52 protein-coding genes are annotated in these 55,914 nt (G+C 71.9%); 25 read left to right on the top strand and 27 right to left on the bottom strand.

What is annotated here, in order from left to right:
• Nucleotides 1-754: 754 nt before the first annotated feature.
• Together ABEA43_RS63220 and ABEA43_RS63215 are read left to right on the top strand one after the other, a co-directional pair.
• Nucleotides 755-1,648, top strand: coding sequence for a phosphotransferase family protein (locus tag ABEA43_RS63220; protein WP_345579018.1), 894 nt, complete (start codon nt 755-757; stop codon nt 1,646-1,648).
• Between the two features lie 406 nt (nt 1,649-2,054).
• The gene (locus ABEA43_RS63215) at nt 2,055-2,816 is read left to right on the top strand and encodes an SDR family NAD(P)-dependent oxidoreductase (protein ID WP_345579015.1); all 762 of its coding nucleotides are present in this window, start codon (nt 2,055-2,057) and stop codon (nt 2,814-2,816) included.
• 308 nt (nt 2,817-3,124) lie between these two features.
• Here ABEA43_RS63215 and ABEA43_RS63210 read toward each other — a convergent pair whose 3' ends face one another.
• Nucleotides 3,125-3,595 carry a pyridoxamine 5'-phosphate oxidase family protein gene (locus tag ABEA43_RS63210; RefSeq protein WP_345579012.1) on the bottom strand — a complete coding sequence of 157 codons (471 nt, stop codon included), beginning with the start codon at nt 3,593-3,595 and terminating at the stop codon, nt 3,125-3,127.
• A 141-nt stretch (nt 3,596-3,736) separates the two neighbouring features.
• Here ABEA43_RS63210 and ABEA43_RS63205 point away from each other — a divergent pair, with 141 nt between their 5' ends.
• Nucleotides 3,737-4,297 (top strand): dihydrofolate reductase family protein, encoded by a 561-nt coding sequence (locus tag ABEA43_RS63205; RefSeq protein WP_345579009.1) that lies wholly within the window; start codon nt 3,737-3,739, stop codon nt 4,295-4,297.
• 374 nt (nt 4,298-4,671) lie between these two features.
• Here ABEA43_RS63205 and ABEA43_RS63200 read toward each other — a convergent pair whose 3' ends face one another.
• Complete coding sequence (locus tag ABEA43_RS63200) at nt 4,672-5,283, bottom strand: CGNR zinc finger domain-containing protein (RefSeq protein WP_345579005.1); 612 nt, start codon at nt 5,281-5,283, stop codon at nt 4,672-4,674.
• 122 nt (nt 5,284-5,405) lie between these two features.
• On the opposite strand from ABEA43_RS63200, the gene ABEA43_RS63195 reads away from it, so the two are divergent.
• Together ABEA43_RS63195 and ABEA43_RS63190 are read left to right on the top strand one after the other, a co-directional pair.
• Nucleotides 5,406-6,299, top strand: a complete 894-nt coding sequence (locus ABEA43_RS63195) for an SCO6745 family protein (protein WP_345579002.1) — start codon at nt 5,406-5,408, stop codon at nt 6,297-6,299.
• 29 nt (nt 6,300-6,328) lie between these two features.
• Nucleotides 6,329-6,655 carry a hypothetical protein gene (locus tag ABEA43_RS63190; protein ID WP_345578999.1) on the top strand — a complete coding sequence of 109 codons (327 nt, stop codon included), beginning with the start codon at nt 6,329-6,331 and terminating at the stop codon, nt 6,653-6,655.
• A gap of 26 nt (nt 6,656-6,681) precedes the next feature.
• On the opposite strand, the gene ABEA43_RS63185 is transcribed toward ABEA43_RS63190, so the two are convergent.
• A complete protein-coding gene (locus tag ABEA43_RS63185; protein WP_345578996.1) occupies nt 6,682-7,557 on the bottom strand; it encodes an NAD(P)H-binding protein in 876 nt (291 codons plus the stop codon).
• A 77-nt stretch (nt 7,558-7,634) separates the two neighbouring features.
• Here ABEA43_RS63185 and ABEA43_RS63180 point away from each other — a divergent pair, with 77 nt between their 5' ends.
• Complete coding sequence (locus ABEA43_RS63180; RefSeq protein WP_345578992.1) at nt 7,635-8,042, top strand: winged helix-turn-helix transcriptional regulator; 408 nt, start codon at nt 7,635-7,637, stop codon at nt 8,040-8,042.
• 192 nt (nt 8,043-8,234) lie between these two features.
• Here ABEA43_RS63180 and ABEA43_RS63175 read toward each other — a convergent pair whose 3' ends face one another.
• A complete protein-coding gene (locus tag ABEA43_RS63175; protein WP_345578989.1) occupies nt 8,235-8,504 on the bottom strand; it encodes a hypothetical protein in 270 nt (89 codons plus the stop codon).
• Between the two features lie 22 nt (nt 8,505-8,526).
• Between ABEA43_RS63175 and tnpA the strand changes: the two genes are divergently transcribed.
• The 5 genes from tnpA (at nt 8,527) to ABEA43_RS63150 (ending at nt 11,468) form a co-directional block, all read left to right on the top strand.
• Nucleotides 8,527-8,955: an IS200/IS605 family transposase gene (tnpA, locus tag ABEA43_RS63170; RefSeq protein ID WP_345578986.1), complete on the top strand. Its 429-nt coding sequence runs from the start codon at nt 8,527-8,529 to the stop codon at nt 8,953-8,955.
• Nucleotides 8,956-9,601: 646 nt separating this feature from the next.
• On the top strand, nt 9,602-9,769 hold the full coding sequence (locus tag ABEA43_RS63165; protein ID WP_345578983.1) for a hypothetical protein: 168 nt from the start codon (nt 9,602-9,604) through the stop codon (nt 9,767-9,769).
• A 56-nt stretch (nt 9,770-9,825) separates the two neighbouring features.
• Nucleotides 9,826-9,966 carry a hypothetical protein gene (locus tag ABEA43_RS63160; protein ID WP_345578980.1) on the top strand — a complete coding sequence of 47 codons (141 nt, stop codon included), beginning with the start codon at nt 9,826-9,828 and terminating at the stop codon, nt 9,964-9,966.
• On the top strand, nt 9,941-10,381 hold the full coding sequence (locus ABEA43_RS63155) for a C39 family peptidase (protein WP_345578977.1): 441 nt from the start codon (nt 9,941-9,943) through the stop codon (nt 10,379-10,381). Before ABEA43_RS63160 ends, ABEA43_RS63155 begins: the two co-directional genes overlap by 26 nt.
• 67 nt (nt 10,382-10,448) lie before the next feature.
• Nucleotides 10,449-11,468, top strand: coding sequence for an LLM class flavin-dependent oxidoreductase (locus ABEA43_RS63150; protein WP_345578974.1), 1,020 nt, complete (start codon nt 10,449-10,451; stop codon nt 11,466-11,468).
• Nucleotides 11,469-11,479: 11 nt separating this feature from the next.
• Here the strand turns inward: ABEA43_RS63150 and ABEA43_RS63145 are convergent, their stop codons facing one another.
• From ABEA43_RS63145 to ABEA43_RS63130, 4 genes are all read right to left on the bottom strand, one after another.
• Complete coding sequence (locus ABEA43_RS63145) at nt 11,480-12,598, bottom strand: FAD-dependent oxidoreductase (protein WP_345578971.1); 1,119 nt, start codon at nt 12,596-12,598, stop codon at nt 11,480-11,482.
• 115 nt (nt 12,599-12,713) lie between these two features.
• Nucleotides 12,714-13,685 (bottom strand): Lrp/AsnC family transcriptional regulator, encoded by a 972-nt coding sequence (locus tag ABEA43_RS63140; protein ID WP_345578968.1) that lies wholly within the window; start codon nt 13,683-13,685, stop codon nt 12,714-12,716.
• Nucleotides 13,686-13,718: 33 nt separating this feature from the next.
• Nucleotides 13,719-15,146, bottom strand: coding sequence for a DUF4127 family protein (locus tag ABEA43_RS63135; RefSeq protein WP_345578965.1), 1,428 nt, complete (start codon nt 15,144-15,146; stop codon nt 13,719-13,721).
• A 63-nt stretch (nt 15,147-15,209) separates the two neighbouring features.
• Complete coding sequence (locus ABEA43_RS63130; RefSeq protein ID WP_345578962.1) at nt 15,210-15,932, bottom strand: GntR family transcriptional regulator; 723 nt, start codon at nt 15,930-15,932, stop codon at nt 15,210-15,212.
• A gap of 107 nt (nt 15,933-16,039) precedes the next feature.
• Between ABEA43_RS63130 and ABEA43_RS63125 the strand changes: the two genes are divergently transcribed.
• Genes ABEA43_RS63125 through ABEA43_RS63100 form a run of 6 tightly spaced genes read left to right on the top strand, consistent with a single transcriptional unit; the run spans nt 16,040 to nt 22,278 of the window.
• A complete protein-coding gene (locus ABEA43_RS63125; protein ID WP_345578959.1) occupies nt 16,040-17,314 on the top strand; it encodes an ABC transporter substrate-binding protein in 1,275 nt (424 codons plus the stop codon).
• A complete protein-coding gene (locus tag ABEA43_RS63120) occupies nt 17,301-18,203 on the top strand; it encodes a carbohydrate ABC transporter permease (protein ID WP_345578955.1) in 903 nt (300 codons plus the stop codon). Before ABEA43_RS63125 ends, ABEA43_RS63120 begins: the two co-directional genes overlap by 14 nt.
• Nucleotides 18,190-19,002: a carbohydrate ABC transporter permease gene (locus ABEA43_RS63115; RefSeq protein WP_345578952.1), complete on the top strand. Its 813-nt coding sequence runs from the start codon at nt 18,190-18,192 to the stop codon at nt 19,000-19,002. Before ABEA43_RS63120 ends, ABEA43_RS63115 begins: the two co-directional genes overlap by 14 nt.
• A complete protein-coding gene (locus ABEA43_RS63110) occupies nt 18,999-19,652 on the top strand; it encodes an N-acetylmannosamine-6-phosphate 2-epimerase (RefSeq protein WP_345578949.1) in 654 nt (217 codons plus the stop codon). Before ABEA43_RS63115 ends, ABEA43_RS63110 begins: the two co-directional genes overlap by 4 nt.
• A complete protein-coding gene (locus ABEA43_RS63105) occupies nt 19,649-20,542 on the top strand; it encodes an ROK family protein (RefSeq protein WP_345578946.1) in 894 nt (297 codons plus the stop codon). Before ABEA43_RS63110 ends, ABEA43_RS63105 begins: the two co-directional genes overlap by 4 nt.
• Complete coding sequence (locus ABEA43_RS63100; protein WP_345578943.1) at nt 20,527-22,278, top strand: DUF4434 domain-containing protein; 1,752 nt, start codon at nt 20,527-20,529, stop codon at nt 22,276-22,278. The genes ABEA43_RS63105 and ABEA43_RS63100 overlap by 16 nt, the downstream gene beginning before the upstream one ends.
• 55 nt (nt 22,279-22,333) lie before the next feature.
• On the opposite strand, the gene ABEA43_RS63095 is transcribed toward ABEA43_RS63100, so the two are convergent.
• The 4 genes from ABEA43_RS63095 to ABEA43_RS63080 all read right to left on the bottom strand — a co-directional run bounded on the left by ABEA43_RS63095 (nt 22,334) and on the right by ABEA43_RS63080 (nt 26,307).
• Entirely contained in the window at nt 22,334-23,803 is a 1,470-nt protein-coding gene (locus ABEA43_RS63095) for an MDR family MFS transporter (RefSeq protein ID WP_345578940.1), read from the bottom strand.
• Nucleotides 23,804-24,040: 237 nt separating this feature from the next.
• On the bottom strand, nt 24,041-24,862 hold the full coding sequence (locus tag ABEA43_RS63090) for an SAM-dependent methyltransferase (RefSeq protein WP_345578937.1): 822 nt from the start codon (nt 24,860-24,862) through the stop codon (nt 24,041-24,043).
• Nucleotides 24,863-25,014: 152 nt separating this feature from the next.
• Nucleotides 25,015-25,362 (bottom strand): DUF3592 domain-containing protein, encoded by a 348-nt coding sequence (locus ABEA43_RS63085; RefSeq protein WP_425570705.1) that lies wholly within the window; start codon nt 25,360-25,362, stop codon nt 25,015-25,017.
• A gap of 165 nt (nt 25,363-25,527) precedes the next feature.
• Complete coding sequence (locus ABEA43_RS63080) at nt 25,528-26,307, bottom strand: alpha/beta fold hydrolase (protein WP_345578934.1); 780 nt, start codon at nt 26,305-26,307, stop codon at nt 25,528-25,530.
• Nucleotides 26,308-26,445: 138 nt separating this feature from the next.
• Here ABEA43_RS63080 and ABEA43_RS63075 point away from each other — a divergent pair, with 138 nt between their 5' ends.
• On the top strand, nt 26,446-27,429 hold the full coding sequence (locus ABEA43_RS63075; RefSeq protein WP_425570712.1) for a GlxA family transcriptional regulator: 984 nt from the start codon (nt 26,446-26,448) through the stop codon (nt 27,427-27,429).
• On the opposite strand, the gene ABEA43_RS63070 is transcribed toward ABEA43_RS63075, so the two are convergent.
• Both ABEA43_RS63070 and ABEA43_RS63065 read right to left on the bottom strand, forming a co-directional pair.
• Nucleotides 27,404-28,357, bottom strand: a complete 954-nt coding sequence (locus ABEA43_RS63070; RefSeq protein WP_345578928.1) for an aldo/keto reductase — start codon at nt 28,355-28,357, stop codon at nt 27,404-27,406. The two genes, ABEA43_RS63075 and ABEA43_RS63070, sit on opposite strands and share 26 nt — an antisense overlap.
• A 9-nt stretch (nt 28,358-28,366) precedes the next feature.
• Nucleotides 28,367-29,650 (bottom strand): cytochrome P450, encoded by a 1,284-nt coding sequence (locus ABEA43_RS63065; protein ID WP_345578925.1) that lies wholly within the window; start codon nt 29,648-29,650, stop codon nt 28,367-28,369.
• Between the two features lie 215 nt (nt 29,651-29,865).
• On the opposite strand from ABEA43_RS63065, the gene ABEA43_RS63060 reads away from it, so the two are divergent.
• Genes ABEA43_RS63060 through ABEA43_RS63040 form a run of 5 tightly spaced genes read left to right on the top strand, consistent with a single transcriptional unit; the run spans nt 29,866 to nt 38,319 of the window.
• A complete protein-coding gene (locus ABEA43_RS63060; protein ID WP_345578922.1) occupies nt 29,866-31,416 on the top strand; it encodes an FAD-dependent monooxygenase in 1,551 nt (516 codons plus the stop codon).
• Nucleotides 31,413-32,273 (top strand): phytanoyl-CoA dioxygenase family protein, encoded by an 861-nt coding sequence (locus tag ABEA43_RS63055; protein WP_345578919.1) that lies wholly within the window; start codon nt 31,413-31,415, stop codon nt 32,271-32,273. Before ABEA43_RS63060 ends, ABEA43_RS63055 begins: the two co-directional genes overlap by 4 nt.
• A gap of 35 nt (nt 32,274-32,308) precedes the next feature.
• Complete coding sequence (locus ABEA43_RS63050; protein WP_345578916.1) at nt 32,309-33,349, top strand: ketoacyl-ACP synthase III family protein; 1,041 nt, start codon at nt 32,309-32,311, stop codon at nt 33,347-33,349.
• A gap of 48 nt (nt 33,350-33,397) precedes the next feature.
• Nucleotides 33,398-34,459, top strand: coding sequence for a ketoacyl-ACP synthase III family protein (locus ABEA43_RS63045; protein WP_345578913.1), 1,062 nt, complete (start codon nt 33,398-33,400; stop codon nt 34,457-34,459).
• The gene (locus ABEA43_RS63040; protein WP_345578910.1) at nt 34,459-38,319 is read left to right on the top strand and encodes a type I polyketide synthase; all 3,861 of its coding nucleotides are present in this window, start codon (nt 34,459-34,461) and stop codon (nt 38,317-38,319) included. Before ABEA43_RS63045 ends, ABEA43_RS63040 begins: the two co-directional genes overlap by 1 nt.
• Nucleotides 38,320-38,349: 30 nt before the next feature.
• On the opposite strand, the gene amaB is transcribed toward ABEA43_RS63040, so the two are convergent.
• From amaB to ABEA43_RS63025, 3 genes are read right to left on the bottom strand one after another with little or no spacing between them, the layout of a single operon-like run.
• A complete protein-coding gene (gene amaB / locus ABEA43_RS63035; protein WP_345579021.1) occupies nt 38,350-39,882 on the bottom strand; it encodes an L-piperidine-6-carboxylate dehydrogenase in 1,533 nt (510 codons plus the stop codon).
• A gap of 23 nt (nt 39,883-39,905) precedes the next feature.
• On the bottom strand, nt 39,906-41,069 hold the full coding sequence (locus tag ABEA43_RS63030) for an NAD(P)/FAD-dependent oxidoreductase (RefSeq protein WP_345578907.1): 1,164 nt from the start codon (nt 41,067-41,069) through the stop codon (nt 39,906-39,908).
• 44 nt (nt 41,070-41,113) lie between these two features.
• Entirely contained in the window at nt 41,114-43,927 is a 2,814-nt protein-coding gene (locus ABEA43_RS63025) for an FAD-binding and (Fe-S)-binding domain-containing protein (RefSeq protein WP_345578904.1), read from the bottom strand.
• Nucleotides 43,928-44,035: 108 nt separating this feature from the next.
• On the opposite strand from ABEA43_RS63025, the gene hglS reads away from it, so the two are divergent.
• Nucleotides 44,036-45,448 (top strand): 2-oxoadipate dioxygenase/decarboxylase, encoded by a 1,413-nt coding sequence (hglS, locus tag ABEA43_RS63020; RefSeq protein ID WP_345578901.1) that lies wholly within the window; start codon nt 44,036-44,038, stop codon nt 45,446-45,448.
• 63 nt (nt 45,449-45,511) lie between these two features.
• Here hglS and ABEA43_RS63015 read toward each other — a convergent pair whose 3' ends face one another.
• From ABEA43_RS63015 to ABEA43_RS62980, 8 genes are read right to left on the bottom strand one after another with little or no spacing between them, the layout of a single operon-like run.
• Nucleotides 45,512-46,258, bottom strand: coding sequence for a GntR family transcriptional regulator (locus tag ABEA43_RS63015; RefSeq protein WP_345578898.1), 747 nt, complete (start codon nt 46,256-46,258; stop codon nt 45,512-45,514).
• Nucleotides 46,259-46,316: 58 nt separating this feature from the next.
• The gene (locus ABEA43_RS63010) at nt 46,317-47,459 is read right to left on the bottom strand and encodes a LacI family DNA-binding transcriptional regulator (protein ID WP_345578895.1); all 1,143 of its coding nucleotides are present in this window, start codon (nt 47,457-47,459) and stop codon (nt 46,317-46,319) included.
• Between the two features lie 33 nt (nt 47,460-47,492).
• On the bottom strand, nt 47,493-48,482 hold the full coding sequence (locus ABEA43_RS63005; protein WP_345578892.1) for an ornithine cyclodeaminase family protein: 990 nt from the start codon (nt 48,480-48,482) through the stop codon (nt 47,493-47,495).
• A 1-nt stretch (nt 48,483) separates the two neighbouring features.
• Entirely contained in the window at nt 48,484-49,266 is a 783-nt protein-coding gene (locus ABEA43_RS63000) for an amino acid ABC transporter ATP-binding protein (protein ID WP_345578889.1), read from the bottom strand.
• 7 nt (nt 49,267-49,273) lie between these two features.
• Entirely contained in the window at nt 49,274-50,212 is a 939-nt protein-coding gene (locus ABEA43_RS62995) for an amino acid ABC transporter permease (protein WP_345578887.1), read from the bottom strand.
• A 43-nt stretch (nt 50,213-50,255) separates the two neighbouring features.
• Nucleotides 50,256-51,161, bottom strand: coding sequence for a transporter substrate-binding domain-containing protein (locus tag ABEA43_RS62990; RefSeq protein WP_345578885.1), 906 nt, complete (start codon nt 51,159-51,161; stop codon nt 50,256-50,258).
• A complete protein-coding gene (locus tag ABEA43_RS62985; RefSeq protein WP_345578883.1) occupies nt 51,158-52,015 on the bottom strand; it encodes a PfkB family carbohydrate kinase in 858 nt (285 codons plus the stop codon). Before ABEA43_RS62985 ends, ABEA43_RS62990 begins: the two co-directional genes overlap by 4 nt.
• The gene (locus ABEA43_RS62980) at nt 52,015-53,046 is read right to left on the bottom strand and encodes an SIS domain-containing protein (protein ID WP_345578881.1); all 1,032 of its coding nucleotides are present in this window, start codon (nt 53,044-53,046) and stop codon (nt 52,015-52,017) included. The genes ABEA43_RS62985 and ABEA43_RS62980 overlap by 1 nt, the downstream gene beginning before the upstream one ends.
• A gap of 167 nt (nt 53,047-53,213) precedes the next feature.
• Between ABEA43_RS62980 and ABEA43_RS62975 the strand changes: the two genes are divergently transcribed.
• Nucleotides 53,214-53,939, top strand: a complete 726-nt coding sequence (locus ABEA43_RS62975) for a hypothetical protein (RefSeq protein WP_345578879.1) — start codon at nt 53,214-53,216, stop codon at nt 53,937-53,939.
• Nucleotides 53,940-54,064: 125 nt separating this feature from the next.
• Here ABEA43_RS62975 and ABEA43_RS62970 read toward each other — a convergent pair whose 3' ends face one another.
• Nucleotides 54,065-54,895, bottom strand: coding sequence for a HoxN/HupN/NixA family nickel/cobalt transporter (locus ABEA43_RS62970; protein WP_345578876.1), 831 nt, complete (start codon nt 54,893-54,895; stop codon nt 54,065-54,067).
• Nucleotides 54,892-55,914, bottom strand: a 1,023-nt coding sequence (locus ABEA43_RS62965; RefSeq protein ID WP_345578873.1) for a hypothetical protein, incomplete at its 5' end; no start/stop codon positions are given. The genes ABEA43_RS62965 and ABEA43_RS62970, both read right to left, overlap by 4 nt.

Genomic DNA, 55,914 nt, shown 5'->3' with positions numbered 1-55,914 from the left:
TTTGTCCACGCTAACGCAGACCCCAGCGTTCCGGTCGCATTTTCATGATGCCTTATACCGCCCCCACTTGTCAATTCCCGAGCGCGGCCCATCAAGGCTTCCAGCCGGTGCTCACGTTGACGATACCGGTGCCGTCTGAACGTCGGGTCCATTGTCCCACCGATTACCAGTGCCGTTCATGCCAACCGGATCCCAGCCACTGCCCTGAACGGCGTACCAAGTACGCTCCCAGGAGAAGATCTCGTTTGCGCCGGCGCTGCGCGGGGTGAGCTCACTCCCCCGACCGGCCTGGGCGGCAGGGCGCCGAGCCGATCACGACATTCGCGTCGCCATCGCCCACGGTGAACGGCCGGCGATCTCGGCCCCCACCACCGCGCCTATAAGAACCTCGACTTCTTCACCCAGCTCAGGCCCGGTTCCTGCCACCGTCGAACGCGACGACCCCCAAGCCCGCAACCGGAGCCAGGGCACTCGTAGCCGAGGACCGGGACACTCGGGGTCAGGGACCGGGGCACGGGAATCAGTGCATTCGGGGCACTCAAAGTCGAGGACTTTGCGCAGTCCTCTGCGACGGCGAACCTTGCGGCCGGGCTCTGCCGTATCGCCGTGGAACCACTGTCATTCTCAGCCGGCCGCAACGGTAAGGATCACTTTGGCGCACGAGTGGGACGTGAGCGGCCAGGAGACCGGTTCGAGTATGCCTCCGCAGGCGACGGGCGGCAGGAGGATCACCTGGGCAGCAGTCCCCAGGGAGGTGGCGGCGGGGATCGAACGGCTGCTCGGCGACAGGGTGGCCGGTGCGGTCAGCCAGCCGGGCGGGTTCTCCGAGGGCTTGGCCGCGCGTTTGCGGCTGGCACGTGGCGGGCGTGCGTTCGTGAAGGCGGCGAGTACGTCGACCGCGCCCGCGGTGGCGGCCTTCCATCGTAGGGAAATCGTGATCTCGCGGCGCCTTCCCCGGACGGTGCCGGCCCCGCGATTGCTGGACGCCTATGACGACGGCGACTGGGTCGCCCTGATATTCGAGGAGATTCCAGGACGGCTACCCGCCCAGCCCTGGCGGCGCGATGAACTCGAGCGAGTTCTGGCGGCTGTCACCGACCTGAACCAAGCCTTGACCCCTTCGCCGGTAGACGGGACGCAGCTGGGCAGGCCGCGGCTCGGAGGCTGGGCGGCTCTGGCGAACGGCGCCGCCGGGATCGAGAGCGCCACCGTCAAGAGGATCGATGCGCTTTCACCGTGGGCAGCCGGCCACCTGGACGAGCTCGCCGCCCTGGAGGAGAGCGCCGCGTCCGCTCTGGCTGGTCAGACGCTCCTGCACGGGGACCTGTATCCGTTCAACATCATGCTGACCCCGGAGCGCGTCTTCGTCGTCGACTGGCCGCACGCATGGGTCGGGGCCGGTCACTGCGACGCGGTGACGCTGCTGGCCGGCGTGTCGCTCAGCGGGATGGATCCGCAGCCGATCGCCGAGGCCCATCCGCTGACCCGTGACCTCGATCCGGCTCAGGTCGATGCGGTGCTGGCGATGCACTCGGGGTTTCTCCTCCGGGTCGCCGCGTCGGCGGGCCCGGGAACGGATCTGAACTTGGTGAACATGATGGTCGCCCTGGGCCTGGCCTCGCTCCGCTGGCTACGAAACCGTCTCTGAAGCGGCAAACGCTCCCTGAAGGCACCGCATATGAGGCGGCGAACGCTCCCTGAAGGCACGGCATATGAAGCGGCGAACGCTCCCTGGAGCCACGGCACGTGAAGCGGCGAACGCTTCGTGAAGACACGGCAACGAATCAGGCCGTGCGCCACACCGACGCCCTCCCCCGGCCTTCCCAAGCCCACCCTTCCCAGGCCCTCCCTGAAACAAGCCTTCTTCCCAGGCCCTCCCCCAGACAAGGCCACCCTTCCCAAGCCGATCTCCGGGATAAGCCCAGCCTTCCCAGCCCCTGAGATAAGCCCAGCCTTCCCAAGCCCACCCCTGAGGTAAGTCCGCACGTCGGGGCCGCCCACGGACGCAACCCCGCTCGCGCTCACCAGCGAGCACGGATGCTAGCTTGCCGATCGTGTCTGAGTATCTGCGAGAGCTGTTCTCCCTTCACGGCCGGCGTGCCCTGGTGACCGGTGGCAGCTCCGGCATCGGGTACGCCATCGCGGAGGCGATCGGGCGCGCGGGCGCCGAAGTCGTGCTGGTCGCCCGCAGGCAGAGCGAGCTCGACAAGGCCGTGGACCGGTTGCGCGGGCACGGCGTCACCGCGTCCGCGATCAGCGCCGACCTCGGCGACCGCGACGCCGTCCAACGGATCTGCGCCACGGCGGGCGACATCGACATCCTGGTCAACGACGCCGGCAACAACATCCGCAAGCCGATGGCCGACCTCACCCTCGACGACTACGAGCAGACCCTCGCCGTGAACCTCACCGCCCCCTACCTTCTCGGCCAGCACTTCGGGCCCGAGATGGCCGGGCGCGGTTGGGGCCGCATCATCAACGTGGGCTCACAGCAGTCCATCAGCGCCTTCGGCAACAGTGGCGTGTACGGCGCCGCCAAAGCCGCCATCACCGGCCTGACCCGTTCGCAGGCCGAGGCGTGGTCGGCGAGCGGGGTGTGCGTCAACACGATCATCCCCGGATTCGTGCTGACCCCGCTGACCGAACCCGCCCAGGCCATCCCCGGCCGCGTCGAAGCCCTCGCCGCCCGCCACATGGTGAAACGCAACGGCCTCCCGCAGGACTTCGCAGGGGCGGCCGTGTTCCTGGCCGGTGATGCCTCCGCATTTGTCACCGGCCAACTACTCTTCGTGGACGGCGGCTTCTCCGCCCACTGACCGCGCCCCTCGACGCGACCCATCGGACAGGAACGGCACCTGCTCCGTCGCTTGGCCCACCATCGGTACAGGTCCGCAGACGACGGCTGCCCCACCCGCCGAGTCGCACAGCCGCGGAGGTTCGGTGGCGGTGGTGGCCCGTCCGCCCGACCGCGTATCGGTGCGGCGCCGACCGCGCTGAACGGCGAATCGGGCACTCCCCCACGCTCCAACTGCGCTTTCGCACGAGGTTGTCCTGGTTCGTCGTCAGCTGGGTCAGGCTCTGGCGTGAGGATGGATCATTGATCCCGGCGCCTTTACTTTGTAGATTATTTGCGGCGGATCTGGCGCACCCCCGCCCCTTCGTGCCAGGCGTCGATGACCAGGTCGTCGCCCTCGACGCGGGTCCACACCGCCTCCGTCAGCTCGATCCTGAATAGGTGCGAGTCGGTGCCGGGCAGCTGGAACGACGTTAAGACCGCCTCATCGGTGATCTCCACCGCACGCCCGGTCAGCTTCACGTCGCCTTCCCACGCGGACGGATCGGGTCCCTCGGGGTCCTTCGAGCCCACGTGGATGGCCATCCTCGGATCCCGCCGCAGGTCGAGGGCCTTGACCGCTTGCGGCATCGACCCCGTCCACAACTCGCCGTCCTTGAAGCTCGTCTCGATGCCGCTCACCCGGGGCGAGCCGTCTTTGCGCAACGTCGCCAGGACCTTGTGCTTGTAGGCGTCCATCAGCCGCCGCGCCACCGCCGCCAGCTCCGGCGCCTGCTGGTCGAACTCTTGCCATGAGGCCATGGCCATCATCATGGACGACGGCACCGACAGAATCAGCCCCGCGCACACGCAGGCGCTCCCCCGTGGCGAAGCGCGTTTTACAAATCCGCGCCGGGGTCATTAGTTTGTAAACGAACAGACGTTTACTAATGGGAGGCGAGCATGACCACCAGCCATCCGTTCACCGCCTCGGTGTTCATCGGCACGAGCCTCGACGGGTTCATCGCCCGCAAGGACGGCGACCTGGGCTGGCTCACCAGCCGGGGCGAGGCCGCGGGCGATGACCTGGGCTACCAGGACTTCATCGACGGCATCGACACCGTCGTCATGGGCCGCGGGACGTACGAGCCGGCGCTCACGTACGATCCGTGGCCGCACGAGGGCAAGCACGTCGCGGTGCTCAGCACCACGCTGGAGGTGGGCGCAGACCCGCGCGTCACCGTCTATCGCGACCTGGACCAGCTCATCGACGGGCTGGCCGAGCGCGGCACCAAGAGCGTGTACGTCGACGGCGGCCAGATCATCACGACGTTCCTGCGCGCTGGATTGGTCGGAGAGATCACCATCACCACGGTGCCTGTGCTGCTGGGTACGGGGCTGCCCCTGTTCGGGCCGCTCGGCGGTGACGTGCCGCTCGTCCACCGCTCGACCAAGGTGTTCGGCGCGGGCGTCGTCCAGTCCACGTACGGAGTGTTGCGCCAGGAGGAGGACCCGGCAGGCTGATCCGGCATGGATGTCCAGGCGTCTCAAGGCCGCGACGAAGCGGAATCAGGCGGCGACGCCTGGGTAGACGCGGAGTCAGGCGGTGCCCGGATAAGGGCTGGGCATTCCGACGAAGTGCGTGCACGTCCAGCGCAGCCCGAGCGCACTCCAGGAAGTGCACGGGTCCAGGGCGCATACGTCCAGGTCACGTCCCGATAGTCCATCCGGCTCCCCCAGAAAGCCATCGTGGTTCGAGGGGCTCGATCTTGCTGACGCCACCCAAGGCGGAGATCCGACGCCGGCCTTGAAGGGGATGACCCAAGGCGGCGGGACGGTCTCCGGCCCCCGCCGAGCGTGCCTGCGGCCACCTGCAAATCGCTCATTCGATGCCTGGGTCAGGCGCGGCGGCGGGCGCGGTAGGCGCTGGCCTTGGCGCGGTTCTGGCACGACAGGCCGCAGAACCGGCGCGAGGCGTTCCGTGTGACGTCGAAGAACACCAGCTCACAGCCGCCCGCCTCGCAGGTTCGCAACCGCATCCCCTGGCCGACGCCGATCACCATGGCCAGCGCCGTAGCGGCGTCGGCGGCCCAGGCATCCACCAGGTCCGACTCCGGGCCGTGAAAGGCCAGGACGGGTGGGTCGCCGTGCAGGTTGGGGACGGCGCGGTGGCGTACCAGGACCTGGTTGAGCCGGGCGATCGAGCCCGGCGCGCCGGTGAAGGCCGGGCGCAACTCGGCGGCCACGTCCGCGAGCCGGTCAGCGTCGGCGCCGGTCAGCGACCGGCTCGGCGTCCAACCGTGGAGCGTGAACGCGGCATCGAGCGCGGCCCGGTGATCACCAGACTGATCGCCCGACAGATCACCGAGCGGATCGCCGGACAGGTCGCCGGGCTGATCGGCCAGCTGGCCGATTGGTGGGTTGGCCAGCTGGTCTGCTGACGGATGCTCCGGCCGGTCGACTGGACGGCCGCGGGCCTGGGTGACGGCCAGTTCGTTCACCAGGATCACGGCGAGCTCCGCCCACCGGCCGACATAACTGTCTATTTGGGATTGACCAGTGATGCGCCATGCCTCTATCGTCACCGTCATAGCTTAGCTAGCCAGTGATTGAATAGTGAGGGGATCTTTCCATGAGCGCATCGTCGCGGCTCGCCCGCCGCATGTGGCACCAGCTTGAGCCCATTCACGCGGTGCTGTACTTCTCGCCTCAGGCGTTCGAGGAGGCGGCCGTGCTCGGTTACGACGTGGAGTCGCGCTGGCCGAGCTATTTCGCTTTCCGTACGGCTCCGCTTGGCCGGGCCGGCACGCGGCTGGCGACGGCGGCGTATTACAGCTTCAGCCCGCAGATGATCGCCGAGCATGTGCCCGCTGTCTGGGACGTCGCCACCCCCGAGCAGATGCTGCGGACGCGGCTGACGGCGGTGGACAGGACCTACCGGCACCTGCTCGGCGATGCGGTGGCGGGGACGGCGATCACGGAGGCGGCTGAGCTGGCCAGGCGGGCCGCCGAGAGCGTGACGGTGGCCGGGCGGCCGTTCGCGGCGGCCAACCTGGACCTGCCGTGGCCCGACGAGCCGCACCTTGTGCTCTGGCAGGCGGCCACCGTGCTGCGCGAGCACCGCGGCGACGGCCACCTGGCCGCGTTGCTGGCCGCGGAGCTGGATCCGTGCGAGTCGCTGGTGTCGTTCGCGGCCGTCGGCGCCGCGCCGGTGGCGAACTTCGCCGGGCGGGGCTGGAGCGAGCAGCAGTGGGAGGCCGCACGGGAACGTCTGGCCGCGCGGGGGCTGGTCGGCGAGGACGGCCAGGCCACCGAGGCCGGGCGGGCGCTGCGCGACCAGGTGGAGCTGATGACCGACGACCTGGCGGCCGAGCCGTGGCGGCTGCTCGGGGAGGAGCGCGCGGAGCGGCTGGCCCAGCTCGGCTCGCCGTTCCTCGGTGCGATCTTCGGGGCCGGGTTGCTGCCGATGACCAGCACTCTCGGCATCGCGACCGTCAAGGTCCCTGAGTCAGCTTCTCGGTCGTAACGACCGAGCTTGCGGTTCCTCGTACGTCGATGGCTTCGACGGCCTGGTCTGCGTCAGGCAGCGTGACTCACTGCCTGGTCCGCCGCACCGCGCGCGGCGATGTCACGGGCTGCGTTGACATCGGCATGCTCAGCGAAGCCGCACGACGTACCGCAGAACAGGGTCTGGCAGTGCAGCGTGACCCGCTGGGGCTTGCGAAGCCGTACCCGGTCGCGGATGCCCTGGAGGTCTTCCAGGGCGGATGGCGGTCGCCGACCGGGTGGCCGCCATCGGCCGCGTCCCGGCGGGTGAGCGCCTATCTGATCGCGGTCACCGGCAAACCCGGCCTGGCCTGGCCCTGCTCCTCTTCTGTCTGATCGACACTCACATGCGAAGAACGGGGCTAGTCGCGAGCGGGGCGGAGGGCCTCGGGGTGGGCGGCGAAGTAGTCGCCGATCGACGCGGGCGGGCGGGCGGTGAGACGTTCGACCGCGTGCGTGGTCACGTCGAACCAGCCCTCCCGCTTGTACGCCCCCAGCCCGGTCCACCCCTGGACGTACGGCTCGGGTAGCCCCCACCCCGCCAGCATCGCGGCGAGTTCGTCGTCCGTGACCTGCTCGCAGCGGATCGTACGCCCCGTGACCTGCGAGAGCGTGTCGGCGACGTCCGCGTCCGTCACCGCGGCCGGCCCCGTGACCTCAAGGAGCTGCCCCTCGCAGCCGCCGTCGGCGAGCACGGCCGCGGCGACGGCGGCGCTGTCGTCGCGGGTGATGTGTCCGACCCTGCCATCCCCCGAGTTGCTGGGCAGGACCCCCGTGGAGACGGCGATGGCGGGCACGCCGACGAGGTTCCACATTTCGGGCCACTGGTTGAACCGCAGCGCCGTGAACGTCAGCCCCGACTCGGCCAGCAGCCGTTCGGTGTCGCGGTGGTTCTCGATGAGCGCCTGTGGCTGTCCCGGCTCCCCCGCCCTGGCGAACGACGTGTAGATCACCTGGCCCACCCCGGCCTTGGCCGCCGCCTCGATGGCGTTGACATGTCCAGGCACCAGGCCGGTGAATGAGCCCATGCTGATGAGCAGCAGCCGCTCCGCCCCCTCGAACGCCCCGGTCAGGCTGCCGGGCTCGTCGAAGTTCGCGTACCGGGTGGCCACCCCCAGGTCGGCGAGGTCGCCGGGCGTACGGGACAGGGCGACGACACGGGCGGCGTCCACCCGCTGGAGCAGATGCCGTACGGTGAGCCGCCCGAGCTGCCCCGACGCTCCACTGACCACGATCACGATAAATCCCCTCGTTGGTTGACTTGCGTAGTCTGATCATTGGCCAGCAGCCGAAAGGTCCGAAAGAAGGCACATTCATGTCCCCTGCCGCCACCGCGCTCCCACCCGGCCCCATCACCGTGGACGACCACCAGAACTGCCCGGCGACCGGCGTCCTTCGCCGCGTGGGCGACAAGTGGAGCGTCGTGATCCTGTCGGTCCTGGCCCGTGGAGCGCACGGTTTCAACGAGCTGGACCGTACGGTGGAGGGCCTCAGCCGCCGCATGCTCACGCGCACGCTGCGCGGCCTGGAGGAAGAGGGGCTGATCAGCCGCACCGTGCACCCGAGCGTGCCCCCGCGCGTCGACTACGCGCTCACCGAGCTGGGCAGATCGTTTCTGGAACCGGTGACCGCCCTGGGCCTGTGGGCCGTCACTCACCGGCCCGACCTGGACGCGGCCCGCACCCACTTCGACGGCGCCACCCGTGGAGACGTGCGCCTTTGACGGCCGTGGCCACCGGCGAGGTGTCCGACCCGGCGCTGTGGGGCGCCTGGTCCGCCCACTGACATCGCTCCCGGCTATGGTGCGTACGTCTCACCCCAGTCCGGAAGCTTCAGCGCCTAACAGACACACCCCAGCCCACGCTCCGTCCCGGTCTCGCGAACCATGACCGGCCGGGACGGAGCGTATGCGCGCCTATGCCCCTCCCGCCGCCTGCCCGGCGGGTTCCGCGGGCACGGGCAGAACGGATCTCCGGTTCCGCATGCGGACGAAGGCCCAGAACGCCACCGACGCCACACCCGCATCCGGAGGCGCCATCACGGTCTCGTCGAACGTCCCTGCCTCGCCGACCCGCACCAGATGGGGCGGTGCCCCCGGCCACAGCAGTTCGGCGACCGCGGGCATCCCGGCGCTGTCCTCGCAGTCGTAGTCGCGTCCCCTCACCTGCACCGCCAGCTTCACCATCGAACGCACTATCATTCGGTCCATGTCACCGCGATGGGAACCAGACCCCGACATTCGCAGGGGCCGAAGCGTGGTTGCCGACCTCCATGCCCATTTGGTCTTTACCCCTAAATATCGGGGCGAGGTGTTCACCGAGGAGATGCTGCGCTGCTGTGAGAGCATCATGATCGAGGTGTGCGACGACTTCGGTGCCGTCCTGGTCGACTTCAACGGCGAGCACGATCATGTGCACCTGCTGGTCCACTACCCGCCTAAAGTCGCCTTGTCGGTCTTGGTCAACTCCCTCAAGGGTGTCTCGGCCCGGCTCCTGCGCAAGGAGTTCGGCCCGCATGTCGGCCAATATCTGTCGGATGGGCACTTCTGGTCCCCGTCCTACTTCGCCGCCTCCTGCGGCGGTGCCCCGCTGTCGATCGTCAAGGAGTACATCGAGAGCCAGAGACGGCCGGGCTGAGCTGCTCACGAGAACTGCCCCGGCCTCCCATCCAGACCTACCGTCCGGGGGCGCTGTTCCGCAGGCGCCGGTCGGTCGCGTCCTGGGAGCCCCTGACGTGCTCGGACCGTCCCGAATTCAGACCCCGGCGGTAGCCGTACCGCCGATCGCCTTCCGTCCTCGGTGACGGCAACGCGCTCGCTTGTGGGCAGCGCGCATACCCTCCTGTCCCCCGGCCTCCTGACGTCGTGTTCACGTGCCCGCTTGGTGGAGTGGGGCGAGGTTGTGTTCTGGCAGGCGCAGGGTGCCGTCGGCCAGGTGCTCCGGATCGCCGGCACCGGGGATGGCCAGCACACGCCGGCTTGGCACCCTGCGACGAGCCCGGAGCCATGCCCGGAGCTGGGTCCGGAGCCGGGCAGGCGATCGCGGAGAACGGCGTTAATGCCGCCCCTTCGCGCCGCAGGCCTGCGGGGCGCTCATCCATGGCGATCACCCCATTGACGGGCATCGATCATAAGGTTACGGTCGGGACCGATATCGCGCACAAACGAACACCCGTGGAGGTGGTGCGGCGAAACGGCTGTTCCCCGATCCCGACTACGCCGCCAAGCCCAGCCTCGCCTGGCGGGACGGGGTGCTGCTGAGCGTGGCCCAGGATCCGCGTCACGTGTACGGCACGTCCGGCGACCAGATCTTCAAGATCGAGAAGTCGACGAAGGCGCTGACCGTGTTGCTGACTGATCCGGGGATGGAGGGGCTGACGGCCGACGGCTTCGGCAACCTCTATTACAAGATCAACGAGCGGCTGCACCGGCTCGCCATTTCCGGCCTGTGAAGATTTCGGCCTGAACCGATATATCCGACACCCCCTGACGCAGCCCCGTGCGAAGAATGCTCAGAGCGTTACTCTCGGTCCTGGCGGGCACGGTGCTCGCGATCGTCGTCGCCCCCGCGCTGCCCGCGCAGGCGGGGATCTGGCACGAGTACCCGTCGCTCATCTCGACCCATGGCCGGCAAGCTGCAGACCGATGAGACCCTCTTCGGCGCGACCATGCCCGGCAGGATCCCCGCCGCGATCAACTCCTCCATCGCGGACTCCGATTGGCAGTACAAGTGGGAGGAGATAGCGGTCTCCAACGGCCAGACCTACGAGGCGGGCATCAACCGGATCGTCACGTCCCTGTCCCGTGGCAGGCCGGTGATGGTCCTGGTGATCCCGGGCAAGCTGCCCTGGTGGAACGCCTCCACGCCGACCCTCCGGCACTATGTGACCATCCACGGGTACGACGGCGTGGTCCACGGCGACGGATCCGTGCATCCCACGACGTTCAAGGTCGCCGACCCCGCGGACGCGAGCGAGCACTCCATCGATGTGGGCAAGCTCCTGCTGGAGAACGCCAATCTCGCGTGGAACGGGATCGGCACCGTCGCCATCGTGCGAACCTGACCCCCGCGAAGGCCCCGGCACGGCCGGGGCCTTCGCCCGTTGAAGCAAGACCGTGGGAAGGTTGAGCATGAACGGGGACCGGCACGCCGACGTACGCCTTTCGGTGCTGGACACCTCACCGATCGTGCAAGGGTCCACGCCGAGGCAGGCGCTGCGCAACACGGTCGATCTCGCGACCCTGGCCGACGAGCTGGGCTATCACCGCTACTGGGTGCCCGAGCACCACGGGATGCGCGGCGTCGCCAGCTCCGCTCCCGCCGTCCTCGTCGGCCACCTCGCCGGCGCCACGCGCCGCCTGCGCGTCGGCGCGGGCGGGGTGCTGCTGCCCAACCACGCCCCGATCGTGGTGGCCGAGCAGTTCGGGACGCTGGCCGCACTCCACCCGGGACGGATCGACCTCGGTCTCGGCCGCGCGCCGGGCGGGCCTGGTCCGGCCGTGGACGCGGTCCGGCCCGCTGCGGAGCGGACCGCGAAGTCCTTTCGCCGGCAGCTCGACGAGCTCCAGGCCTACTTCGACCCGTCCGAGGACGCGCGGGTCAAGGCGATCCCCGTCCTCGGCGGGAACGCCCCGCCGCTGTGGCTGCTCGGCTCCTCGGCCACCAGCGCCGAGCTCGCCGCCGAGCTCGGCCTGCCCTATGCCTTCGCCCACCATCTCAACCCGGACCAGGCGCAGCCGGCCATGCGCCGCTACCGGGAGCGGTTCCGTCCTTCGGCGCAGGCGGAGAGGCCGCAGGCGCTGGTCAGCGTGTCGGTCATCGTCGCCGAGGACGACGAACGCGCCGAATGGCTGGCCGGCTCCACCCGGCTGAAGGTGCTCAGCCGAGCGGGCGGGAGGCGCATCCTGCTGCCGAGCCCGGAGGAGGCGGCGGCGTACCCGTACACGGACGGCGACCGCGCCGAGATCGCCGCCCGCTCGGGGAGCGTCCTGGTCGGAGGCCCGCGGACGGTGGCCGGGCACCTGCGGAAGGTGCTCGGCGACACCGGGGCCGACGAGCTCATGGTGACCACGCCGGTGTACCACCACGCCGATCGTCGCCGGTCCTACCAGTTGCTCGCCGCCCTCGCCGACCGGCTCCGCCACGGCTGAACCGCGCCTTCTCAGGTGACCGGGAGGGGATCCTGGCCGAGGAAGCGGTGGCCGTTGGCGGCGGAGCGGCGTACGGCGGCGAAGCCGTAATCGATCATCTCGGCCTCGTACGCGCGCAGGGCGGACAGGGCCGGGCCGCCGTCGCGGAGGGCTCCGGCCAGCGCGGCGGCGTCGCGCAGGGCGGTGTTGGCGCCGACGCCGCCCGCCGGGCTCATGGCGTGGATCGCGTCGCCGAGCAGGGTGACGGTGCTGGTGGGCCAGGGGTCGACGGGCACGCTGGTGCGAAGGACGGCGGGGAAGATGCTTGCCGGGTCCCAGTGCGCCACGATCCGCCGGATCCGGGGATGCCAGCCGTCGATGAGGTTCGCCACCATGGTGCGCATGCGCTCGCCGGGCATCGTGAGCAGCTCCGCGTCGGTGCACGGCAGGTGCTCGATGCGGGCGCCGAAGCTGCAGGTCATGTACGCCAGGCGCGGCGTCTCCACCGGCGCCACCCCGACGAAGGACCGGTCCGGGCCGACCATGGCGGTGAACACGTTGAACATGTCCGCGGTGAACAGCCCGCGGGTCTCGTCGTTCAGCGGGATGGTGCCATACAGCTGGCGCAGGCCGGTGTCGACGACCTTGGCGTGCGGCAGGTACTGGCGGCGTACGACGGAGCCGGCCCCGTCGGCGGCCACCAGCACGTCACCGCGGGCAGTGCCGCCGCCGGCGAAATGGGCGGTGACTCCGCCGTCAGGCTCTGTCGTGTATCCGGTGCATCTCCGGCCGAAGGACACCACGTCGTCCAGCCCGGTCAGGAGGATGTGGCGCAGGGCCTGCCGGTCGACCGCCAAGGGCGCGGGCTCCTCGTCGGCTTCGACCGTCCAGCGGTGGTTGAGCTGGTCGTCCAGGAACACCGACCGCGGGCCCGGCCGTCCCGCGGTGTCGAGGAACGATCGCCACAGCCGGGGCGGCAGGGCCTGGTGCAGCGCGCGCCGGCCGTCCGCGTCGATGTGCAGGCGATACCCCTGGCGGCGGACGATCGGCGTCGCGTCCCGCTCGTGAACCGAGACGCCGACGCCGTCCTGGCGCAGCCGCTGGGCCAGGCACAGACCGCCGAGTCCGGCGCCGATGATGAGCACATGCATGATCTGGGTCCCTTCTGTCGCGGCAACACTCGCCGCCGGACACCGATCACGCCGAGCCGGACCGCGGCCGCCGCTCGAATTCCGTCATGAAGGGCGTGGTGCACGGCGATATCCGTCACCGCAGGAGGGCCCCGGCGCGCTTCACCGTCCGGATCAAGGGTGCGGTCTCGACGTGGCGGACGGCCTTCAGCTTCCCGATCCGGTCGGTGAGATAGCGATAGAGGTCGCGCGAGTCGCGGCAGGCGACCCCGGCGAAGAGGTTGGCCGGGCCAGTGGTGGCCGCCGCCACGGTGACCTCCGGATGATCGGCGAGGGCTGCCTCCACGGCGGCGAGCTTGGCCGGTTTCACGGACATCCAGAGGAACGCCTCCGCCTGGTAGCCGAGCAGGCCGGGCGAGATGTCGACGTCGAAGTAGAGCACGCCGGTCTGCCGCAGGTGCGCCAGGCGCCGCCGTACCGACGACTCCGACCAGCCGGTCGCCAGCGCCAGGTCGGCATGGGGCAGGCGCGCATCCAGGGAGAGCGCTTCCACCAGGGCGTGGTCCTCCTCGACGAGGGTCGGGGCAGCGCTCGCGGGCGGCACGACGGGCTCCGGGCGCAGGCGCGCGACCTGCTCGTCGGAGAGCACGCGCAGCCCGGCCCATCCGGTGGGCCCGCCGGTGAACATGTGCAGCGTTCGATGAGCGCTGACGGAGGTCACCTGCCGGGTCCGTGGCAGCTTCTCCAGCAGGAACGCGTCGCGTTCCGCCGCCGTGCGTGCCAGTGTGCCGCAGGCGATCTCGGTGCCGCCGGACAGCAGGCTCACCCAGGCGGTGTCGGGGCGACGGGCCAGGGCCGCGGCCAGCGGGAGGCCCGCGTCCGGGGCGCACCGCAGCCGGATCGCCCAGGAGACGTGGTCGAGCAGCAGCCCGTCGACCACGCCGACGACGCGGAGCGCCCCCGCCGACCGCAGCCGCCGGTAGCGGCGGGCGACCGTGTTCTCCGAGACGCCGAGCACCTCGCCGATCCTGGCGAAGGGGGCTCGGCCGTCGAGCTGCAACGCGTGCACGAGTGCTCGGTCCAGCGGGTCGAGCGTGACGGATTCCACCCGCCAAGCCTAGGGGGTGACGGAAAGGGACGGTCAGCGCGCGATCTGCGTCAGCGAGAAGTCGATCTCGAAGGAGCGGTTCCAGGGGAACGTCACGTCGCCGATCGTCCAGTCCGTCGCGAACCCGTGCAGGATGGGCTCCAGCCTGGCGCGCGCCGCGGCGGCGTCGGGCCCGGCGGCGCGGACGACCGCCTGGTAGCCGTAGTCCTCGGTCAGGCGGTGCAGCAGGAGGCGGCGGGCGGCCGTACGGTCGAGGGTGTTCTCCCGGGCGCCGACGACGGTCGCCACGGCGGCCGCGACCACCGAGCCGATCGTGTTGCCCGCGGTGTTCCAGCCGCCGTAGGCGAGCAGGCCGTCGATGAGTCCCTCCGCCCGCAGCGCCTCGACCAGGTCCGGATCGCCGCCGTTGGTGTGACGGACGTCGGCCAGGGCGACGGGGACGCCGGACTCGCGGATCGCCCGGACGGTCGCGGCGACCGCGGCAGGATCCGGGCGGGGCGGCTTGCCGAACCAGTCGGTGCGGCCCGGGTCGGGGGTGTGCAGGACGAGGGCGACGTCGGCCTGCTGTCCGTGCTCGGCCACCTCGGCGCCGGCGGCGCGGATCTGCCTGCGGGCGCCGGCTCCGGCGGGGAGGTTCTCGAAGGCGGCGACGACGTCCAGCCCGGCCGGGTCGCCGCCGGCCACGCTGATGCGGATCGGGCGGGCGTGCCGTGCCGCGAGCGCGCGGGCGACCAGCACGGCGCCCACCTCGTCGGCGCCCGGGTACATCAGCAGCGTGCCCGCCACGCCGAGGGCCCGCGCCCAGTGACGCAGCCAGCCCTGCTCGGCCGAGCCCGCCGAGTGCACGGCCGTGTCGTCGGCGGTGATGAGCAGCGGGTCGAGCACACCTTCCGCGTGCAGCTTGAGCGCCTCCAGGTTGACGACGTGGTTGCGGAGCCGGCGCGCTTCGAAGTCGGCCCGGACCTCGGCGGGAATCGCCGCGGTGAGCTCGTCGGCGGGCGGCTCGCCACCCGTCACGTCGGCCACGTGGGCGCGGTGCAGCAGCCCGCCGTACGCGTGCAGCTCCCGGCCGAACCGCGGCCAGTAGGCCGGCTCCTCGTCCCCGTGGTAGCTGTCACTGGCCCTGGTGACCAGCGAGACCGCCGAGATGGGCAGCTCCGGCCTGGCCCGGCGGAGGCGGCGCAGCACGTCGAGCCGGCCGAGCACCGTCCGCGTGTCGTCGTCGCTGGTCCTGGACGGGATGAGACCGCCGTGCACCAGCATCTCCACGCAGACCACGGCCGCGTCGGCGTCCTGGTCGAGCAGCCATTCGCCGAGCGGCCCCGCCTTGCCGGGGACGCGCATGGACGGCAGCAGCCCGGCGTCGGGCAGGGCGAGCCGCGCGCCGGCGATGGCGGCGACGTCGGCGGGCAGGCGGGTGTTGACGGGGCGTTCGTCGAGGGGCAGGAGGGCGATGCGCATGCGGTGACTTCCTATGGGGGCTTCCTGCTGTGAATTCCTGTTGTGAATTCCTGTTGTGAATTCCTATTGGGGATCGCGGTAGATGGTGAGCTGGTAGGAGTAGCGATCTCCCCGGTAGAGCGAGTCGGCTCGCTCGATGGCCCGGCCGCGGGCGTCGAAGCCGGTGCGCTGCACGAGGAAGGCCGGGGAGAACGGCGGCGCGTTGAGCGCCCGCGCGTCATCCGGGTCGAGCACGGTCGCCTTGATCGTCTGCTCCGCCCGGTGCACGGTCAGCCCGTAGCGAGCCGACAGCACCTCGTACAGCGAGCCGTGCAGGTCCGGCCCCAGGTCGTCGGGCACGAGCTCGCCGGGCAGGTAGCTGTGCTCCAGGCACATGGGCTCGTCGTCGGCGGTGCGGATCCGGCGGATGTGCAGGACCTGCGAGGACGGGCTGATCTGCAGGGCGTAGCCGATGTCGGCGCCTGCCGGGACGCGCTCGCAGCCGACTTCGAGCGAGCCGGGACGCAGCCCGCGCGAGCGCATGTCCTCGCTGAAGGACGTCAGCTCGACGGACTTGCGGATGCGCGGCTCGCTCACGAACGTGCCGGACCCCTGGACCCGATAGACCCGGCCCTCCCGCTCGAGCTCGTCGATGACGCGCCGCACGGTGAGCCTGCTGACGGAGAACTCCTCGGCCAGGCTGCGCTCGGCGGGCAACCGCTCGTGCGGGGCCATCTCTCCCACCAGGAGATCCGCCAGGTGCCGGCGGAGCCGGTCGGACTTGGCCGCAGGACGTTCCGTCTTCATGGCCCAGGAGTCTAACCCGGAATTGGTGTACTCCAAAAGCTTGACCCTTCGCTCCCCAGTGGCCTATACCAATCACAACAAAGTCTGCATTACGCAAGGAGAATTCGGTGAACGTCGTCAAATTGGGCATGCCCTTAGTGCTTGTCGCCGCGCTGGCAGCCTGCTCCGGCAACGCCGCCGACCCCGGCGGCAAGACGACGATCACGTTCTCCTATCTGTGGTCCGGCCCGGAGGGTGCGGCGATCGAGAAGCTCATCGCCGGCTTCAACGCCGGCCAGAACGCGATCGTGGTGAAGGGCGTGTCCAGCCCGGACACCCAGAAGCAGCTCGCCTCGATGTCGAGCGCCAACGGCACCTTCGACATCTCCGACCATTTCGGCAACACGGTCGGCTCGTGGGCGGCCAAGGGCATCCTGACCCCGCTGGACGATCTGCTGAAGGAGCAGGGGGTGGACACGGGTGTGTTCGCCCCCGCCGCCATGGAGCAGATGCGCCACAAGGGCCAGACGTACGCGCTGCCGATCGCCGTGCACACGTTCCAGCTGCTCTACAACAAGAAGCTGCTCGCCGAGGCCGGGATCGAGCCGCCCAGGACGATGGACGAGCTGGCGGCCGCCGTCCCCAAGCTCACCAAGACCGACGGCAAGGGTGCCATCACCCAGCTCGGCCTGGGCTGGTCCGACCTGCCGACCTCGCTGACCACTCTCGGCTACGCCTTCGGCGGCACCTGGGACGGCGCGGATCCCGCCAGTCCGTCCCCCACCCCCGCCGAGCCGGGAAACCTGGCGGCGCTGACGTTCTGGCAGGACAACATCACCAAGAAGTACGGCGCCGACCAGGTCAGCACGTTCAAGGCCGGGTGGGGTCAGTACATGTCGGCCCAGGACCCGTTCTACACCGGCAAGCTCGCCATGGTCATCGACGGCGAGTGGCAGGCCGTGTCGATCCCGAAGAACGCGCCCGGGCTGGAGTGGGGCGTCAGCCCGATCCCCGTGGCCCGGCCCGACCTCGCCGGCGCCACCCAGCTGACCGCGAGCACGCTGTTCATCCCGGCCAACTCCAAGCACCGCAAGGAGGCCGCCGCGTTCATGAAGTACATGGTGTCGGAGACCGCCGCGCGCGACCTGAGCCTGGCCCTGGGCAACCTGCCCGCCCGCACGGGCCTGGCCGACGACCCCGCGTTCGCGAAGATCGCGAACTTCGACGCCTGGCTGCAGGCGATGAAGTCGCCCAAGGTCCGCTCGCTGTCCAGCGCGCCCTACGCCGCCGAGTACACCGCCGACCTCGCCGGCGCCTTCGACTCCGTCAACCGGGGCACGGCCTCGCCGCAGGAGGCGATGGCCAAGGTCGCCGGCCGGGCCGCGGGTTATGCGAAGGGCTGACCGGCGGGGGCTGTTCAAGGGGCTGGCGTTCGCGTCGCCGTTCCTGATCGGGTTCGCGGTGTTCATCGCGTACCCGATCGCGGCCTCCTTCCGCTACAGCTTCACCGGCTTCAACCTGTTCCAGGACCCGCAGAGCGTCGGTCTGGACAACTACGCCCACATGCTGGGCGACGAGCGGCTGTGGACGAGCCTGGGCAACACGCTCTACATCACCGCGCTCGGGGTTCCGCTGACCATCGGGATCGCGCTGGCCGGGGCACACGTGCTCAACCTGCCGGTACGCGGGCAGCCGTTGTTCCGGGCCCTGGTCTACCTGCCGACGATCGTGCCGGTCGTGGTCGGCGGCTACCTGTGGCGCTGGCTGCTCAACGCCCAGTACGGCTTCGTCAGCTGGGGGCTCGATCTCGTCGGGCTGCCCGCCCCGCTGTGGCTGGAGAGCCCCGACTGGTCGCGGCCGGCGATCGTGCTGATGTCGCTGTGGACGGTCGGCGGCACCATGATCATCTATCTGGCGGCGCTCAAGGACGTGCCGCCCGAGCTGTACGAGGCGGCGGCCATCGACGGCGCGGGGACGTGGCGCCGGTTCTGGCACGTCACCTGGCCCATGTTGTCGCCGATCACGCTCTTCCAGGTCATCGTCACGTTCATCGGCTTCCTGCAGATCTTCGCGCAGCCGTACCTGCTCACCCAGGAGCGGCTCAACACCAGCAGCGGCGGTCCCGCGGACACCATGCTCAGCTACTCGATGTACCTGTTCCAGAACGCGTTCGTGTTCCTGAAGATGGGCTACGCCTCCGCCATGGCGTGGATGCTTTTCCTCGTCACATTGATCATCACGGCGTTGCTGCTGCTGAGCTCGCGCAGATGGGTGCACTATGGTTCGCGCTAACGGGCGGCGGCTGCTGGTCGCGGGGCTCGTGCTGCTGTTCACCTTCCCCTTCCTGGCCATGCTGAGCACGGCGTTCAAGCTGCCCGGCGACATCTTCCACGCGCCGCCGCGGCTGCTGCCGGCCGAGTGGACGTGGGACAACTTCGCCGCCGCGTTCGAGCAGATCCCGATCTGGCGCTATCTGGGCAACACGCTGCTCATCTCGGCCGCCAACGTCGCCGGCACGCTGCTGGCCTGCCCGCTGGTCGCCTACGCGCTGTCCAAGCTGGAGTGGCGGGGGCGCAGCGCGCTGCTGGCCGTGGTGCTCGCCACGATGATGCTGCCGCCGCAGGTCACGATGATCCCCGTCTACCTGCTGTGGAACGGGCTGAACGCGGGCGACACCTACTGGCCGCTCATCGCCCCGGCGTTCTTCGGCACGCCGTTCCTCATCTTCATGATCCGGCAGTTCCTGATGAGCGTCCCGAACGACCTGATCGCCGCCGCCCGCCTCGACGGCGCGAACGAGCTGCGCATCTACTGGTCGATCGTGCTGCCGCTGGCTCGTCCCGCGCTGGTGACCGCCGCGGTCTTCCAGTTCGTGTGGACGTGGACGGACTTCCTGAACCCGCTCATCTACCTCAACGACAGCGAGAAGTACACCTTGTCCATCGGTCTGTACGCCTTCTTCGCCGAGCATGACATCGCCTGGGGGCCGCTGATGGCCGCCTGCGTCATGTTCACGATCCCCGCCCTGCTGATCTTCATCGCCGGTCAGCGCTACTTCGTCGGCGGCATCTCCACGGGGGCGCTCAAATGAAGCGGCTGCGGGGCGGCCTGATCGTCTCCTGCCAGGCGCCGGCCGGGCACCCGCTCCGCGATCCTGAGGTGATCGCCCGCCTGGCCGAGTGCGCCGTGCTCGGCGGGGCCGCCGGGCTGCGCGTCAACTCGGCCGAGGACATCGCCGCCGTGCGCCGCCGTACGGACCTGCCGGTGATCGGCCTGCACAAGGTCAGGCACGGGCACAGGGACGTGATCACGCCCACGCTGGAGCTGGCGGCGGGGCTCGCCGAGGCCGGCGCCGACATGATCGCCGTGGACCTCACGCCGGAGACCCCGGGGCCGGGGCTGAAGCTGATCGAGCACCTCCACCGGATGGGCCTGCCCGTCATGGGGGACGTCTCGACGCTCGACGAGGGCCTGAGCGCCTGGGAGGCGGGCGCGGACGTCGTCGGCACCACGCTGTCCGGCTACACCGCGCGCCAGCTTCCCACTCCGCAGGACCCCGACCTGCACCTGGTCGGCGCGCTCGCCTCCCGGGGGGTGCGGGTGATCGCCGAGGGCCGCTACCGCACCGAGGACCAGGTGCGGCAGGCGTTCGCGGCGGGCGCGTGGGCCGTGGTGGTCGGCGGCGCGATCACCGATCCCGTCTCCATCACCCGGCGGCTGGCCGCCGCCACGCCGCGATGACCTCGCTCGCGCTGGCCGTCGACATCGGCGGTACGAAGATCGCGGCCGGGCTGGTGGCGGCGGACGGCACGCTCGTCGAGCGGCGCAGGACGGCCACGCCCGCCGGCCCGTCGATCCTGCCGGCCGTCTTCGAGCTCGCCCTGCCGCTCACGCATCGGGCCGTGGCCTGCGGGATCGCCACGGCCGGCACCGTCGATCGGCTGGGCCGCATCGCCTCCTCGACCGATCTGCTCACCGGCTGGGCGGGCACCGACGTCAAGGGGACGGCCGAGCGCACGTTGCGGCTCCCGGGGGTCGTGCTGAACGACTGCCATGCCGCCGGCGTCGCCGAGGCCCGGGTCGGAGCGGCCCGCGACGCGCGCCTGGCGCTGGTCGTCGCCGTCGGGACGGGCATCGGCGGCGCGGTCTGCGTGGACGGCCGGGTGCAGGCCGGCGTCACGGGGACCGCGGGGAGCATCGGCCATCTGCCTGCTCCGGCGAACACGGGGGCGCGCTGCTCCTGCGGTGCGCTCGACCACATCGAGGCGCACGCCGCCGGACCCGCGATCGAGCGCGCCCACCTGCGGGCGACCGGGCAGGCGCTGCCGCTGGCCGAGATCGGCCGGCTCGGTTCGCCCGTGATCGCCGAGGCGGCGGCGCTCCTGGGCCGGGTGCTCGCCGGCGCCGCCAACCTGATCGACCCCGACGCCATCGTCATCGCCGGCGGGGTCTCGATGCTCGGATCGGTGCTGCTGGGTCCCCTGGAGGCGGCCTATCGCGCCGAGACCCTGCCGGGCCCGTCCGCCGCCCCCCTTCTTCCGGCCGCGCTCGGCGAGGACGCCGGACTGGTCGGCGCGGGCCTGGAAGCCCTGTCCCATCTCGAGAACGGATCGTCATGCGCCGCGTCTTAGCCGTCCTGTCCCTCGTGTTCTCTCTCGTGTTCTCTCTCGTGGCCGGTCTGCCGGCCGCCGCCGCACCCGCCGGTGCGGCCGCGTGCACCACCGCGCCGCGGTTCGCCGGATCGTTCCTGCAGCCCGCCCTCGGTGACACCTGGACCGCCGCCACCTGGGACCAGGAGCTCGGATACCTCACCCGCGCCTGCATGAGCCAGCTCATCCTGCAGTGGACGGCCGACAGCAAGGCCGGGACGGCCGTCTACCCGTCCGCGCTCTACGGCCAGTCGACGCAGACGGACGTGGTCGCGGCCGCCCTGTCCGCCTCCGACCGCGCCGGCCTGACCACCTACCTGGGCCTGCAGGTCAACGACGACTGGTGGAACACCTACGCCAACGACCCCGTCTGGCTCGACGACGAGGCCGGCGTGGCCAACGACCTCGCCGACGACCTGTGGGCCAAGTACGGGACCCACGCCTCGCTCGGCGGCTGGTACCTGTCGTTCGAGGTGGACAACTGGAACTTCACCACCACCGCCAGCCAGAACGCGATGGCCGCCTTCTACAAGAAGGTCGCCGATCACCTGCACGCGCTCACTCCCGGCAAGCCCGTCGTGATCTCCCCCTTCTTCAACACCGCCGGCGGGCTCACCACCGCGCAGTGGCAGAGCATGTGGACCACGATCCTGGCCACGAGCCCGGTGGACGTGATCGCGCTGCAGGACGGCGTCGGCGCGGGACACGCCACCGTGAGCCAGCTCGCCGCCTGGTTCTCCGCCACCAAGAACGCCATCGCCGCCGCCCGCCCCGCCACGAAGCTCTGGGCCGACACCGAGACCTTCAACCTCGACTTCCAGCCGATGGGGACCAAGGCCATCGTGGACGACATGCTCGCCGTGCAGCCGTACGTGAGCTCGTACTGGAGCTTCTCCTACGACCACTACCAGAGCCCGTTGCAGGTCGCGGCGATCCACGACCAGACCTACCGCGACTACCTGGCCACCGGTTCCGTGGAGTCGGCCGCGCCGACGACGCCCTCCGGCCTGACCGCGACCGCGGCCGGCCCGCTCACCGTCAACCTCTCCTGGAGCGCCGCGACCGACGCCGTGGGCATCGCGGGATACCGGATCACCAGGAACGGCACGCTGGTCAAGACGTTGTACGGCACCGCCACCACGTTCAGCGACACGGGGCTCGACCCGTCCACGGCCTACACCTACTCGGTGCGCGCCTTCGACGCGGCGGGCAACCAGTCGGCCGCCGGCGGCTCCGCCTCGGCCACGACGCCTGCCGCGCCGGGCAATCCGGTCAACCTGGCGGCGGGCCGGCCGTACACGGTGTCGCAGGCCGCCTCCTCGTCCTATCCCGACAGCGGCGGCGAGCTGACCAACGGGGTCTACGGCGCGCCCTCGTACGGCGACGCCGCCTGGCAGGGACGCAACACCGGCTCCGCCTACTCGATCACCGTGGACCTCGGCGCGCAGAAGGTGATCAAAGAGCTGCGGAGCGACTGGCTCCAGACCAAGGGCGTCTACATCTTCCTGCCGAAGAAGGTGACCTACGAGGTGTCGGCCAACGGGACGGCGTACACGGCGGCCGGCTCCGCGGTCGCGCCCGCGGCAGGGGACGCCGACCAGGCCCGCCCCTACCGCGTCCTCGGCCTGAACACCACCGCCCGCTACGTCCGGATCACCGTCGAGCCGGCCAGCAGCGCGTGGTCGTTCATCGACGAGGTGGAAGTGCGTAGCACCTGATTCCGGCGAACGTGAGCCCCCTCGGTCCGGACCGAGGGGGCTCACTTCTCCGCTGTCACGCCGGGTGCATCGACGGGGATGAGTCGTGCTCGCCGGCGTTGTCCGCCCTGGCCGGCAGGAGCAGCGCGGTGATGACCACGGCCACGGACAGCACCGCGCCGATGATGAAGGCCAGGCGCATGCCGTCGAGGTCGGCGAGCACCTTGGTGACTCCCTCGGCCCTCAGGGCCTCGGCTCGCGCGCTCATCACAGTGATCACGAGCGCGGTGCCGAAGGCCGCGGCGACCTGCTGCAGCGTGCTCAGGATCGAGCTGCCATGGGAGTAGAGGTGCGGTGGCACCGCGCCGAGCCCGAGGGTGAAGACGGGGGTGAAGGTCGCGGCCAGGCTGACCATCAGCAGCGCGTGCAGCCCGAGGAGCTGCCAGAACGGCATGGTCATGGTGACCTGCGTGAAGCCGGTCAGCGCGAGCATGATGCCGATCGCGCCGGGGATGACCAGGACCCGGCCGCCGAACTTGTCGAACAGGCGGCCGACGGTCGGACCGAGCAGCCCCATCGCCAGGCCGCCCGGCATCACCAGGAGCCCGGTCTCCAGGGCGCTGAGGTGGCGGACGTTCTGCAGGTAGAGCGGCAGCAGGATCATCGAGCCGAGCATCGCCATGAAGGACACCGACATCAGGATCAGGGCGACCGTGAAGGTGCGGTGGCGCAAGGTGCGCAGGTCCATCAGCGGCACGCGGCGCTTCTGCAGGAACAGCTGGCGGAAGACGAAGACGGCGATGGCGAGCAGGCCGGCCGCCACGATCGCCGCGGCGACGCCGGCGTCACCGCCCTCGAACCGGCTGAGCCCGTAGACCAGGCCGCCGAAACCGGCGGCGGCGGTCACCACGCTCAGCCAGTCGACGGTGCCGAACTCGGGCTCGCCGATGTTCTCCAGCTGCTTCAGGCCGCGCCAGGCGATCAGGCCGGCGATGGGCAGCACCACGGCGAACAGCAGGCGCCAGGACCCGAAGTGCAGGATCACGCCCGAGATCGCCGGGCCCATCGCGGGCGCGACCGAGATGGCCAGGGTGACGTTGCCCATCACCCGGCCCCGGTCGGCCTCGGGCACCACCTGCATCAGCGTGGTCATCAGCAGCGGCATCATCACGGCCGTCCCGGACGCCTGCACGATGCGGGCGCCCAGCAGCACCTCGAACGTCGGCGCGACGGCGGCCAGCGCCGTGCCGAGCAGGAACAAGCTCATCGCGGTGGTGTACGCGCTGCGGGTGGACACCCGCTGCAGGAACCAGCCGGTGATCGGGATGACCGCGGCCATGGTCAGCATGAAGGCGGTCGAGAGCCATTGCGCGGTCTGCTCGGTGATGTGCATGGCGTCCATCAACTTCGGGATCGCATTGATCATGATCGTCTCGTTGAGGATGACCACGAACGTGGCGAGCACCAGCAGCCGGATCACGGGCGGGGTGCGACCTGGGACCGCGGTCGCGGCGTCGGCGGGTGAGTCGAGCTGTGGGCTGGACACGGGACCTCTATCGGAATCGTCGGACAAGACACGGTCATGGCTGGCGTCCCAGCCTGCGGGCGCACGAGAAGTTGTCGTCATGCACAGACTGACCTGCACCACCGACAAAACTCATCGCCCCAGCCCAACATTCCGGCAAGTGACGTGAAATGTCAGCCGGTTTTCTCCGGCGGCGGACGCTGCCGGCCCGCGCCGGGCCGTGGCGAAGGGGCCGGGCGCGGAGATCTCCGGGTCGTTCTACGGAACGCGGCCGACGCCGCCGAGAAGGCCGCCCTTCTCCATCCCCGGGACGATGAAGGGGTCGTCGTTGCGCCAGTTCTGCACCGGCACGAGGCCGGGTTCGAGCAGTTCGAGGCCGTCGAAATAGGTGCGCACCATGTCGGCGTCCCGCAAGTGCAGCACACCGGAGGTCGTGCGACGGTAGATGTCCTCGGTCCCGTCCTTGCGTTCGCGGGTGCTCTGCCCCTTCTCCACGTACGCGTGCGAGATGATCAGGTGGCTCCCCGGAGCCAGCGGCTCGCGCAGCGCCCGGACGATGCCGGCCACCTCGTCGTCGCCGCCGAAGTAGTGGAACAGCGCGACGGCCAGGACCGCCACGGGCTGACTGAAGTCGAGGTGCTGGGCGGCGGCGGCCAGGAGCCCCTTGGGGTCGTGCGCGTCGCCGTCGATGATCACCGTGTCGGAGTTGTCGGCCAGCAGCGCCCTGGCGTGCACCAGCACGATGGGGTCGTTGTCCGAGTAGACGACCTTGGCGTCGGGGACGATCCGGTGCGCGACCTGGTGCACGTTGTCCTGGGTGGGCAGGCCGGTGCCGATGTCGAGGAACTGCCGCACGCCCGCCCTGGCCACCGCCTCCACGGCGCGGACCAGGAAGCTGCGGTTCGCCCTGGCGATCTCCCGTACGTCCGCGCCGCCCTGGGCGCTCATCTCAAGGATCTTCTCGGCCGCCTCGCGGTCAGCGGGGAAGTTGTCCTTGCCGCCCAGGTAATAGTCGTACATTCGGGCAACTGCGGGAACGGTCGGATCGATCTTCCCCGCAGGCCGCTCAGGCTCGGTCACGCTGTACCCTTCCTCACTTATGACCGCATCTTAGGGCGAATTAGCAGCTCTGTGATCAGGATCCGTCAGGTGCCCGCTATTTGGCCGAAACCCATCCCAGCCACTGGACAACCGGATGTCACGGGCCGGCTCGCCGAGGGGGCGGCGGCAGGTCAGTCGCCGGATCCCATGCCGGGCGGGCAGTCGATGGTGTCGAACGAGCCGTCGGGGCGCTGGATCTCGTACCCGCTCTCACTGCCGCCGTCCCAGAAGCCACTGCCGGTGCCCTGGAAGGCGATGAAGAAGGCCACGCCCATCACGACCGCGATGAGCCCGAAGACGATGCCGCCGTAGCTGCCGCCGGCGTTCCCCGCGGGCATGGCCGTGGTCGGGTCCTGCGGGTCGTAGAGCACCTCGGTCTCGTCGCCGGCGCCGAGGCCGGAGGTGACCGCCGCCTCGGTGGTGATCTCCCGTCCCTCCAGGGTCGTGAAGACCAGGACCGGCCACTGGTTCGCCCTCAAGTGCTCGCCGCGTCCCGTGAGCCTGGTCCGGACGTCGCCGACGACGCCGTGGACCCGCTGCGCCCGCCGTACGAACCGCTTGCCGTTGATGATCCCTCTGATCGTGACCTTCCCGCCGCCGGCGTGGCGGTGGACTTCCGTTCGCGAAACCCCCGGCTCAGGGTCCTAGGCCAGGAAGAAGTCGATCAGCGCCGGGGCGATGGCGTCGGGCGCCACGTTGTGGGGCTGACCGGCAAGGGTGTGCCGCCGGGCGTCCGGGAGGGCTCCGGCGACCTGGTCGGCGGAGGCGGTCAGCCAGGGGACGGTGCCGCCGTCGATCACCAGGGCCGGCGCGCCCACGCGGGCCAGACGGGCCGCAGGCAGCGAGAAGTCGCCGGTGAGCTCGGCGTCGTAGACCAGCGTGTGCGCGTTGGCCTCCATGCCCGGCCACATCGGCATGTCCCGCATCGGCGCGACGAACTCCGCCGGCATCCCGACCGCCGCGGTCATGAACAGCTCGATCATGTCGCCCCGGCGGCCGGCGTCGCGCAGGGCCACCAGCTGGTCGCGGTAGTCGCCGGGGACCGGCGGCCGGGTGCCGGGGATGATGAAGGGCGGCTCCCAGACGGCCAGCCGCCGGATCGGCAGGCCGCGGGCCGCGGCCTCCAGCGCGACCATCGCGCCGCCGGAGGTGCCGTAGAGGTGGACCGGCTCGCCCGCGGCCGCGATCACCGCCGCCAGGTCCTCGTAGATCCGGTCGAGGGTGAAAGGCGCGGTGTCACCGCTGTCGTTCTGCCCGCGCCGGTCGTAGTTGAACACCGTGAACTCCTTGGCGAGCAGGCCGGCGAGCTGCTCCTCCTGCTTGCGGCCCAGCAGCCCGGCGCCCACCACGATCAGGGGGCTGCCGCTGCCGAGCCGGTCGAAGGCGATCTCCGTGCCGTCGGCCGAGCGCACTTTCTCCGTCATGTCGATGTCCCTTCGCAGTGTGTGATCACCATCCTCTAACCGACAAACTTAATTGTCAAGACCAATCGAATCGTCGGACTTGCGTGTCCGGATCTGTGGGTTGGTGGTCCTTGCGGACCTCTGGCCGTGGCCGCGAGGCTGGGCGGTGTGAGAGATCTCGTGGTGGCCGTCTATGACGGAGTGGTGCTGCTGGACGTGGCCGGGCCGGTGCAGATCCTGCACGGCTCCCGTGGCTACCGCATCCGGCACGCGTCCGTCGACGGACGGCCGGTGCGCACGGACGTCGGCGTCGCGCTGGGAGTCGATCTGGCGCTGGACGAGATCGAGCGCCCGGTCGGCACGCTGCTGGTGCCGGGGTACGCGCCGCCGGACGGCGACCGTCCCGGTCAGGCGTTCGTGGACCTGCTGCGGGACATCGGCGCCGGCGCGCGCCGGGTGGCGTCGGTGTGCACGGGCGCGCTCCTGCTGGCGGAGGCCGGGCTGCTCGACGGGCGGCGGGCCACCACGCACTGGTCCGCCTGCGCCGATCTGGCCTCCCGCTTCCCGCGGGTCACCGTGGAGCCCGACGCCATCTTCGTCCGTGACGGACCGGTCGTGACCTCGGCCGGGGTCACCGCCGGGATCGATCTGGCGCTGGCCCTGGTCGAGGAGGACCACGGGCAGGACCTCGCGCGCGCGGTGGCCAAGTACATGGTCGTCTTCCTGCAGCGGCCCGGCGGCCAGTCGCAGTTCAGCGTGCGCGGGGCCGTCCCCGCGACGCGCCACCCGGGGCTGCGCCGGCTGCTGGACTCAATCGCGGCCGATCCGGCGGCCGGGCACACCCTGGCCACGATGGCGGCACGGATCACGGTCAGCGAACGCCATCTGACCCGCCTGTTCCGCCGCGAGCTCGGGCTCACCCCCGGCCGGTACGTCGAGCGGATCCGGGTGGAGGCCGCGCAGGCGCTCCTGGAGACCACGGCCGACGGCGTGGCCTCGATCGCCCGCAGGTGCGGTCACGGCTCCGACGAGACGATGCGCCGGACGTTCCTGAAGGTCCTGGGCATCACCCCGACCGACTACCGCCGGCACTTCCGCACCTCCCATGAGCCCGCCTTCAGGAGAGCGGCACCAAACCGGTGATCTCGGCCAGCTCCGCGGCGGCCGGCTCCCAGTCGCCGGCGGCCGCGTTGGCCCGGACCTGCTCGGGGCCGGTCGCGCCGGCGATCACCGAACCGCAGCCGGGCATCGCGGCCAGCGCGCCGACGGCCACGTCCAGGAGTGACCGGTCGTGCTTGTCGGCCCAGGACGCCAGCGCCTCCACCCGGTCCAGCTTGGCCGGGGTGGCGAGCTGGGGGTGCTGCGCCAGCCGGGTCCCGGCCGGCGGCTCCTGTCCGCGCCGCACCTTTCCCGTCAGCAGCCCGTGGGCCAGCGGGAAGTACGGCAGCACGCCGACCCCGTAGTGCGCGGCCGCCGGCACCACCTCGCGCTCGGCGCCGCGCTCCAGCAACGACCAGTGGTTCTGGGCCGACACGAACGACGTGTACCCGCCCGCGCGGGCCACGTGCGCGGCCTCGGCGATCTGCCAGCCGGCGAAGTTGGAGCTGCCGATGTAGCGCACCTTGCCCTCGCGCACCAGCTCGGTCAGAGCCGCCAGCGTCTCCTCGATCGGGGTGACGCCGTCGGGGAAGTGATACTGGTAGAGGTCGATGTAGTCGGTACGCAGGCGGCGCAGCGACCCCTCCACCGCCCGCCGGATGTACGACCGGCCGCCCAGCGTCCCGCGCGCCTCGCCCTGCCCGTAGTCGGGGCGGTTGCCCTGGCTGGCGAACTTGGTGGCCAGCACCACCTGGTCACGACGGCCGGCCAGCGCCTCGCCGAGCAGTTCCTCGGAGGCGCCGGGCGCCGCGCCGTACGACTCGGCGGTGTCGAAGAGCGTCACGCCCTCCTCGATCGCCGCGTCCACCACCGCCCTGGTACGTGCCGCGTCGAGACGCGCGCCCATGCTGTTGCAGCCCAGCCCGACCACCGACACCCGCAGGCCGGAGTCCCCCAAGGTCCTGTACCGCATGATCCGCAACTACCCTTCGCTCGGACGGTCCGCCGGAGCAGCGCCCCAGGCGACCGGCAGCCGGTCCACTCCGTACACCGCCATGCGGTCACGGGTCGGCACCTCGGCCGCGGGAACGGCCAGGCGCAGGTCGGGGAAGCGCTCGAAGAGCGCGGTCAGCGCGATGCGGAGCTCGGCCCGTGCGAGATGCTGCCCGAGACACTGGTGGATGCCGTGCCCGAACGCCAGGTGCCCGGCCGCGGAGCGGTTCACGTCCAGGGTGTCCGGATCGGGGAAGCGTTCCGGATCCCGGTTGGCGACCGGCAGCGCCAGCACGACGGTCTCGCCGGCCGCGATGAGCTGGCCGCCGATCTCGACGTCGGCCAGCGCGGTGCGCCGCACGTCGAACTGGAGTATCGACAGGTACCGCAGCAGCTCCTCGATCGCCGCCTCCGTGAGCTCCGGGTCCGCGGCCAGGCGGGCGCGCTGGGCCGGGTCGGTGAGCAGCACGAACGTCCCGAGCGCGAGCATGCTCGACGTGGGCAGATGGCCGGTGGCCAGGAGCACCATCCCGAGGTTGGTGAGCTCCTCGTCGCTCAGGTCGCCGGTCGCCACGGCGTGGGCCAGCAGCCCGTCGTCCGCGATGCCGCCGGCGCGCAGGCGCGTGAGGAGGCCGCGTACCGTCTCCGTGATCGACAGCACCGCGACGGCGGTCTGCTCCGGTGTGGAGTCCAGGTCGTTCATCACCGCGGTCGCCGCCTGGATCACGTGCCGGTCCTGGGCCGGGATGCCGAGCAGCTCGCAGATGACCAGCGCCGGGATCGGCATGGCGAACGACGCGACGAGGTCGGCGGACGGCCCTGCGCCGGCCATGGCGTCGAGCGTCTCCGTGGTGTGCCGCCGGATCGCCGGCATCAGCGCGGCGACGCGCCCGGCCCCGAAGTGGCGGCTCAGCAGGCGGCGGTAGCGGGTGTGTTCCGGTGGGTCCAGGTGCGGGAAGATGCCCGGCTCCGCGGGCGTCGGCCGCTCGTGCGCGCGCTCGCGGCCGACCGGCTGGTGCAGCAGCTCGCGCCGGGTGCTGAAGCGTGGATCCGCCAGGATGGCGCGGGTGACGGAGTAGCCGGTGGCCACCCAGCCGATGTGCCCGTCGGGGTAGGCGAGGCGGCTGAGCGGAGCCCGCTTGCGCAGCGCGAGGGGCGGGTCGAAGGGGGTGGGCCGGTCGGTCTCCAGCGGCTGAGCCCTCCGACGGTCGCGCATCCGGCACCCTCCCGCCTGGGCGCCGGGCAGCCGCCGCGGCACGCCGTTGATCTTCAACTCTGAAGATTATGCATGGCGGGTCCGAGAAATGACACCACTAGTCATTTATGGATCACGCCGGTTAGCATCGGCGCTGACCGAACCGACACATCTGTCAACACTCAGGGTGCGAGACCGCTGTAAGCATCGCGGTCTGTGATGGGCAACCCGACGGCTTCCTTCACAACAGCTCGTTCTTTCCCCGGCAGGGGCTTTCCCCAGCAGAGGTGTCAATGGCGTATCAGGACGCACAGGTCGTGGTGGTCGGTGGCGGACCCGTAGGGCTCATCCTCGCGTGCGAGGTGGCCCTGCACGGCGTTCCGGTGGTGGTGCTCGAACGACTCCCCGCGATCGAATGGCGCCCGAAGGCGGAGGGCATCACGGGACGGGCCATCGACATCATGGACCGTCGCGGTCTCATGATCGGGGTCACCGAGACTCCCGGGGCGCCGCTGACGGCCGCCGAGCTGGCACGCATCGCCGAAGGTGAGCGGCAGCCGGAAAGCCTGCTCCCCAAGGCGTTCCCCGGCGCCCGGCATTTCGCCACCATGTTCCTGCTCCGCCCGGAGTCCCCTGACCTGCTGGTGCCCCAGCAACTGCTGGAGGAGGACCTGGGGCGGCGCGCGGCGGAGCTCGGCGTCGAGGTACGGCGCGGCCACACGCTCACCGGTCTCACCCAGGACGACGACGGGGTGCGTCTCGACGTCGAGGGCCCGGAGGGGCCGTACCGGATGCGGACGGACTGGCTCGCCGGCTGCGACGGCGGCCGGAGCGTGGTGCGCAAGCTGGCCGGCATCGCCTTCCCGGGAACGGACGGGGTCACGACCGGATACCGCGCCTTCGCCGAGATCGACGACCCCGAGTTCCACCTTCCCGGCTGGTTCCGCAAGGACGGCGGGCTCCTCGTCTATGAGGAGGGGCCGCCCCGGTTCATCACGCTGGAGTTCGACGGCCCGCCCGCGCATCGGGACGCGCCCATCACGCTGGAGGAGTTCCAGGAGACGCTGCGGCGGCTCAGCGGCACCAAGGTGACGGTGACCGAGGTCAAGAAGATCACCCGGTTCACCGACAACGCGCGGCAGGCGGAGACGTACCGCAGCGGGCGGGTGCTGCTCGCCGGCGACGCGGCGCACGTCCACTCGCATTGGAGCGGCCCCGGGCTGCGGCTCGGGATGGGCGACGCCCTCAACGCCGGCTGGAAGCTCGCCGCGGTCGTGCGCGGCTGGTGCCACGAGGACCTGCTCGACACCTACACCTCCGAGCGGCATCCGATCGGTGCGCAGACGCTGGAGGTTCAGCGGGCCTCGATCGCGTTGATGCGGCCCGGCCCGCACGTCGACGCGTTGCGCCGGCTGCTCACGGAGCTGCTGCTCCGCGACGAGGCGAACCGGCAGCTCACCTCCCTGATCGACGACCTGCACATCAGCTACGACATGGGCGACGCGTCGCTGACCGGTCCGCTGGTCGGGCGCTACAGCCCCGACCTGCGGCTGCAGGTCGGCGGCGGCGGCGCCGTCCGGGTGGCTGAGCTGCAACGCACCGGGCGGCCGCTGCTGCTCGACCTCGGCGCCGGCCCTGACCTGCGTGCGGTCGCCGAGCCCTGGGCCGACCGCGTCGACGTGGTCACCGCCGGATGCGCGGACGCCCCGGCGGACGCCCTGCTGATCCGGCCGGACGGCTTCGTCGCCTGGAGCACGCCCGCCACACCGGCGTCGCTGCGGGACGCCCTCACCCGATGGTTCGGCCCGCCCGGGCGGCCTGGCACTTCCGGAGACACAGCATGAGTGATCCCCAGCTGACCACGCTGCCCGGGTCGGCCCCGGTCGACGAGGCGATCGAGGTGGCCGAACGCGACGGAGCAGTGATCATCGAGGACTTCGTCGACGCCGGCACGCTCCGTGGTCTGTGGGACGACGTGGGCCCGGACCTGGAGCGCCAGGCGGACGGCGACGGGCGGCTGGTCGGCGAGAAGACCCGGATCCTGCCGGGGCTGGTCCGCAGGAGCGAGCACTCGATCACGATCATGCGGCAGCCGCACTTCCTCGGCTGCGCACGGCACTTCCTGCAGCGCCCGGTGCGCGCCTGGCTCGGCGAGCAGCGCGTGGAGCTGGTCCCGACGATCCAGCTCGGCATCTCGCGGGCGATCCAGATCCGGCCGGGGGTCCCGATCCAGGGGCTGCACCGGGACGACACGGCCCACCTCCGCCCGCACCCCGGCCCGGAGAGCCGGGTGCAGGTCATGGTCGCCGCGAGCGAGTTCACCGCGCGCAACGGCGCGACCCGCCTGATCCCGGGCAGCCACCGGTGGGACGACGAGCGGGCGCCCCGCGACGACGAGGCGGTGCCCGCCGTGATGCGGGCCGGCTCGGCGTTGCTGTGGCTCGGCAGCACGTACCACGGCGCCGGCGTCAACGCCTCCGACGCGCCGCGCACCGGCCTGTCGTACGCCTACGACCTGGGCAACCTCCGCCAGGAGGAGAACCATTACCTGTCCCTGCCGCTGGACACGGTCCGCGGCTACCCCGAGGACATCCAGCGGCTGCTCGGCTACGAGGCCTGCCCTCCCATGTGCGGCCTGTACGAGCTGAGCGACCCCATGCTGCTGCTCCGCGACGGGCCGGAGACCCCTGCCGCACGGTAAGACCCGGCGGTTTCCGGCGGGCTGAAGGAGGACAGATGCGCACACCCGACCTGTACCTGCGCAGTATCGGCGTCCATCTGCCACCGGTGGTCAGCATCGACACGGCCGTCGCCGAGGGCCGCTATTCCGCCGCCGACCAGGAGTACTTCCGCCTGGGCGGCGCGGCGGTGGCCGGCGACGTACCGGCTCCGGAGCTGGCGCTGCGCGCGGCCCGGCAGGCGTTCGAGCGCTCCGGCGGCCTGTCACCGCGTGACCTGGACCTCATGCTGTACGCCGACGTCTGGCACCAGGGCCCGGAGGGCTGGCAGCCGCAGTACTACCTGCAGCAGCACCTGATCGGCGGCCACGTCCTGTCCGTCGAGGTGCGGAGCGGCTGCTGCGGGATGTTCAGCGCGCTGCAGCTCGCCGCCGGATATCTGCGGCCGGGCGGCACCGCGCTGCTGGTCGGCGCCGACAACCACGGCACCCCGCTGGTCGACCGGTGGCGGATGATCGAGGGCAACGTGATGGGCGACGCCGGGTGCGCGCTGCTCCTCACCACCGACACCGGCTTCGCGCAGCTCCGGTCGGTCAACGTGACCGTGCTGCCCGAGGCCGAGGCGGTCAACGACGGCGGCGTGCCGATGTTCCCGCCGGACGCGACCGTGGGCCGGCCCCTGGACTTCGCCGCCCGCAACCGCGAGTTCCGCAAACGACTGCTGGACCGCGACGGCGCGAGCATCATGCTGGCCATCCAGACCACGCTGATGGAGCTGGTCGAGCGCACCCTCAAGGAGGCGGGGATCACGCTCGGCGAGGTGGCGCGGGTGGCCTTCCAGCACGGACGCTGGGACGACCTGGAGCACCGGGGCGTGAACTGGTTCGGGCTCACCCTGGCCGACACCACCTGGGACTACGGCGCCGCGATCGGTCACCTCGGGGTCAGCGACCAGTTCGTCGCCCTCGACCACCTGCTGGCCGGTGGAGCGCTGGCGCCCGGCGACAACGTGCTGCTCGTCGGGGTGGGCGCCGGCACCACCATGGCCTGCGCCGTCGTGCGCATCCTCGACCTGCCCGGCGAGTACGCCCCCGGCTGAGCACGGCGTACGCATCGACGATCCGGTTGGACCAGCCCAGGAGGCGGCATGGAGACGGCGGACATGTACATCAGCGGGGTCGGGTCGTACCTGCCCGCCACGGTGGACGTGGGCCACGCCGTGGCGGCGGGCTGGTACCCGGCCGAGGAGGTCGAGCTGCACCGGCTCGCCGCGGTCGCGGTGGCCGGTGACGTCCCGCCGCCGGAGATGGCGTTACGCGCGGCGCGGAGCGCGGTGGCCCGCAGCGGCCGCTCCCCCACCGACCTGGACCTGCTGCTGTACGTCTCGACCTGGCATCAGGGCCCGGAGGGCTGGCCGCCGCAGGCGTACGTGCAACGCCACCTGGTCGGCGACGGCGTCCTGTCCACCCAGCTCAAGCAGGGCTGCAACGGCATGTTCGCCGCCCTGGAGCTGGCCGCGAGCTACCTGCGCGCGGCGCCGGGACGCGAGGCGGCGCTGCTGGTCGCCGCCGACAACTACGGCACCCCGCTCGTCGACCGGTGGCGGATGCTGCCCGGGGCCGTGGCCGGTGACGCGGGCAGCGCCCTCGTGCTCGACACCGAGCCGGGGTTCGCCCGTCTGGCGTCGGTGTGCACGATGTCGGTGTCGCAGGCCGAGGAGATGCACCGCTGCGCCGAGCCGTTGTTCCCGCCCGGCATCACCGAGGGCCGGACGGTGGACTTCGCGGCGCACAACGACGTGTTCCGGCGGCGCGCGGTGGTCGAGGGCGACGGGACCGGGGTGCTGGTGACGCTGGACGAGCGGATGGTCGAGGTGATCGACCGAGCCCTGTCGGAGGCCGGGATCAAGCCCCATGACGTGACCAGGGTGGCGTGCATGAACACCTCCCAGGAGATCGCCGACCAGATCTGCGAGCACCGGCTGGGCATCCCGGCGTCCCGGTCGGCCTGGGAGTTCGGCCGGACGATCGGCCACTGCGGGGCCAGCGACCAGATCCTCGCGCTGGAACACCTGGTCCGCGGCGGCGCCCTGGGACCCGGTGACCACCTGCTGATGTTCGGCTTCGGGCCGGGCGTGACCATCTCGGGAGCCGTCGTGGAAGTGCTCGAATCGCCCGTGTGGGCGCGGATACGGGAAGGCGATGTGTGATGGATCGACCGGCCGAGGTCATCGCGCTGATCGGGATCGGCTGCCGCCTGCCAGGCGGCGTCGGCTCGGCGGAGGAGTTCTGGAGCCTGCTGTGCGAGGGGCGGGACGCCAGCGGACCGGCGCCCGCCGACCGCTGGCGGGACTACGCCGACCGCGGCCCCTCGTACGCGGCGGCGGTCCGCCGCACCGTGCCGCACGGCAGCTTCCTGGAGGGGGCGGCCGACTTCGACGCGGAGTTCTTCGGGCTCTCGCCGCGTGAGGCCGAGCTGATGGACCCGCAGCAGCGCCTGGTGATGGAGACCGCGTGGGAGGCGCTGGAGCATGCCGGGGTGTCACCGGACGCGCTGGCCGGCACGGACGCGGGCGTGTACGTGGGCGTCTGCACCGGCGACTACGGGCATCGGCTGCTGGAGGACCTGCCCGACATCGAGGCGTGGACCGGGATCGGCGCCGCCACCTGCGCCGTGGCCAACCGGGTGTCGTACGCGCTCGACCTGCGCGGCCCCAGCCTGGCGGTGGACACGGCGTGCTCGGCGTCGCTGGTCGCCGTCCACCTGGCCGTGCAGGCCCTGCGCGCGGGCGAGACCGACGTGGCGCTGGCCGGCGGGGTCAACCTCATCCTGTCGCCCGGCGAGACGCTGACCCTGGACGCGGCGGGGACGCTGGCGCCGGACGGGCGGAGCAAGTCGTTCGACGCCACCGCCGACGGGTACGGGCGGGGCGAGGGCGCGGCGGTCGTGGTGCTCAAGCGGCTCTCCGACGCGGTGCGCGACGGGGACCGGGTCCTGGCGACCATCCGCGGCAGCGCCGTCAACCAGGACGGCCGCACCGCGGGCATCATGGCGCCGTGCGGCCAGGCGCAGGAGCACGTCATGCGCCGCGCGCTGCGCCAGGCGGGCGTCGAACCGGCCACGGTCGGCTACGTCGAGGCGCACGGCACCGGCACCGCGGTCGGCGACCCGCTCGAAGCCGGCGCGCTGGCCGCCGTCTACGGGGCGGGCCGGCCGGTGGACGAGCCGTGCCTGATCGGCTCGGCCAAGTCCAACATCGGGCACCTGGAGGGCGCCGCCGGCATCGCCGGCCTGGTCAAGGCCGTTCTGGCGCTCGAACGAGGCGAGCTGCCGCCGAGCCGGCTCGACACGCCCACGCCGGCCGTCGACTGGGCGGGCGCCGGGCTGCGGGTGGTCGGCACGCCGACGCCATGGCCCGGCTCCGCGCACCCGCGCAGGGCCGCGGTCTCCGCCTTCGGCTACGGCGGCACCGTCGCCCACGTCGTCCTCGAACAGGCGCCGCCGACCCGGCCGGCCGCCGAAGGGACCGTCGGAGGGACCGCCGAGAGCGCCGCCGGGGGCACCGCCGGGCGGACCGCCGAGGGGACCGCCGGGCAGATCGCCGGGCAGATCGCCGGGCAGATCGCTGGGCGGACCGCCGACGGGACCGCCGGGCGGTTGTATCCGGTGTCCGCGGCGTCGCGGGCGGCGTTGCGGCAGGCCGCGGGGAACCTCGCCGGCGTCGTCGCCGAGCTGCCCGCGGCCGGCGTGGGGCACACGCTCGCGCTGCGCCGGGCCCACCTGCCGCACCGGGCGGTGGTGGCGGCCGCGGACCCGGCCACGCTGGCCGAGCGGCTGCGCACCCTGTCGGCCGGCACCCCGCACGACGCGGTGACCACCGGGCGGGTGCTCACCGATCGCGGCCCCGGCCCGGTGTTCGTGTTCTCCGGGCACGGCTCGCAGTGGGCCGGCATGGGCCGCGAACTGCTGGACACCGAGCCGGCGTTCGCCGCGGTGATCGACGAGCTGGAGCCGGTGTTCGCCGCCGAGATCGGCTTCTCGCCGCGAGAGGTGCTCAGCGGCGGCGAGCTGACCGAGGTGGACCGGATCCAGACCATGATCTTCGCGATGCAGCTCGGCCTGGTCGAGCTGTGGCGGGCCCACGGTGTCCGGCCGCACGCGGTCATCGGCCATTCCGTCGGCGAGATCGCGGCCGCCGTGACGGCCGGGGCGCTGACCCGCCTGGACGGCGCCCGGTTGATCTGCCGGCGGTCCCTGCTGCTGCGGCAGGTGGCCGGGCGCGGTGCGATGGCCATGGTGCAGCTGCCGTTCGACGAGGCGGCGCGGCTGCTGGAGGGCCGTACCGACGTGGTCGCCGCGATCGCGGCCTCGCCCGGCTCGACGGTCGTCTCCGGCGATCCGGGCGCCGTGGCCGGAGTGCTGACCGGCTGGATCGAGGAGGGCATCCCGGCCCGCCGGGTCGCCTCCGACGTGGCGTTCCACGGGCCGCAGATGGATCCGCTGCTGGCCGGTCTGAGCGCCGCCGCGGCCGATCTGAAGGCCGGCGTCCCCGGCATCCGCGTCTACTCGACGGCGCTGGACGATCCGCGGGAGAGCCCCGGCTTCGACGGCGCGTACTGGGCGGCCAACCTGCGCCACCCGGTGCGGCTGGCCGGCGCGGTCACGGCGGCCGCGGCCGACGGGTACCGCGCATTCATCGAGGTCTCGGCGCACCCGGTGGTCACCCACTCGCTGCTGGAGACGCTGAGCGCGGCCGGGCACGACGAGGTCTTCGTCGGCACGTCGTTGCGCCGCAACCGTCCCGCTCGGGCCACCCTTCTAGCCGGTGTGGCCGCGGCCCACTGCGCGGGTCTCGACGTGGACTGGTCCGGACTGCAGCCGGCCGGCGGGCCGGTCGTGCTCCCCTCCTACCCGTGGCAGCATCGCCGGCACTGGCGTACGCCGTCGGCCCCGGACACCGCCGGCCGCGGCCACGACCCGGACACGCACACGCTGCTCGGCGACGGCATCGACCTCGCGGGCACCGACGTACGGCTCTGGCGGACCAGCCTGGACGACCAGACCCGGCCGTATCCCGGCAGCCACGCGATCGAGGGCGTGGAGATCGTGCCGGCCGCGGTGCTGGCGGCCACGTTCTTCGCCGCCGCCGGAGGCCAGGTGCTCGGCGAGGTGACGATGTCGGCGCCGCTGCTGACCGCCGACCGCCGCGAGGTCCAGGTCGTCCGGCAGGGGGCCGCGCTGCGGCTGGCCGCCCGTGCCGCGGGCGATCCGGACGCCGCCTGGCAGATGATCGCCACCGCCGCGGTGCCCGCCGCGCCGGGAGCGGCGCCGGCTCCCCCGGGGCAGCCGCTCACGCCCGTGGACCCGGGCCTGGTCGCGCAGCGGCTCGCCGCCGTCGGCGTGCCCGGCACCGGGTTCGGCTGGACGATCGAGGAGCTGGTGCGCGGGCACGGCGCGCTGCGGGCCCGGGTACGGTGCGGGCCGGCCGCCACGTGGGCGCCCGTGCTGGACGCGGCGATGTCGGTGGCGCCGAGCGCGTTCCCCGGTGACCCGCTGCTCCGCATGGTGACGCACGTCGATCGGCTGGTCACGGTCGGCGAGCCGCCGGGCACGGTGGACATCGAGGTGTGGCTCGACCCCGATCGCGCCGACACCGTGCAGGTACGCGTGACCGACGAGGCCGGCGCCGTCGTCGGCTGGCTGTCGGGGCTGCGGTACCCGGTGATCGACGCGCCGGCCTCCGGTGAGAACGGCGCGGAAGGCGTACGGCCCGCCGACTCGATCGCCGGCCTGGGCCCGGCGGAGCTGCGCGCTTTCCTGCTGGAGGAGGTCGGCGCGCAGATCGCCAAGGAGATGCGGCTGGCCCCTGCCGACCTGTCGCCGCACCGGCCGCTGGTCGAGCAGGGGCTGGACTCGGTGCTGACGGTGGTCGTCCGGCGGCGGCTGGAGCAGCGGTTCAGGTGCTCGCTGCCGACGACCCTGCTGTGGCGGCAACCGACCGTCGCCGCGGTCTCCGACTTCATCGCCGGGCTGGTGTCCCCCGCGAACGGCAACGGCAACGCGGGGTGACGGCACGCCCGCCGTCACCCCGCGTCGCCGTCAGACGTCGAACTCGACGCCCTGGGCCAGCGGGAGCCGTCCCGAGTAGTTGATCGTGTTGGTCGCCCGGCGCATGTAGCCGCGCCAGGCGTCCGACCCGGACTCGCGGCCCCCGCCGGTCTCCTTCTCGCCGCCGAAGGCGCCGCCGATCTCGGCGCCCGAGGTGCCGATGTTGACGTTGACGATCCCGCAGTCCGAGCCCTCCGCCGAGACGAACACCTCGGCCTCGGCCTGGTCGCGGGTGAAGATGCTGGACGACAGGCCCTGGGGCACCGCGTTGTTGAGCGCGATGGCCTCCGTCAGGCTCTGGTACGGCAGCACGTACAGGATCGGGGCGAACGTCTCCTCGCGCACGACCTCGCTCTGCTCCCGCATGCGCAGCAGCGCCGGCTCGGTGTAGAAGGCGTCCGGCGCCTGGTCCTCGAAGCGGCGCCCGCCGCCGGCCACCAGCGAGCCGCCCTGCCGGACGGCCGCGTCGAGCGCGTCGCGCATGGCGGCGTGGGCGCGGCCGTTGATCAGCGGCCCGACCAGGGTGCCGGCTGCCGTGGGGTCGCCGACGGGCAGCCGGGAGTAGGCGCCGGCCAGGCGTTCGACCAGCGCGTCCACGACGTCCACGTGGGCGATGACGCGACGCATCGTGGTGCAGCGCTGCCCCGCCGTCCCCGCCGCGGAGAACACGATGCCGCGGGTGGCCAGGTCCAGGTCGGCGGACGGGCACACCACGGCCGCGTTGTTCCCGCCGAGCTCCAGCAGCGAGCGCCCGAACCTGGCCGCGACCCGCGGCCCGACCGCGCGGCCCATGCGGGTGGAGCCGGTCGCGCTCACCAGCGCGACGCCCGGATGGTCCACGAGCGCCTCGCCGACCTCGGGGCCGCCGATGAGGACCTGGCTCAGGTACGCGGGCGCGTCCTGCTCGGCGGCGGCCCGGTCCAGCAGGGCCGCGCAGGCCAGCGCCGTCAGCGGGGCCAGCTCGGACGGCTTCCACACGACGGGGTCGCCGCAGACCAGGGCGATGGCGGTGTTCCAGGACCACACGGCGGCGGGGAAGTTGAACGCGCTGATCACGCCGACGACGCCCAGCGGGTGCCAGGTCTCCATGAGGCGGTGGCCGGGCCGTTCGGAGCTGATCGTGCGCCCGTAGAGCTGACGGGACAGGCCCACCGCGAAGTCGCAGACGTCGATCATCTCCTGGACCTCGCCGAGCGCCTCGGAGGTGATCTTTCCGACCTCCAGGCTGATCAGGGTGGCCAGCTCCCGCTTGTGCTCGGTGAGCAGCTCGCCGAGCCGCTTCACGAGCGCGCCCCGGACCGGCGCGGGCACGGTCCGCCAGGCCAGGAAGGCCTGCCTGGCCCGGGTCACGGCGTCGTCCACGGCGCCCGCGTCCACCCAGTCCACGGCGGCCAGGCGCCCGCCGTTGATCGGCGAGGTGGTCGTCCTGCCGTCGCCGAGCGCGTCCACGTTCACGCCGCAGCGCTTCGCGGTCTCCCGCGCCTTCCCGGCCAGCTCGTCGGCGCTGGGCAGCGTGGTCTCCATCAGGCTTTCCTCCACGATAGTGATCAGACGATGTTGATCTCGGGCCGCGCCCCGCTCAGGGCGAAGCGGCCCGTGTCGAAGCCGGTGACGTCCACGAACGGCGGCCGTTCCAGATAGAGGTCCCGGACCACCTCCCCGACGGCCGGGCTCATCAGGAACCCGTGGCCGGAGAAGCCGGTCGCGTAGATGAACCGGTCGATGCCCCGCGCGGTGCCGATGAGCGCGTTGTGGTCGGGCGTCACCTCGTACAGGCCGGCCCAGCCGGTGGCGATGCCGGTCTCCATCAGGGCCGGGGCGCGGCGGGCCATGACGTCGCCGAGCCGCGGCAGCCAGGCGTCCGACCGGTCGAGCTTGAACCCGGGGGTCTCCTCCGGATCGGACATGCCCAGCAGCAGCCCCGGCCCTTCCCGGTGGAAGTAGAACGTGCTGCCGAAGTCGATGGTGAACGTCGTCGGCGGCAGGTCCGGCATCGGCTCGGTGAGCAGGATCTGCCGGCGCAGCGGCTCGACCGGCAGGTCCACGCCTGCCCACGCGCCGACCGCCTTCGACCAGGCGCCCGCCGCGCAGATGACGGTGCCGGTCTCGATCCTGCCGCCCTCGGTCAGCACGGCGGTGATGCGCCCGTCCCGCGTCTCGATGCCGGTCGCCGCGCAGTTCGGCAGTAACCGGGCGCCGAGCCGCCGGGCCGCGCCGGCGTACCCGAGCACCACCGACTCCGGGGTGCAGTGGCCGTCGGAGGGCGAGTAGGCGGCGGCCAGCAGCCCGTCGGTGTCGATCAGCGGCGACAGCTCCCTGGCCTCCGCCGTCGAGATCATCCGGCTCGGCACGCCGAGGTCGTTCTGGATCGCCACGTTCTTCTCGAACTCGGCCACGGACTCGGGCGAGTCGAGCAGGAACAGGTAGCCCACCTTGTGCAGGTCGATCTCCTGCCCGAAGCGCTCGGTGAAGGTCTCGAAGGTCTCCAGGCTGCGTACGGCGAGCTCGATGTTCACCCGGTCGGAGAACTGGGCGCGCACTCCCCCTGCGGCCTTCGACGTCGAGCCGGAGCCCAGCGGCCCCTTGTCGATCAATACCACGTCGCGCACCCCGGCCGCGGCCAGCGCGTACGCCGAGCTGACGCCCATGGCGCCGCCCCCGATGATGACCACCGACGCGCTCGCGGGCAGCCGGCGTGCGGTTTCGTTCATTCACCCGTTCCTTTCGAAGTCATCCACGGGGCGCCCGGGCGTCATTACCCAGGCAGCCGCCCCGCCAAAAGCCCGGCCAGAAGCTCGGCCAGGTGCGTGCCCCGCCGCGCGGACAGGTCGGCGATCTGCGTGCGGCAGGAGAATCCGTCGGCCAGGACGGCGGCCTCCGGGCCGGCGTCGCGGAGCGCGGGCAGCAACTGGTGCCCGGCGACCGCCGCGGACACCTCGTAGTGGCCCTCCTCCATGCCGAAGTTGCCGGCCAGCCCGCAGCAGCCGCCGAGCCGACGGACCTCGGCCCCCGCCTCGCGCAGCAGCCGGGCGTCCTGCTCCCAGCCCATGACGGCATGGTGGTGGCAGTGCGGCTGGGCCACCACGGACCTCCCGTCGAGCCGGGGCGGCCGCCAGCCGGGTGTCTCGGACAGCAGCTCGGCCAGCGTGCGGGTGGCTCGCGCGACCGGCGCGGCGACGGCCTCGTCCAGCAGCTCCAGCGCGTCCGATCGCAGGACGGCGGTGCAGGAGGGCTCCATGCCCACGATCGGCATGTCCGCGCCGGCCAGGTCCGCGACCGTGCGGCCCAGGATGGTCTTCGCCTTGTCGAGCTGGCCGGTGGAGATGTAGGTGAGCGCGCAGCACCGGCCGGACGCGGTGATCCGGGGCGCGTAGCCCGCGGCCTCCAGCACGGCCACGGTGGCCCGGCCGACCTCCGGCGCGAAGTGGTCGGTGAAGGTGTCGACGAACAGCATGACCGGCCTGCCTTCGACGGGCCGGTGCTCCCGTTCGAACCAGGACCGGAACGTCCGGGGCGCGAACGCGGGCAGCGTGCGCCGCCGGTCCACCCCGGCCAGGGCCAGCGCCGGCCGCCGCAGCGCGGGGACGCGCAGGACGGCGTTGACGGCTCGCGGCATCCTGGCGGCCAGCCGCGCCCAGAACGGCAGCCGTCCCAGCGAGTAGTGCGCGGCCGGGCGGAGCCGTCCGCGATAGCTCTGGTACAGCATTTCCGACTTGTACGCGGCCATGTCGATCCCCGTCGGGCAGTCCGACGCGCAGCCCTTGCACGACAGGCACAGGTCGAGAGCCTCGTGGACCTCGGGCGAGCGCCACCCTCCGGCGACGGCGGAGCCGTTCACCATCTCCTGCAGCACCCGGGCGCGCCCGCGGGTGGAGTCCTTCTCCTCCCGCGTGGCCAGGTAGGAGGGGCACATGACGCCGCCGGTCGCGGTGTTGTCGGCGCGGCACTTGCCCACGCCGGTGCAGCGGTGCACGGCCTGGCCGAAGTCGCCGCCGTCGTGGCGGTAGGCCAGGGCGAGGCCCTCGCGTACCGGCCCGGCCGCCGGGACGCGCAGGTCTGCGTCCAGGGGGCGCGGGCGGACGAGCACGCCGGGGTTGAGCACGTCGCCGGGGTCGAAGACGGCCTTGACGCGGGCGAACAGGTCGATCGCGGGGGCGGAGTACATCAGCGGGAGCAGCTCGCTCCTGGCCCGGCCGTCGCCGTGCTCGCCGGACAGCGACCCGCCGTAGCCGGCGACCAGCCCGGCGGCGGCGGTCAGGAACGCGCGGAACGAGGCGGGTCCGTCCGGGCGGTCGAGCGGCACGTCGAGCCGGATGTGCAGGCAGCCGTCCCCGAAGTGCCCGTACGGCAGGCCGGTCAGCCCGAAGTCCTTCATCAGGGCCTCGAAGTCGCGCAGGTAGCGGCCCAGCATCGCGGGCGGCACCGCGGTGTCCTCCCAGCCCGCGTACGCGGGCAGCCCGGCGGGGCTCCGTCCGGACAGCCCCGCCCCGTCCTCCCGGATGCGCCACAGCGCCGCCGCCCGCGCCTGGTCGGTGACGACGAGGGCGTCGCCCCCTCCCCCGGCCACGCGCCGGGCCCGCTCGCGCACCTCGGCCTCGTCGTCGCCCGCGACCTCGACGAACAGCCAGGCCGCCCCGGCCGGCAGCGGCGGCACCGCCTGCTCGCCCCGCCTGCGCCGGACCACGTCGACGATGCGCGCGTCGATGCCTTCGCACGCGGTGGGCCGGTGCTCCAGCAGGCCCGGCGCGGCGTCGCCCGCCGCGGCGATGTCGGGATAGCCGAGCACCACCAGCACGCGGTGCGCGGGATCGGTCACCAGGCTCAGCGTCGCCTCGGTCACCACCGCGAGGGTGCCCTCGCTCCCGGCCAGGAACCGGGCCACGTCGAACCGCCGCTCCGGCAGCAGGTGCTCCATCGCGTAGCCGGACACCTGCCGCCCGAAGCGGCCGAACTCGGTCCTGATCAGCGCCAGGCTGCCGGCGGTGAGGTCGTGCAGCGCGGCCAGCTCGGCGGTGTCCCGGCCGGTCCCGCCCGGCGGCAGGTCCAGCGCGGCGCCGGTGCCGGCGACGGCCTTGAGCCCGGCGATGTTGTCGCTGGTACGGCCGTAGCCGAGGGTCCTGGACCCGCACGCGTTGTTCCCGATCATCCCGCCGATGGTGCAGCGCGTGTGGGTGGACGGGTCGGGCCCGAACCTCAGCCCGTACGGGGCCGCCGCCCGCTGCAGATCGGCCTGGATGACGCCCGGCTGCACCACGGCGGTCCGCGTACCGGGATCGACGCTCAGCACGCGGTCCAGATGGCGGCTGAAGTCCAGGACGAGGCCGGGGCCCACCGCGTTGCCCGCCACCGAGGTGCCGCCGCCGCGTGGCGTCAACGGCACCTCGTGGCGGGCGCAGAGCTCGATCACCGTGGCCACGTCCTCGGCCGAGCGGGGCCGGGCGACCAGCAGCGGCGGCACCCGGTAGAGGGAGGCGTCGGAGGAGTGGGCCGACCGGGAGGTGCGGTCGGTCAGCAGGTCGGTGACCCCGCGCCGGCGCAGGTCGGTCGCGAGTGCGGCTGCCCGGTCCATAAGTAGCATGTTACATGCTAGATCCGTGCGCACTCAAGGGCCTCTCCGGCGCCACTGGCCTCGCATGTAACATGCTACCCAGATTCCGGCGAAGGAAAGGAACGGGAGATGGTCGGCTCCACCGCACTCCGGGCGGCTTTCGCGCGGCGGCTGTCCGCGATGTACGGCACCGAGGTCCCGGCGTACAACACGCTGGTCGACGTCGCGCACGACGTGAACCGCGAGGTGCTGGAGCGAACGGGCGCCGACGCCGAGCGGCTGGGCTCCATCGAGCGGGTCACGGCCGAGCGGCACGGCGCCATCCGCGTGGGCACCCCGGCCGAGATGGCGCAGGTCGCCCGGATCTTCGGCGCGATGGGCATGCGTCCCGTCGGCTTCTACGACCTGCGCGAGGCGGCCAGCAGCTCGGTGCCCGTGGTCTCGACGGCCTTCCGCCCGATCGACGAGGCCGAGCTGGCCGCCAACCCGTTCCGCGTGTTCACCTCGATGCTGGTGACGGGCGACCGGCGCTTCTTCAGCGCGGACCTGGAGCGCAGGCTCGGCGCGTTCCTGGGGGCGCGCCGGCTGTTCCCGCCGCGGCTGCTGGAGCTGGCCGACCGTGCCGAGGCCGGCGGCGGGCTGGACGAGCCCGCGGCCGAGGAGTTCCTCACGCTGGCCACGAGGGCGTTCGAGCTGTCCGCGGAGCCTGTCTCGCGGAGCTGGTACGCCGAGCTCGAACACGTCTCCGCGGTCGCCGCCGACATCGGCGGGGTGCCGAGCACGCACGTCAACCACCTGACGCCGCGCGTGCTCGACATCGACGCCCTCTACGCGCGGATGAGCGAGCGCGGCATCACCATGATCGACGCGATCCAGGGGCCGCCCCGCTGGAGCGGCCCGGACCTCCTGCTGCGCCAGACGTCCTTCCGCGCGCTGGCCGAGCCGCGGCTGTTCAGGGAGGACGACGGCCGCGTGGTCCGCGACGACCTGCGGGTGCGCTTCGGGGAGGTGGAGGCGCGGGGGATCGCGGTGACGCCCGCGGGCCGGGCGCTCTACGACGAGCTCGCCGACGCTCTGGCCACCGAACTGGGTGGCGGGCTGAACGGGGAGCGGGTGACCGCGGCGGAGCGCAACGCCGTCGCGGCGAAGCTGTGGGAGGCCCGCGTGCCGCGCACCGAGTCCGAGCTGGCCGCCGCCGGCCTGGCCTACTTCACCTTCCACGCCACCGGCGCGCGCCCGGGCCCCACCCCGCCGGCCGGGCTGGCGGCCCTGCTGGCGCAGGGCTGGATCACCGCGCGCCCCATCGTGTACGAGGACTTCCTGCCCCGGTCGGCCGCCGGGATCTTCCAGTCGAACCTGACCTCCGACGGGTCCAAGGACGCGACCAGGGCCGGTGTGGAGTTCGGCGCCGAGGCGCTGGCCGGCGTGCTCGGGCGGCCGCTGCATGACCCGTACGAGCTGTATGCGGCGATCCGCGACCGGTCGCTCACGCGGGTTCGCGACGAGCTGGGCCTCACCACGGAGATCACCCTCCCCGCCTGATCCCGGCGTGCCCGCCCGTTCCCAGCCGGCCGGCCTATGCCCGGCTGGGCCCGGCGTTCCTGGTCAGGGCTCGTCGACGATCGACGCCCACAGGGCGTCCACCTCGACCGGCTCGCCCTGGGCCCTGGCCGCCTGCCGGGCCAGGATGAGGCCGGTGCTGGTCAGATGGGCCCGCATCGCCCGCACGGCGGCCCCGGCGTCGGCCGCCACGACGGCCGCCACGATCGGCTCGTGCTCCTCGTGCACCTGCCGCAGCGTGCGGGACCGGTCGTCGGTCGAGGAGCCCAGGATGCGCATGGTGTCACGCAGGCCGCCGACGATCGCGCGGGCCCTGCTGTTGCCCGCCGCGACCAGGATGTGGTCGTGCAGCGTCTGGTCGAGATGGAAGAACAGCTCCTCGTCGCCCGCACCCACCGCGGCCGCCATCTCGTCCATGGTCGCGCGCAGCGAGCCGGCCAGCTCCGCCTGGCCGCGCGCGGCGACCCGCCGGACGGCGGGGAGCTCCAGGGCCAGCCGCACCCCGAAGATCTCCACGATCTCCCTCGGGTGGGGCAGCACGACGCGGAACCCCCGGTTGCGCTCGACCTGCACCAGCCCCGCGTCCGCGAGCCGCAGCAGCGCCTCGCGCACCGGGCTCCTGGACACGTTGAGCTGCTCGGCCACCTGATAGACCGAGTAGAGGCGGCCCGGGAGCATGGCGCCCGTGTGCACCGCCCTGCGCACCTCGGAGATCACCTGCTCGGCCAGCGACCGCCCCGCGTGCGGCAACGGCTGGAGCTTCAGCTCGGCGGACTCCCGGGTCGGTGGCATGGTGGCATGGTACCGGCAGGGGTCCCTACAGCGATCACAGCAGCGATCACAGCGGCGATCACCTGCCGCGCACCGGCTCGGCCACCAGCCCCACGCTCTCCCGTTCGAGGAAGCGCGTCGGGATCACCGTGCGCTGGCCGCGTACGGAGGCGCTTCCCGCCCCGCTCTCCGGGGCTGCGATCTTGGCGAAGAGCTGGGCGGCGGCCGCTCGCCCCATGTCGTACGCCGACTGCACGACGACCGAGATCCGGGGCCGTACCAGAGTGGTCCACTCCAGATCGTCGAACCCCAGCAGCGACATCTCACCCGGGATCGCGATCCCTCGCTCGGAGAGCAGCGTGAACGCGCTCTTCGTCATGTAGCTGTCGGCCGTGAACAGCGCGCTCGGCGGATCACCGAGGGCGAGCATCGCCGCCACGGCGTCCGTACGGCGTCCCGGCTCGTCGTGCGGGACGAGGGCGATGAGCTCACGCTCGACCGGCAGCCCCGCCGCGGACAGCGCCCGCAGGTATCCGCGTACCCGGTCCAGTGAGGGCCGGGAGGGCCCCGCGACGCTCGCCCGGCTTTTGCCGATGCGCAGCGCGGGCGGCTCCTCCGGTTGCACGGACCCCAGATAGGCGATCCGGTGGTGCCCCCTGCCGATGAGGTGGTGGATGGCGTTGGCGGTGCCGGCCTCGTTGTCGGCGACGACGCTGTCGATCCCGGCGTCGCTGAGCTGCCGGTCGAGCGAGACGACCGGGACGCCGGCTCCGGTGACGGCGTCGATGTGGGCGTGCTCGCGTACCGAGACCGGCGTGATGATGAGGCCGTCGACCTCGTGCGACAGCAGCACCCTTGCCGCGTCCTGCTCCTGGCTGAGCTGGTCGTCGGTGTTCATGACGATGACCTTCGAGCCTTCGTCGAGCGCCACGTCGCAGATGCCGCGCATGGCGCTGGAGAAGAAGGCGTCGGAGATGTCCGCGCAGACGAAGCCGATGATGTCGGACTTGCCGCTGCGCATCGTGCGGGCCACCCGGTTCGGCTCGTACCCGAGCTCCCTGGCCGCCTCGGTCACCCGTTCCATGACCTCCTGGCTGGAGTAGCCGTAGCCGCCGAGGGCGCGTGCGGCGGTGGCCCTGGAGACGCCCGCGCGGGCCGCCACGTCCTTGACGTTGGGCCGCGACCGCTTGGCGGGCTCTCGCCGTCCAGGTTCAGTGGGCACGATCAGATCCTTCTCCGGAGGGTGGTTGGTGCACTATAGGGCGACGAGCACGCCGGTCCCGCTCGCGCGGGCGCGGGTGCAGGCGCGCCAGGCCAGCACGGCGTCCTGGATGCCGAGGCCGTTGCTGTGGAACACCACGATGTCCTGCTCCGCGGCGCGTCCGGGGTGCTCGCCGCGCAGCACGCGGGAGATCGGCAGCACCGCGTCCGCATCGATCACCTCCGCCTCGACCGCCTCCAGCACCGGGCCGTTCGAGCGCAGCGCCTGCCCGGGCAGGTCGGCGACGACCAGGGCGGCCCGCCGCGTGCAGCCGAGATCGAGCTCGCGCCGGTCCGGAGCATAGGATCCCATGGTCAACACGGTGGTGCCGCCGCCCAGCCAGGCTCCTTCGACGACCGGCACCCGGCTGAGCGTGCAGGTGGCGATGGTGCGGCTGCGTTCGCACAGGTCACGCGGCGACGCGGCGATCTCGACCGGCAGGCCCGCCAGGCGCTCGTCGAGCCGTTCCCGCCCGCGCGCCTGGAGCCCCGGGCTCCACATGAGGAATCGCTCGACCGGCATCACGTCGCTGAGCAGGCACACGAACTCGGTGGCCTGCGCCCCCGCGCCCAGCACGCCGACGGTGTGCGGCCGGGCGGGAGACAGGGCGCGCGCCGCGGCGGCCAGACCGCCCGCGGTGCGCAGCGTGGTGATCGTCGTACCGTTCAGCACGGCGGTGGTGCGGCCGGAGTCCGGGTCGTGCACGGTGACCGTCGCGTGCACGGCCGGCAGGCCCCGCGCGCCGTTGCGGGGATGCTGGGTGCCCGACTTGAAGACGACGCCGGTCTCGCCGTCCGCGACGGCGCTGTGCACGAACGCGATGGCGTCCGGCGCGAAGGTGTCGTAGTGCGTGTGGGCCGAGCGCACCAGGCCGTCCGCGGTGGCCAGGAGGAAGGCGTGCTCCTGGGAGTCCACCACGTCGGCGGCGCTGAGCACGGCCCGGATGTGCGCGTCCGACAGCACGAGCACGTCTGCGTCTCCCATGTCAGAGCACCCTGGCCAGGAAGGAGCGGGTGCGTTCGTGCTCGGGCGCGCCGAAGATCCGCTCCGGCGTGCCGGCCTCCACCAGGCAGCCGCCGTCCATGAAGACGACGTGGTCGGCGACGTCGCGGGCGAAGCCCATCTCGTGGGTGACCACGACCATGGTCATGCCCTCCTCCGCCAAGTCCCGCATGACGTCCAGGACGTCCCCGACCAGCTCGGGGTCCAGCGCGGAGGTCGGCTCGTCGAAGAGCATGAGCTTGGGCCGCATGGCGAGCGAGCGGGCGATGGCGACGCGCTGCTGCTGGCCGCCGGAGAGCGACTCCGGGAACGCCTCGGCCTTCTCGGCCAGGCCCACCTTGGACAGCAGCTCCATGGCCTGCTCGCGGGCGGTGCCGCGGTCCAGGCCGTTGACCACGATGGGACCCTCGGTGACGTTCTCGATGACGCGCCGGTGGGGGAAGAGGTGGAAGCCTTGGAAGACCATGCCCATCTGGCGGCGCTGTGCCGCGAGCTGGGCGGAGGTCATCTCGTACAGGCTGTCGCCCTTCCAGCGGTGGCCCATCGGCTCGCCGTCGAGGTAGACGTGTCCGCTGTCGGGGACCTCCAGCAGGTTGACGCAGCGCAGCAGGGTGCTCTTGCCGGAGCCGGACGGCCCGATGATGCACTGCACCTGGCCGGGATGCACGTCGAGGGACACGTCGCGCAGCACGTGGTTGGCACCGAAGGCCTTGTTGACCTTCTCGATCCGCAGGAGGGGGACTCCTGCGGCGCTTGTCGCGGCCATGTCCGGCTCACGCCTTTCCGAAAGAGGGGAGGAACCGCAGCCGCCTGACGTCGCCGGCGCGGGTCACAGTGAGCCGTTGTTCCAGGTGTTGCTGGGCCACGGTCAGCAGCGTGCACAGGACCAGGTACCAGATGGTGGCCACGAGCAGCAGCGGGATCGTCTTGTAGTTGCGGGAGTAGATCATCTGGGCGCTGTACAGCAGGTCCGGCGTGGCCAGCACGCTGACCAGCGAGGTGAACTTCAGCATCGAGATGAGGTCGTTGCCGATCGGCGGGATGACGATCCGCAGCGCCTGGGGCAGCACGATCCGGCGCATCACCTGGTACCGGGACATCCCGATCGACAGCGCGGCTTCCGTCTGTCCCTTGGAGACGGCCTGGATCCCGGCGCGGATCATCTCGGCGGCGTACGCGCTCTCGGTCAGGGCGAGACCGAGGATCGCCGCCGAGAACGACGAGATGACGGTGTTGGTGTCCCACTCCTTCAGCACGGGGCCGAAGGGGATCCCGAGCTTGAGCGTGGGGATCAGCGTGGCCAGGTTGAACCAGAAGACCATCTGCACCAGGGGTGGCACGCCGCGGAAGAACCACAGCCACAACCAGCTCACGGACCTGAACAGCGGATTGGCCGACAGCCGCATCACCGCGAGCACGATGCCGACGGCCAGGCCGATCACCATGGCGAGCACGGTCAGCTCCAGGGTGGTGAGCAGGCCCCGGAGGATCTCGGCGTCGAAGAGATAGGTGAAGACCACCGACCAGCGCATGTTCTCGTTCGTGACCAGCAGGTGCGCGAACATCGCGATGGCCAGGAGGAGGACGGCCCCTCCTGCCCACCACCAAGGATGCCGGAGCGGGACTTTCCGCGCCCCTTCCGCGCTGCGGAAGGTGCCGGGGTGCGCACCGCTTCGCGTGGTCTGCTCTGCCGGACTGCCTGCCCGCGTCATCGTCGGCTCCTTCATTGCGGTGGATCAGGGGGTGTGCGCGGGCTCAGCCTTCGGGGTCGGCCTGGGTGATGAGGACGGCGGACTTGAGGTTGCCCTGGCTGGTCACACCCCACTGGGAGCGGATCTTGTCGTACGTGCCGTCGTCGATGACCGCTTGGAGCGCCGCCTTGAGCGCCGGCCCCAGCGGGCTGTCCTTCTTGACGCCCAGGCCGTTGTAGACGGCGTTGACCAGGAGGTCGGAGACGTCCATCTGGCCGCTCTGCTTCGCGCTGTACTTGAGCTTGCCCGACCCCGCGGCGACGAGCTGGACGCGGCCGGAGGTGACCGCCAGCTCCGCCGAGGGCTGGTCCTTGAACTGCTCGATCTTCATGGGGTTCGAGCCGCAGGTCTTGGCGTTGTTCTCGGTGAGGTACTTGTACTCCCACGCGCCGGTGAGCACGGCGACGGACTTGCCGCAGGTGTCCCCGATCTTCTGGATGTTCAGGGCGGCGCCCTTCTTCCACCCGAAGGCGGTCCCCTCCTTCTGGAGGGGGACGAAGTCGAGGCTCTCCAGCCGGTCGGGGGTCACACCGAGCGAGGCCACGGCCAGGTCGTAGCGGCCGTTGTCCAGCCCAGGGATGATCATGTCGAAGCCGGTCGCGGTGTAGGTGAAGGCGACGCCCATCTTGGCCGCCATCGCCTTCGCCAGATCGACGCTCCACCCCTTGATCTCGCCATTCTCGACGTACTCCTCGGGCGCCCAGTCGCCGAAGACGGCGACCTTGGCGTTCGCGAGGCTCTGGGGGACGAGCTTGGCCACCGCCGGGTCGGCGGCCACCGCCGGCTTCGGCGCGGCGCTCTCGGCTCCCCCGGCGTCCTGTGTCTCCGTGCCGCACGCCGAGAGGACGAGCGCGGCGCACACCGACAGCGTGGCGAAAGCCCCGCCGCGGCCAACCCTGATACCGGTCATGTCGATTCCTTTGCTGGTGCGGAGGAGAGGTGGCGCGAAAGAACGGTCAGCTCCGGGGTGAGGGGCATGGGGTGCCCGAAGGCGCCCATGGCCGCGCAGACCTCCGCGGCGTGCGCGGACGCGCGCCGCAGCGTCTCCCGCCCGCCGAGGCCCGCGGTCAGGCCCGCCAGGGCGTGGGCGATGAAGGTGTCTCCGGCCCCCAGCGTGTCGACCACGTCCACCTCCACCGCCGGCTGGGCGAGCAGCTCGCGTCCGTCGAAGAGCGACGAGCCCGCCGCGCCCCGCGTCGCCAGGGCCACCCGTGCGCCCTTGTCGCAGGCCCAGCGGAGCAGGTCGGCGGTCTCGGCCGCGCTCAGATGCGAGGCCGAGAAGAAGGCGTAGGTGACGTGCGGGATCACCTCGGCCGCATAGTCGTCGCCGGTGTGGGAGTCGAAGTCGAACGACAGGGGCACGCGCTCGGCGATGGCCGCGAGCTGCTCCCCCAGGTGCGCCGAGTAGGTGGAGTGCGCCAGCTCGTGAGCCGCGACGAAGTCCAGGTCCGCCTCATTCATCCGGAACCTGGCCACCCCCCGGTCGAACGGGCCGAACGTGCGCTCGCCGCCGACGTTGACGACGGTGGCGTAGCCGGTCGGCCCGGTCAGCCGGCGCAGGCGTGAGACGTCGACCCCTTCGGCCCGCAGAGCGGCGGCGAGCTGGTCTCCGCGCTCATCGCGCCCGGCGGCTCCGACGTAGGAGGCGCGGGCGCCGGCGCGGGCGGCGTGGACGGCCACGTTGACGCAGTTGCCGCCCGGGTACATGCGCCCGGCCTCGAGATAGCAGTCGGTGATGTTGTCACCGACGGCGGCGAGCCGCATCAGTACTCGACTCGCCACATGTAGCGGCGCTCGCTCAGCGGGCGGCCGGAGAACGCCTCGAAGTGCTGGGCCAGCCGGGCGGTCACCGCGCTCGCCATGATGAATGAGCCGATCGTGGCGCGCTGGGCGGTCGGGACGCCGGGCAGCGAGAGGGTGGCGCCGTCGATGACGTGGTTCTTGTCGTTGTGGCGATCGAGGAAGCGGATGGCCCGCTCCCCCATGGGACGCGTGGCGTCCTCGCCGAGCAGCACGATCACCGGCAGGTCGCCGTCGACGACCTCGAACGCGCCATGCAGGAACTCGCCGGAGCCGGTGGCCACCGCGTGCTTGGTCTGCATCTCCTGCAGGTAGCAGGCGGCGAACGTCTGGGCCGCGCCCTCCAGCGGGCCTGAGCCGAGCACGTACACGCACGGCTCGTCGGTGCACGCCGCGGCGATGCCGCGCAGGTGGTCGTCCAGCTCGTGCACCGCGGTCTCGAACGCCTGCGAGCAGCCGCGGAACGCGGCCACCGCCTCGTCGTAGTCGTCGGCCACGCCCTGCGCCCTGAGCAGCGCGTACGCGATGAGCCCCTGCAGCACCTGCTTGGCCTCGACGCTGCGGTGGAGCACGATGTCGGCCGCCTCCCCGGCCACCACGCTCCCTGGATCCTTGGTCACGAGCAGCACGGGCGCCCCGGCCTCGCGGGCGAACCGCACGGCCCGCGCCGTCTCGGCGGTGCCGCCATTCGTGCTGCTGGCGATCACGATCGAGTCGGGCCCCAGCGCGGCCGGGCGGCGCAGCATGAACTCGTCCGCGTTGAGCGCCACGGCCGGGATGGGGGAACGTTCCAGCAGGAAGCGCATGGCGCCGAACATGAACAACGAGCCGCCACAGCCCACCAGGTAGATGGCGCGGGTCGTCGGCTTGAGCGCCTTCTCCACGAACTCGGTCACCTGGGCCTCGATCTGGGGTGTCACCGCCTGGTCGAGGTCGGCGCGGAAGGTCTCGGGAATCAGCCCCAGGGGACGGACGGGCTGGCGTTCCTGGCTCACTCGGACTCCAATGTGAGATCGATCTCAGATTGGGAAGATGATGCCCCTCCGGAAACTCCCTCGTCAAGGGGGTGATGCCAGTTGGGGCCTCAGGCCGTTTTCGTGAGGCGCGTCAACTCATGGGCCGCGCCGGCGAACCGTCCGCCGGTCGCGTACGTCATGGGGGCATGACGCTCCGGTCTCTTGCCCTCTTCCCGATGGCCGTCCTCCTGCTCGCCGCCGCCATGCTCGTGGGGGTCGCTCCTGCGGCCCATGCCTGCTCGTGCGCCGATATGAGGCCGGCGAAGGCTGTCGATCATGCGGACGCGGTGTTCACCGGAACGGTCGTGGACGTGCGCAAGGACGTCGGCGACCCGTTCGGGGCCCGGCCGCCGGCCGTCTACCGCTTCCGTGCGGACAACGTCTACAAGGGCGCGCCCGCCGCCGAGTTCACGCTCGCGTCCGATGTCGACGGCGCCTCGTGCGGGTACACGTTCGAATCGGGTACGCGCTACCTGGTGTTCGCGACGTCGGGCACCTCGGGGCTGGACGTGAAGGTGCCGGGGGTCAGCATGTCGTCGACCTTGTGCTCGGGGAACATACCGGTCAAAGCGGGCAAAGGGCTCCTGCGGCCGGGTGACGAGCGCAGGGCCTCCCACGAGAGCTGGGCGGGGCCGGTCGATGACGAGCTGATCGCCGCCTTGGGCACGCCCGCGAAGGCGACCTCGGCCGCACCGGGCAGCCCCCGGGCCGAGCCGCCGGCCCAGGGGAAGCCGGTCGCGGAGCACGGGCCTTTGGGCGCGGGGCCGGGGTGGGCTGTCACGGGGATCGTGGTGGCCATCGCCCTTCTCGCCGCCGGCCTCCTGCTGTCCCTGCTGCTCACCCGCCGACGCCGTCCCGGGCGAGAGGGCTGAGCCGACCTCCTCCTGCCCATCCCAGGTGTGCAGGCTGAGATAGGCTCCGGCTCGGGTTCGCCTGAGGAGACATTACGAGCACAGGTCTGGTCACGGCCCTGGTACGGATCCGGTCACGGGCCTCGTCACGGGATCAGGGCGGTGACGGCGGTGGCGAGGTAGAGGCCGCCGCCGATGGCCACGGCGACGCCTGCCAGCGCGGGCGTCCAGGCCGCCGTCGCGCGCAGCAGCCGCATGCTCGGCAGCCGGCCGGTCAGGAGCGTGGCCCCGCGCACGGTCACGACCCCTACGGCGGTCAAGGTGACGGCCATCCCCACCCCGAACGCCAGCACCAGCACGACGGCGTCCAGGGCCCGGCCCGTGAGCAGGCCGCTGACCAGCACGATGAACGCCGAGGGCGAGGGCACCAGGCCGCCGGAGAGCGCAAGCGCGATGAGCCCGCGCCGAGACCACGGATCCGCCAGCCCTCCATCCTCACCGCCATGCCCATGCCCGTGGCCGTGCCCGTGGCCGTGCCCGTGGCCGTGCCCGTGGCCGTGCTCGTCGGCTGCGGACTCGTGGCTGTGGCTGTGGCTGTGCTGGCGGGTCTTCCGGTGGCGGAGATGGCGGTATGTCAGGTGCGCGCCGACGCCGATCACGACCGCGCCCGCGACCACCTGCAGCCAGGCGGTGACGGCCTGGGTGCCGACTGCGGCGCTGGACAGGCCCACCCAGGCCAGTGCGAGCGCGAGCACCGACACGGTATGCATCAGCGCCACGACCACCCCGAGGCGCAGCGCGTCGCGGTAGCGGCCGTGCGTGCCGATCAAGTACGCCGCGGTCACGCTCTTGCCGTGGCCGGGAGCGACCGCGTGCAGCGCACCCACACCCAGGGCAACGGCCAGCACCAGCCAGAACGCGCCCGCGCCATCGAACAGCGCGATCAGGTAGTTCTCCTGATCGGTGGTGCCGGTCATCCGCCCGCGCCCGTGCGCTGGTGCTGACCAGACCCAGCCCGCCGATCCCGACGTATCGCTGAGGCGTCCCCACCTCCCAGGACGTCGCCATTGCGCGAAACGTCCCCACCATGGGGGATGTCCTCACTTCGGGGGACATCTAGGGGGACATCCTCACCCCAAGAGGCGCCCTCATCCCGGGAGGCGGCCTCACCTCGGAAGGCGTTCTCATCCTGGCGAAGGCGGGCTGGGGACGTGGTGTGCCGGCGGCGGCGGAGCAGGAGCGTGCCGAGCGCGGCGAGGGAGAGCAGCAGCGCGGCCACGGGCACCGCGAGCGACACCCCGCCCGTGGCGGACGGGTCGAAGCGAAGACGCTGGGTGCCGTTCGCCGCCGTGAGCACCGCCTGGGCCGGCGTCGCGGGCGTGTCGGCGGTGAGCACGGTCCGGTACGCCTCGTGCAGGTCGGCCAGCGCGGCGATCCGTACGTCGACCTCGACGACCGGAGCCGCGCACTCGAAGCTGAACCTGGCGCCCTGGGCCAGCAGCTGCTCCAGCGGGGCCAGCTCCGCCGCGCAGGGTCGTCCCGCCTGGGTCACCCCGATGCGGGCCAGCAGGTAGTCGCGTACCGCTGTGGAGCGGGCGAGCTTCTGCTCCCCGGTCAGAGCGGTCGCCGCGCCCGCGGCGGGCTCCTCGAACGCGCCGACCGAGCGGCCGAGCGCCACCCAGTCGTCTTCGGCGGGCAGCCAGGCGAGGCTCACCCGCGAGCCGTCGGCACCGATCCGCGCCGTTGACGGTGCCCCGAACGGATGAGCCGCCGCCGCAGCCGGTACCGGCACGGCGGCGACCAGTCCGGCGACGACGACCAAACCGGCCACGACACACGCCGCCGCGTTCAGGGCACGCGCGACAACCCGGCGCGGGCCGCCCGGAGCCCGGCTGGCGACGTCCACAGCCTGCGCGCCGCCGGCCCAAGCCCGGCCGACACCCCGGGCGCGGATGGTCAGGGTGGCGGCGGGGGCCGGGGCGGTTCGGGGTGGGGT

This window comes from Nonomuraea rosea, from assembly GCF_039539705.1.
GTDB classification, from domain to species: Bacteria; Actinomycetota; Actinomycetes; order Streptosporangiales; family Streptosporangiaceae; genus Nonomuraea; species Nonomuraea rosea.
This window is presented reverse-complemented; position numbering and strand designations above follow the sequence as displayed.

What these genes read in the sequence shown, in the direction of transcription:
- ABEA43_RS63210 (WP_345579012.1), bottom strand. Translation starts at nt 3,595, where the DNA reads ATGGCCTCATGGCAAGAGTTCGACCAGCAGGCGCCGGAGCTGGCGGCG.
- ABEA43_RS63205 (WP_345579009.1), top strand. Translation starts at nt 3,737, where the DNA reads ATGACCACCAGCCATCCGTTCACCGCCTCGGTGTTCATCGGCACGAGC.
- ABEA43_RS63195 (WP_345579002.1), top strand. Translation starts at nt 5,406, where the DNA reads ATGAGCGCATCGTCGCGGCTCGCCCGCCGCATGTGGCACCAGCTTGAG.
- ABEA43_RS63190 (WP_345578999.1), top strand. Translation starts at nt 6,329, where the DNA reads ATGGCTTCGACGGCCTGGTCTGCGTCAGGCAGCGTGACTCACTGCCTG.
- ABEA43_RS63180 (WP_345578992.1), top strand. Translation starts at nt 7,635, where the DNA reads ATGTCCCCTGCCGCCACCGCGCTCCCACCCGGCCCCATCACCGTGGAC.
- ABEA43_RS63175 (WP_345578989.1), bottom strand. Translation starts at nt 8,504, where the DNA reads ATGGTGAAGCTGGCGGTGCAGGTGAGGGGACGCGACTACGACTGCGAG.
- tnpA (WP_345578986.1), top strand. Translation starts at nt 8,527, where the DNA reads ATGTCACCGCGATGGGAACCAGACCCCGACATTCGCAGGGGCCGAAGC.
- ABEA43_RS63160 (WP_345578980.1), top strand. Translation starts at nt 9,826, where the DNA reads ATGCTCAGAGCGTTACTCTCGGTCCTGGCGGGCACGGTGCTCGCGATC.
- ABEA43_RS63155 (WP_345578977.1), top strand. Translation starts at nt 9,941, where the DNA reads ATGGCCGGCAAGCTGCAGACCGATGAGACCCTCTTCGGCGCGACCATG.
- ABEA43_RS63150 (WP_345578974.1), top strand. Translation starts at nt 10,449, where the DNA reads ATGAACGGGGACCGGCACGCCGACGTACGCCTTTCGGTGCTGGACACC.
- ABEA43_RS63145 (WP_345578971.1), bottom strand. Translation starts at nt 12,598, where the DNA reads ATGCATGTGCTCATCATCGGCGCCGGACTCGGCGGTCTGTGCCTGGCC.
- ABEA43_RS63135 (WP_345578965.1), bottom strand. Translation starts at nt 15,146, where the DNA reads ATGCGCATCGCCCTCCTGCCCCTCGACGAACGCCCCGTCAACACCCGC.
- ABEA43_RS63130 (WP_345578962.1), bottom strand. Translation starts at nt 15,932, where the DNA reads ATGAAGACGGAACGTCCTGCGGCCAAGTCCGACCGGCTCCGCCGGCAC.
- ABEA43_RS63120 (WP_345578955.1), top strand. Translation starts at nt 17,301, where the DNA reads ATGCGAAGGGCTGACCGGCGGGGGCTGTTCAAGGGGCTGGCGTTCGCG.
- ABEA43_RS63115 (WP_345578952.1), top strand. Translation starts at nt 18,190, where the DNA reads ATGGTTCGCGCTAACGGGCGGCGGCTGCTGGTCGCGGGGCTCGTGCTG.
- ABEA43_RS63110 (WP_345578949.1), top strand. Translation starts at nt 18,999, where the DNA reads ATGAAGCGGCTGCGGGGCGGCCTGATCGTCTCCTGCCAGGCGCCGGCC.
- ABEA43_RS63105 (WP_345578946.1), top strand. Translation starts at nt 19,649, where the DNA reads ATGACCTCGCTCGCGCTGGCCGTCGACATCGGCGGTACGAAGATCGCG.
- ABEA43_RS63100 (WP_345578943.1), top strand. Translation starts at nt 20,527, where the DNA reads ATGCGCCGCGTCTTAGCCGTCCTGTCCCTCGTGTTCTCTCTCGTGTTC.
- ABEA43_RS63080 (WP_345578934.1), bottom strand. Translation starts at nt 26,307, where the DNA reads ATGACGGAGAAAGTGCGCTCGGCCGACGGCACGGAGATCGCCTTCGAC.
- ABEA43_RS63070 (WP_345578928.1), bottom strand. Translation starts at nt 28,357, where the DNA reads ATGCGGTACAGGACCTTGGGGGACTCCGGCCTGCGGGTGTCGGTGGTC.
- ABEA43_RS63060 (WP_345578922.1), top strand. Translation starts at nt 29,866, where the DNA reads ATGGCGTATCAGGACGCACAGGTCGTGGTGGTCGGTGGCGGACCCGTA.
- ABEA43_RS63055 (WP_345578919.1), top strand. Translation starts at nt 31,413, where the DNA reads ATGAGTGATCCCCAGCTGACCACGCTGCCCGGGTCGGCCCCGGTCGAC.
- ABEA43_RS63050 (WP_345578916.1), top strand. Translation starts at nt 32,309, where the DNA reads ATGCGCACACCCGACCTGTACCTGCGCAGTATCGGCGTCCATCTGCCA.
- ABEA43_RS63045 (WP_345578913.1), top strand. Translation starts at nt 33,398, where the DNA reads ATGGAGACGGCGGACATGTACATCAGCGGGGTCGGGTCGTACCTGCCC.
- ABEA43_RS63040 (WP_345578910.1), top strand. Translation starts at nt 34,459, where the DNA reads ATGGATCGACCGGCCGAGGTCATCGCGCTGATCGGGATCGGCTGCCGC.
- amaB (WP_345579021.1), bottom strand. Translation starts at nt 39,882, where the DNA reads ATGGAGACCACGCTGCCCAGCGCCGACGAGCTGGCCGGGAAGGCGCGG.
- ABEA43_RS63030 (WP_345578907.1), bottom strand. Translation starts at nt 41,069, where the DNA reads ATGAACGAAACCGCACGCCGGCTGCCCGCGAGCGCGTCGGTGGTCATC.
- ABEA43_RS63025 (WP_345578904.1), bottom strand. Translation starts at nt 43,927, where the DNA reads ATGGACCGGGCAGCCGCACTCGCGACCGACCTGCGCCGGCGCGGGGTC.
- hglS (WP_345578901.1), top strand. Translation starts at nt 44,036, where the DNA reads ATGGTCGGCTCCACCGCACTCCGGGCGGCTTTCGCGCGGCGGCTGTCC.
- ABEA43_RS63015 (WP_345578898.1), bottom strand. Translation starts at nt 46,258, where the DNA reads ATGCCACCGACCCGGGAGTCCGCCGAGCTGAAGCTCCAGCCGTTGCCG.
- ABEA43_RS63005 (WP_345578892.1), bottom strand. Translation starts at nt 48,482, where the DNA reads ATGGGAGACGCAGACGTGCTCGTGCTGTCGGACGCGCACATCCGGGCC.
- ABEA43_RS63000 (WP_345578889.1), bottom strand. Translation starts at nt 49,266, where the DNA reads ATGGCCGCGACAAGCGCCGCAGGAGTCCCCCTCCTGCGGATCGAGAAG.
- ABEA43_RS62995 (WP_345578887.1), bottom strand. Translation starts at nt 50,212, where the DNA reads ATGACGCGGGCAGGCAGTCCGGCAGAGCAGACCACGCGAAGCGGTGCG.
- ABEA43_RS62990 (WP_345578885.1), bottom strand. Translation starts at nt 51,161, where the DNA reads ATGACCGGTATCAGGGTTGGCCGCGGCGGGGCTTTCGCCACGCTGTCG.
- ABEA43_RS62985 (WP_345578883.1), bottom strand. Translation starts at nt 52,015, where the DNA reads ATGCGGCTCGCCGCCGTCGGTGACAACATCACCGACTGCTATCTCGAG.
- ABEA43_RS62975 (WP_345578879.1), top strand. Translation starts at nt 53,214, where the DNA reads ATGACGCTCCGGTCTCTTGCCCTCTTCCCGATGGCCGTCCTCCTGCTC.
- ABEA43_RS62970 (WP_345578876.1), bottom strand. Translation starts at nt 54,895, where the DNA reads ATGACCGGCACCACCGATCAGGAGAACTACCTGATCGCGCTGTTCGAT.